We start from the raw sequence: 56157 nt of genomic DNA, 5'->3' as shown, positions 1-56157 counted from the left end.
GCCGCCCGGCGTGCCCGACACCAGGCCGCTCAACTTGACGTTTGCCTCGGGAACAATCGCGATGCGCGCGGGCTCGCGGCCCGCGATGAATTTGTAGATCTCCCGGAAGGCGCGCGGGTGGAACGCCACCTCGCGATGGTCGAGCGCGCCGAGCACGAGATTGGTGGCGCCCTTCAGCTCCGGCCCTTCATTGGTGACGCCGGTCGGCGTGCCGGGTTTGCCGATGAAGCGGCCGTCGGCCTGGGCGTATTTGTCCATGCCGTCGCTGCGCAATGTGAGGAAGGCAACGCCCGGCGTCACCTCGCTCTCGCCTTCGTTGAGGCCACGCAGGAACGTGCCGCGGCCGTTGAACTCGTTGTTGGGCTGGTCGTCGGTCGCGAACACGCCGTGATTGGGCGTGCCGCACAGCACGGCGTGGCTGACATCGGCGGCACCGCCATTCTTGATGACGTTGCGGATCGCATTGCCGCCGCGCGAGCTGCCGACCAGCGCCACACGAGGTGCGCCGGTCCGGCGCTTCAATTCGGCGATGGCGGCAGTGAGCTCGCGGCGCTGATCCTCGGTCGAGGAACGGCTGGCCTGCTCGACCTTGTCGTCGCCGCGCGCCAGCGGATCGGTGAAATTGATTGCCGCCATGCGATCGCGTGCGATGCCGTTGGATTCCATCCGCCACATCGTGGTCATCCAGAGCGCATCGTAATCGCCATTGCCATGAACGAACAGGATCGGCGGCGCCTCAGCGTCCGGCGCCGCGGCAGGTGCAGTCTGGGCCAGCGCGCCCACCCGCAAGCTCGCAATTGCGAAAGGCAAGCTGCCCGCTCCCAGCAGGATCGTCCGTCGCGACAGCTTCATTTGTTCCTCCCCGGCAACCGCCACTTTGCACCGCTTATAGCGGCCTAATCACTGGACAGCGAAGGACTTTCGCAGGCATCACTGAACTTGCCGGAATCGCCCAAAGACCAGCGCAAGACCACTCTGCCAGCCCATATGGAAGGGGATATGACCGAGCAGCCGAACCGCCAGAAAGTGGCCGCCGACGGCATCACCGCGCCGCTGCGGTACACCGTGTTCCGACGCATCTGGCTCGCCAGCCTGCTCTCCAATCTCGGCCTGCTGATCCAGGGCGTCGGCGCGGCCTGGGCGATGACACAGATGGCGGCCTCGGCGGACAAGGTGGCGCTGGTGCAGACCGCCCTGATGCTGCCGATCATGCTGATCTCGATGCCGGCCGGCGCCATCGCCGACATGTATGATCGCCGCATCGTCACCCTGGTCTCGCTGATGATTGCCCTCACCGGCGCGACTGCGCTCACGGTGCTGGCCGGCTTCAATCTCATCACCCCCGAGACCCTGCTCGCGTTCTGCTTCGTGGTGGGCAGCGGCAACGCGCTGTTCGGCCCGGCCTGGCAGTCCTCGGTGAGCGAGCAGGTACCGCCTGAAGCACTGCCTTCAGCCGTCGCGTTGAACGGCATCAGCTACAACATCGCACGCAGCTTCGGCCCCGCGGTCGGCGGCGTCATCGTCGCCGCGCTCGGTGCGGTGGCCGCGTTCGCCTGCAACGCGATCCTCTATCTGCCGCTGCTGGTGGTGCTGCTGCTCTGGCGCCGCAGCACCGAACCCTCCCGCCTGCCGCGGGAAAAACTCAACCGCGCCATGGTCTCGGGCTTCCGCTACATCACCAATTCGCCGCCGATCAAGATCGTGCTGTTGCGCACGCTGGTGATGGGACTGATCGGCGGCGCCATCATGGCGCTGATGCCGCTGGTCGCCCGCGACCTGTTGCATGGCGGCGCGCAGACCTACGGCATCATGCTCGGCGCCTTCGGCATGGGCGCCGTGATCGGCGCGCTCAACATTCACGAAATGCGCAAGCGCATGAGCGGCGAGGCCGCGATCCGCGCCTGCACCATCTCGATGGCATTTGCGATGGCCGCGCTTGCCCTCAGCACGGAGCCGGTGCTGACCGCAGCCGCGCTGGTGCTGGCCGGCGCGGTGTGGATGGCTGCGATTGCGCTGTTCAATATCGGCGTGCAGCTCTCGGCGCCGCGCTGGGTTGCCGGCCGCTCGCTCGCGGCGTTCCAGGCTTCGATTTCCGGCGGCATCGCCATCGGAGCCTGGGGCTGGGGCCACCTCACCGACTATGCCGGTGTCGAAATCGCGCTGCTGACCGCGGCCGGCCTGATGCTGATCTCGCCGCTATTGGGACTCTGGCTGACGATGCCGCGCGTCGGCGCCCGCAACGAGGATGCCGACGTGCTGGCCGATCCCGAGGTGAAGCTGTCCCTGACGGGGCGCAGCGGCCCGCTGGTGGTCGAGATCGAATATCGCGTCGCGCAGGAGAACGCGCGCGCGTTCCACAATGTGATGCAGGACGTGCAGCTCTCACGGCAACGCAACGGCGCCTATGGCTGGTCGATCGCCCGCGACATCGCCGATCCCGAATTGTGGACCGAGCGCTATCACTGTCCGACCTGGTTCGACTACTTACGCCAGCGCAACCGATCGACCCAGTCCGAACGCGCGCTGCACCAGGAGGCGATGGCTTTCCACATCGGCCCCGAGCCGGTGCGGATCCGCCGCATGCTGGAGCGCCCGTTCGGCTCGGTACGCTGGAAGGAGGAGACGCCGGACCGCGCCAACGAAGAGGTGCTGCCGGTGGTCGCGACCGCGGCGGGAAGCAGCACGTAGGTTTGGACCGTAAATCCCTACTGCCCGTGCTCGGTCAGCACCTTGTCGCAGCCTTTGCTCAGCCGCGTGCGATTCTGCTTCAGACACGCCAGCACGGCACCGTCGCCATTGTTCATCACGGCGCGGCAGAAGCGGCTGACATCGCGCGCGCAGGCGTCGTGGCCGGGCTGCTGCGCTTGTGCGACCGAGGCACACAGGAACAAAGGAATGATGAAAAGGAATCTGGTCATCGCGTAATGCCTCTTACCCGGAATGATGAGCGGGGGAAGCTAGTGCGACGATCCCGGAGCTGCAACGGCTTTATTGCCGAGCGGCAGAAGTGCCGCCGCGTGGCCCCGGCTCGAGGCCGGAGCACATCGCGAAGGGAGCTGACCGGCGCGACGATCGTTGTTGCGCGCGCTCTTATTGACTGCTCTGGGCGTCAGCGACCTTGCGCGACGCGCCCTTGGCCAGATCCTTGTCCATCACCGCGCGGCAGCCGGCGCTCAGATCCGAACGATGCTTGATCATGCACGCCGTGATCTTCGGGATGTTGGGGATTTCCGACGAGCACAGGCGGAAGGCATCGCCGGTGCACATCTGCTGCGCCTCGGCCGTGAAGGCGAAGCTCGAGGTCGTCGCGACGATCGAGACGATGGCGGCAAAACCAAGGGCCAGGCTGGTGTCGCGGATAGTGGCAGAAAAGGATTTGGTCATTTGAAGCTCCCATTGGCGCCGTCGCAACGGCGCCCGTTGTTGATGGGAACTACGATGCTCCAGCAAAACAGTTTCCACTGTGATGATGGTCACGGGCCGCGCCCCGATTGTGACCTCGGTCACTTTGGCGCAGATCCCTGAAATTCCTCCACAACCGCCGTCGTGTTGGTGTCACGTTAACTGTTACTTCGCATTAATGGCTCGTCGCGCGGGAAATTCCGCAGGTTTGGTTGCGTAATTGGAAAGAGTAGCGATGCGTAATGCGTTGGGCCTGATGCTGGCCAGTGTAGTTGCGGCGGTCGTGATCGCCGCCGGCGGTTGGTTTTATTATTCTTCGCGCGCCGATCAGGGCGCCCCCAAGACAGTTGCCGCCCGTGCCGCCGATCAATTGCCGGCACCGGCGAAGTTCGCCGCCAAGGATGACGTCCAGACCACCGCGACGATCGCGGCCAAGCCAGCAGCCGTTGCCCAGGCACAAGCTCCCACGCCCGCCCCGGCCATGCCGGTGCCGCCGAAGCAGGCCTGCGCCAATCCGAATGCGCTCGGCGTCTCCCGCGTGGTCGAGATCGACACCACCGGCGGTCCGGGCTTCGGCTTCGATCATTTCAAGCAATTCGACTTCCTCACCGACAAGGAGGTCGTGCTGACCTTCGACGACGGTCCCTGGCCCGTGAACACGCCGAACGTGCTGAAGGCGCTCGCGGATGAATGCACCAAGGGCTTGTTCTTCTCGGTCGGCAAGCACGCGACCTATCATCCGGAAATCCTGCGCCAGGTGCTGGCCCAGGGCCACACGGTCGGCACGCATACCTGGTCGCACGTCAATCTGAACGGCAAGAAGATGACGGAGCAGATGGCCAAGGACGAGGTCGAGAAGGGCATCAGCGCGGTGAAATTCGCGCTCGGCGCCAATCCGGCGCCGTTCTTCCGCTTTCCGCAGCTCCAGCATAATCCGGCAATCGTGAGCTATTTCGGCACCCGCAACGTCGCGATGTTCTCGACCGAAATCGACTCCTTCGACTTCCGGAAGGGCGCCACGCCGGAGAAGATCATCGAGACGGTGATGACGCGGCTGGACAAGCTCGGCAAGGGTATCATCCTGATGCACGACTTTCAGAAGAATACCGGCATAGCGCTGCCGACGCTGCTCACGCGCCTCAAGGCTGGCGGCTACAAGGTCGTGCAGATGAAGGCCAAGACGACGCTGCAGTCGCTGCCGGAATATGACGAGGCGCTGATGAAGGACATGAAGGTGCCGACCGCGAGCACGACCACGCGTCCGATCGGAAGCGTGGTGCAGACGGTGTCGCAGTAAGCCGGATCACCGCTTCAAGAATGCGCATGGCCGGGCTCTTGCCCGGCCATTTGCTTTTTCGGGCGAGCCGGCTCCTACCAATAGATGCCGTGGCGGTGCAGCTCGCTGATGATGCGGTGCTCGGTCCAGCTCCGATTGGGCTTCGGCTTGTCCGCCCTTGTGGCTTTCTTGGTGGGGGCGTTGACCGTCGTGACCGGTGTCGGAGCGGGCGTGGTCACCGCCGGAGCGGCCGCGGTGGCTGGCGCAGAGAGCGACACCGCCGGCGGACGATCGGAATATTTCGGCGCCTCGGTGGCTGGCGCAGTTTCGCTCACCTGCGCCGTGATGGTCGGCGTGGTCAGCGGAGCGGAGGTCTGAGCGCCTGCCGCGGACAGTGAAAGGCTGCGGGAGCCGTCTGCCTGGGCAGATGCAGAAGCCAGGACCATGGCGGCAACCAGAACGATCTTGCGCATGTGAAATCTCCCCGAGTTGGCGTGACCGGGACCTTACGGAGGACATGCCTGAGGTTAAGTGACCGGCCTCACACAAGCGGCCGCGCAATGTCGAACCGGCCGGCTGCGGTCAACACCCGCGCCGATAGACCCGCAAGCTCACGTCCGGAAAACTCATGCTGTCGAGCAGACAGACGCCCTTCTCCGTGTCCATGCGGGCGATGAGCTCATCGCCGACGCGAGGCCCAACCAGCGTGTGCTGGATCGAGCTCGAGACGACGAGGATCTCCGACCGCAACAACGCGTCGCCCGTTTCCCGCGCGCTCCGATGATAGAGCTCGTTGCGTATGACGAGATTCATCTTCGCTTGCGCAGCGTATAGCTGGATCGTCGCGGACGTCACCGGATAAGGGCTCGAGAAGCCGACATAGAGCGGGCCGGGCGTTTCCGGCTTGATCTCGCGCAGCAGTGACCAGAGCCGCCCGGTCGCAAGGCGGATGCTCTCCTGCTGCTGTGCGCTCAGCGGCGTCGCAGTGCTGATTTGACCGATGGCGACGTGCCTGAGAAAGAGCTGGAGAACAAATGCGAGCGCCAGCACCCGGCCGGCCGCTAGTAAGTAGCGGCGGATGTCGTTGCGCAGACCGAAGCGGACGAGCAGCTCTTCGATGAGCGCCAGACTGGCGCACCCATTGAGAACCATCGCGACGATGAACAGGCCATAGAACATCGCGCCGAAATAGTAGGTCTTGATCGCCGCGACGGAGGGAATTGCATAGGCGATCAGCACGGCCGCGAGCAGAACGACCGCGTCACGCAGCGCGGCGCGTCCGTGAATAGCCGCGAGCACCAGACGCAGCAGCATCAGGCCTGTGCCGATGGCGAGCCAATAATGCAGACCGAATTGACCTTCTCCGCCGATTGAGAAGCGCAGCAAACCGGCCGAGAAACTTTCGCCTGTCGTCCAGAGGTCGCGCTGACCGACAAAGACGTGGAGGATGTAGGTGACGGTCTCGACCAGCGCAGGCCCGATCAAGAGGGCCGTTGCCGCAATCAGCGGCAGGACGAACCACAGCAGCGCACCGAGCGCCTGGCGGATCGAGGTCCGCAAGCCGCCCGCCTCCAAGCAATCGACGAACAGCCGGATCGCAAATGAGCTGCCGAGCAAAGCGAGCGTGGCAAAGAACGCGGTCGGCTTGATGCTGACAGTCAGGGCGCAGGCAATGCCGAGACCGGCCAGAGCGCGTGCGCCGCGATCGAGCACGCCGCGGGATACGATCGCGCCGGCAGCAAGGCCAATGAAAAGACCCGAGGGCAGATCTGGTCGCGCCTCGGTCACCGTGTGCCACAGCACCGGCACGCAAGAGACCGCAATCAGGCACACCGCGATCTCGAGCACAGGCCGCCGCCACGCCAGCCAGACGATCCCGAGCAGAAATGCAAAGACGACCACGGCGTGGACGAGATAGGGCCCGATGAAGCTGCCGGGAAACAGCGCAAGCCCTGTGATCGCCACTATCGTCGAAAACGGCGCGTGGTCGCGAAGCAGATTCCAGACACTGGCAGCGATGCTGTGGTGTTCCGCAGCATTCATCCACTTGATGGCGTCGAGAAAATAGGAGACGTCGTCATAAAGCGGAGGAACGGACAACCGCCCGTGCAGCTGTGAGGCTTCGAGCGACCTCGACGCGACGATGGCGGTGATGCCTGCGGCGAGGCTAACGAGGCCGGACATCCGCAGCCATGCGCTCCAATCCGTCCTGGCCCTCGTCTCCGTACCCACCCCTTGCCCCGCTGCGCGCATTTCATCGGCAGTGCATCGTAGTGCCATAAGGCCGGAGCGCAACGCGCGCGAGCCGGCTTCGGTGAGCAGAGCGCAGGCTTGTGAGGACGGGACGAATAGGGGCGCTGGTGCCGCAAGAGGGATTCGAACCCCCGACCCCGTCATTACGAATGACGTGCTCTACCAACTGAGCTATTGCGGCAACCCTGCCGGGGCCAAGGCGACGCCGGCCCCGATACGCGCGCTCCTGATATCGGGCATGGCCCGAATTGGCAAGGACAAGCCGGGTTCGAAATGCGGCTCACGCGCCCCAGCGGGACCAGAATCCGCGCCAGCCCCCGGCCTGGGCCTTCGGTGTGCCGATTTGTTCCGTAAATTCATCGCTCGGGCCCTCGTCATCGATCCCGGGATCGTCGGGCGCCCGGACGATCGGGATGACCGCAGGAATCGGCGCTGCTGCAGGTTTGCCGAGATCGGCGCGGGTCCGGAACACCGGTGTTGCCGCTGGAGGTGATGATTCGGCGGATTCGGGAGCCGGTTGGACCGATTCGGCGGTCACAACGGCCGGCTCTTCTTTGGCAATCGGAGGCGAATTGTCCTGAGCGGCCGGAACGGGGGCTGGCGCTGCCGCGGGCGGTTCCGCCGGGCTTTCGCTGGCCGTCGCCGTCACCCGCTTCGGCGGCGGGGCCGCCAGCATGGCTTCCTCGAAGGCCGAGGCTTCGATCGTGGCGCCCCTGTCCGAAGGCAGGCTTGCGACTGGTGTCTGCCACTGGAACGCATCGAGCCGGCCGGTGACCGGAGAGACGGGGCGCCAACGGTCGCTGACATAACCGTCCGCAGTCCAGGCCGGATCGTGACGGGCGCGCACTGCGCGCAAGGTCCAGGCGCGGGCGCGGCCGCCGTCGCCGTGTTCGGTGCGCTCGATTTCGGCCATCAGCAGCGCGACGCGCTGGGTCGGATCGCTGACGTACGGTGCGAGCACCTCGCGCGCGCGAGCGAACTCGGCGGCATCGATCGCGGCGCGCGCAATTGCGATCTGACCCTCGATATGGCCGGCCTTGTCGGCAGGCGTCTTAGCCGCAAGCGTCTCGACCCGCTGCAAGCGATGCCACGCGGTATCGCCGAGCTTCACATGCGCATAGGCGTCGGCGAGATCGGGATGCGGATTGGCGAGCCAGGCAGCCTCGACCAGCTTCATGGCGCGGCGCACCTGGTGCGCCTCGCTCTCGAATTTTGCGGCAAGCACCGCGGCCGGCACCAGGGTCGGCGCGAGCTTGACCGCTTCCATCACGCTCTCGCGCGCGACGTCGCGGTCCATGGCTTGCAGTTCGAGCGCGCGCGCCGTGAGCAGCACGCCGCGCTGGCGGCGATAGGCCGGCTTGTCGATCAGGCCCGCGGACAGATTCGAATCGAGGATCGCGAGCGCGCCGCTCCAGTCGCCGCGCGCGCAGCGGAAGCCGAGCACCGCGTGCGAGGCCCAGGTCGAGGACGGCGACAGCTTGACCGCTTCCTCCGCGATCATCACGGCGCCGACCGCATCGTCGGCGCGCTGCGCCTCGATGAACAGGCCGCGCAGGCCGAGCAGGCGCGTATCCTCGCGTTCGGCCATGGCGCGGAAGGCGCGCTGCGCCTCGTCGCGATTGCCTTCGAGCTGCGCCGACTGCGCATGCAGCAGCAGCGCGAGCGGATCATTCGGTGCATGCCGCCGCGCCGCTTCGGCGTGTCGGCGGGCGAGCGCGGTGTCGCCATGACCGATCGCGAGCAGGCCGTGGGTGATGGCGTGGCGGCCCCGGACGTGGCGCTTGTCGTGGCGGCGGCGGCGCATGCGGCCCGGCAAACGCCATGTCGCGGTCAGGATGCTCCAGAGCAGGACGATCGCGACGGCAAAGACGCCGAGAAGGAGCACGAACACTGGAATGGTCGGCGAGGCCCGCCAGCGGCCCCAGGTCATGACGACTTCGCCGGGCTGATCGGCAACCCAGGCCGAGCCGGCCGCCGCCAGCGCGATCAGGACGAGGAAAAGGACGATGCGAAGCATGGCGATCCCTGTTACGCGCCGATTGTTGCGCGAATCTTATTGAGCAGATTTGGCGAGATCCGCCATGGCATCGTCGGCGAATTTGCGGGAGGCGGCGAGCGCGGCGTCGCGGGCATCGGCCTTGTCGAGCCAGGCCTGTGCCGGAGCGCGATCAGCCTCCGGCAACGTCTTGAGCTCGCGCCGCGCTTCCACGAAATCATTGCGAAGTGCTGCGGCCGTCACCCGCGTGACGATGGCGCCGCGATCGTTACCGACACCGTCGGTGCGCTCGATGCGGACGAGTTTCGACGCTCCTGCCTGGAGACGCTCGACGATGCCGGCGTCTGCGGCCGGGGCTTCCGGCGGCGGCGACAGTTTCGGCACGATGTTGAGGAGCTCGCGGCTCAGGGCGACCGGGGTCGGAATGCCCGACGATGCAAACGTGTCGAGCGGCTTCAGCATGTCGGGCTTGGCGGCGAGCGAACGCGCCGCGGACAGCTGCGAGTGATAGGGATCGCCATGGCGAACGGCGACGTCGAGCAGGGCCGCCGCCACCACGAAGCGCAGCGGCTTGTCATCCATCGCTTTTGCGTCGGCGATCTTCTCGCCCTGCTGCGCGAGCTCGGCACGTTCGGACTTGCTGGCGCGCTCGAGCTGCGCGATGCGATCGGTGAGAGCGGCAAGGTCGGGCGCAGCCGTGGTTGGCGCCGATTTCGCATCGTTCAATGCGCTCGCGGTCTTGTCGGACTGCGCACGCAGATTGGCAACGTCGCTGCGCAAGCTGCTTGCGGACTTCTCCAGCGCGTCAATCCGCGCCGCCATGGCCGGATCGGCGGCGGGCTTGCCGGCCCTGGCTTCGACCGCAGCAACGCGGCCGCTCAGCGCATCGACCGTCGCGCTGGTGACTTGCGGGGTGGCCGGCGGCGCCTGCACGGCGGGCCAGCCCAGCATCCAACCGACCGCGATCACGATCGCCGCGGCGACAGCGCCGGAGAGCGGCGCGATGATCCAGGGCGAAATCGACGACGCGGGAGCCTGCGCCTCGATGCGCTCCGGCTCTGCGTCAGCCCGCTCGGATTTTGCCGGCTCAGGCTCGGCGTGTTCCGGCGCCGGCGCGGCCTCGCCCGCAACCTCCTGCGGCTGGGTCGAGACTTCGGTAGCCTCGAGCTCGATGGTGGGCGGAGTGCGCTTGGCACGACCACTGTCGGGCGCCAATCCTGCGTCTTCAGGCTTGTCGTCGGCCATCGTGACGGTTCCTCACACTTCCATACTTTGCATGGGTCCTTGGCACAGGCCCTTACGGGATCCCATGACGTCGGATTCGGCCCGACGTCTTACGCCAAACGGGTGCGCAAAGCACGCTCCAAGGTGGCAAATAAGGCATTTTCGTCCGGTGTCGCGGCGACCAGAACCTGCGACGCGCCGGCATCGCGCAGCGCGCTCGCAACCGTCTCGGACAGGCAGCATTGCGGTATCGCCAGCGCCGAGATTTCGACGCCTTCGTCCCTGGCCGCATCCAGGAACGCGCGGGCGCTGCGCTGGGAATAGTGCAGCACCGCCTCGACCCCGTGGGAGGCAAAGCCCTCGCAGACCTCGCGCGGCAGATGCTTGACCGGCGCCATGCGATAGGTCGTCCGCGTCACTACGGAAAAACCCTCCGCACCGAGCTCGCCGCCGAGGTCGCGCGACACATCCGCGCCCGCGAGATACAGCAGCGTGCTTTTTTTCTTCAGCACCTTGTCGCGCGCACCCTGCATCACCTTGTCCCGCAAGGACGCGGCATCGCCGCCGGCGACGATCACCTCGGCAAAGCCGGCGTCGCGCGCCGCAGCAGCGGTATGCTCGCCGACCGCAAACAGCGGCAGCTCCAGGAGACCAAGGTCCCGTAATTGTGGTGCGACGGCACGGATCGCATTGGCCGATGTGACGATGACGGCGCCGTAGGGCGCTTCATTTCCGTCATGAAAGGCGACCGGCTCGAATTTGAGTGCCGGCGCAAGCAGCACCGCATGCCCCCGCGCGCGCAGACTTTCCGCCGTCGCCTCATTGTCGGGATGCGGCCGTGTGACAAGAATGGACATCGCAGGTGTTCCCGAACCAATTTCGGCGACGCATGACGAGGACGGCTTGCTTCGTGACGATTGCGCAATCTGGCCCCGGAATGCTACCGGACGTACCAGAACTCTGCTTTACGGATGAGCGCAAGGGCGCAAATTGGATAACAATTCGCCAATGCTGGTACTGGGCATCGAAACAACCTGCGACGAGACTGCCGCGGCCGTGATCGAGCGCGCGGGTGACGGCAGCGGCAAGATCCTGTCCAACATCGTGTGGTCGCAGGTCGAGGAGCACGCCCGCTTCGGCGGCGTGGTGCCGGAGATCGCCGCCCGCGCCCATGTCGATCTGCTCGACGGCATCATCGATCGCGCCATGCGCGAGGCCGGCATCGGCTTCGCGGAGCTCAATGGCGTCGCCGCCGCCGCGGGGCCGGGCCTGATCGGCGGCGTCATTGTCGGACTCACCACCGCGAAGGCGATCGCGATGGTGCATGGCACGCCGCTGGTCGCGGTGAACCACCTGGAGGCGCATGCGCTGACGCCGCGCCTCACCGACGGAATCGCGTTTCCCTATTGCCTGTTCCTGGCCTCCGGCGGCCATACCCAGATCGTCGCCGTCACTGGGGTCGGACAATATGTGCGGCTCGGCACCACCGTGGACGACGCGATCGGCGAGGCCTTCGACAAGGTCGCGAAGATGCTGGGTCTGCCCTATCCCGGCGGACCGCAGGTCGAGCGTGCGGCGGCAAGCGGCGACGCCGCTCGCTTCGCCTTTCCGCGGCCGATGCAGGGGCGACCTGATGCCAATTTCTCGCTATCGGGATTGAAGACGGCGGTGCGCACCGAGGCGAGCCGGCTTCCCGAGATCACGCCGCAGGACATCAGCGATCTCTGCGCGAGCTTCCAGGCCGCCGTGCTCGAATCGACGGCCGACCGGTTGAACGTCGGCTTGAGACTTTTCCGCGAACGGTTCGGCGCACCCCGCGCGATCGTGGCCGCCGGCGGCGTCGCCGCCAATCAGGCGATCCGCGGCGCGCTCGATGACGTCGCACAGCAGGCCGGAACGCAATTGATCATGCCGCCGCCCGCGCTCTGCACCGACAACGGCGCGATGATCGCCTGGGCCGGCGCCGAGCGCCTCGCGCTCGGCATGACCGACACGATGGAAGCCCAGCCTCGCGCACGTTGGCTGCTCGATGTCAACGCAACGGCACCGGCCGGCTACGGCAAGACGCGGGCGGGATACTAGCAATGTCAGCCTTCCAATCCGTCGCGGTGATCGGCGCAGGCGCCTGGGGCACTGCGCTGGCGACTGTCGCAGCACGGGCAGGGCGCACCGTGACGCTGTGGGCACGCAATGCCGAGCATGCCGCGCGGATCGCCTCGACCCGCGACAACCCGCGGCTCCCCGGTGTGCAGATCGCTCCGGAGATCGTCGTCACAAACGACCTGGCGCTCGCCGCGCGCGCGGACATGCTGCTGATCGCAACGCCGGCGCAGCATGTCCGCGGCGCGGTCAATATGCTGGCCTCGCATCTGCCAAGGCCGGCGCCGATCGTTGCCTGCGCCAAGGGCATCGAGCATGGTACCCACAAATTCATGACCGATGTGATTGCGGAAGCCGCAACGGGCGCGCAGCCGGCCATTCTGTCAGGCCCGAGCTTCGCCGATGACGTCGCGCGCAGCCTGCCGACGGCGGTGACGCTGGCGGCAGGCGATGAGGCCTTGGCGAGCGCGCTCGTGCAGGCACTGGGCTCGCCGACGTTCCGTCCCTATCACTCCACCGACATCCGCGGCGTCGAGATCGGTGGCGCGGCCAAGAACGTGCTGGCGATTGCGGTCGGGATCGCGGTCGGGCGCAAGCTCGGCGCCTCCGCCCAGGCTGCGCTGACGACCCGCGGCTTTGCCGAGCTGACGCGTCTCGGCCGCGCCCTTGGCGCGCGCGGCGAGACGCTCACGGGCCTGTCCGGCCTCGGTGATCTCATCCTGACCTGCGCGAGCCCGCAATCGCGCAACTTCGCCCTTGGCCTCGCACTCGGCCGCGGCGAGCAGCCGCCCGCCGGCAAGCTTGCCGAGGGCGAGTTCACCGCGCCGGTGCTGATCGAACTCGCAGCTTCGCAAAACATCGAGATGCCGGTATCAGAAGCGGTCGCGTCGATCCTGAGCGGCCGCAGCACGATCGACGCCGCGATCTCGGGGCTGCTGACGCGCCCCTTCAAGGCAGAGGAATGAACATGGCGTACTGGCTGGTGAAATCCGAACCATCGGTGTGGTCCTGGGACCAGCAGGTGGCAAAGGGCGCCAAGGGCGAGGCCTGGACCGGCGTGCGCAACTACACCGCGCGGCAGAACCTCGTCGCCATGAAGAAGGGCGACAAGGCGTTCTTCTATCATTCCAACGAGGGCAAGGAGATCGTCGGCATCGCGGAGGTCGTCAAGGAGGCCTATCCCGATCCGACCGACAAGACTGAAAAATTCGTCTGCGTCGACATCAAGGCCGACAAGCCCCTGAAGAAGCCGGTGACGATGGCGGCAATCAAGGCCGAGAAGAAGCTCGCCGAGATGGCGCTGGTGAAATATTCACGCCTCTCGGTGCAGCCGGTGACGGCGGAGGAGTGGAAGCTCGTCTGCAAGATGGGTGGAATTTAGTTTCTGCCGTAGCCCGGATGAGCGAAGCGACATCCGGGACCACTGCTACCCGCATATCGCTGCGCTCATGCGGGCTACGATACCTTCGCTTGCATCACCGGCAGTGCGAACACCTCGCACGGCGCGGCAATGCCGCGCAGCGAGTGCGACCCGAGCGCAACCAGCGGCATGTCCGATTCCGCGGCCAGCGCGCCCGACACCAGCACGGTCCGCCCCAGCGGCTTGCACAACCCTTCGAGGCGGCTGGCGAGATTGACGGCGGGACCGATCGCGGTGAAATCAAGCCGGTTGGCCGCGCCGATATTGCCCCAGAGCATCTCGCCAAGATGTAGCGCGGCACCGAACGCCAGCGGCGGCAGGCCCTTGGCGCCGCGCTCGGCGTTGAGATAGGCCATCCCAGCCTCGGCTGCGCCTGCAGCACGCAAAGCGGCTTCGCAGGCGCGGCGCGGCGATGCCTCGACCACCGGAAAGATCGCGAGCACGCCATCGCCGATGAATTTCAGCACCTCGCCGCCGAAGGCGTGCACGGCGCCGGCGATGCGATCGAACCAGGCGTCGAGCGCGGCAATGACGTCAGCCGGCGGATTGGTTTCCGACAACAGCGTGAAGTTGCGCAAGTCGGCATAGAGGAGCGCAGCCTGAATGGTCTCGCCGAGATCGCGCCGCAATGGCGCCGCCAGCACCCGCTCCGCGCTGCGCTTGCCGAGATAGGCATCCAGCGTCGCGCGCAACGTGGCACGCCCGGCGAGCACGGCGAGGGGCGTCGCGGCAAAACGCGCGGCTTGGCGCAATTGCCCGATCTCGTCCTTGGTGAACGGCCGCGGCCCGATCCAGCCGAGCAACGGCCCATCTGGCCGTCCGACGACGTCTTCGTGCACCTCGCCGCCCGCGATGTCGCGCAGCCAGCGGCGGCCAGCATCGTTCGGCGGGTCCGGTGCCAGGCCGCCCGGCGCGAAGCCAAGCGCTTCGATCACCCGGCCACTGTCGGCGCGCCACAGCCAGGTCCGCTTCGCGATCAGCGGATGCGGTACCTCCAGCGTCAGGGCGCCCGCCGCAAGCGGCACGCCGTCGGCGACCAGATGTGCGCCAAGTTCCGCGAGCAGGCGGTCAGCTCCGGTACTTTCCGAGGCGGCATCGACAAGCCAGGCTAGTGTCGGGGCGAGCTGCATGGTCCGATCATGACGAAGGCGAACCGGGTTTGTCACGGGCAATCCTTGACGAGCCGCGTTGGCGCCGCCATGTGCCAGTGTCAGCGAAGGGTGATTCCCGATGACCGAACCGTTCATAGTGCAACGCGAGACCCAGATCGCAGCCCCACGCGCCACCGTTTTCGCTTACCTGACCGACCCCGAGAAGATCTTGAGCTGGATGGGCTCGGACGCGACCACCGAACCACATCCCGGCGGGCTCTATCTGCTCAAGGGCGTCGGCCCGCGCGGCGGTGTCGCCCGCGGTGCTTTTCGTGAGGTCGTGCCGGTGCATCGCCTTGCCTACACGTTCGGCTGGGACGGCGGCCAGGAAGTGCCGCCAGGCTCGAGCCTGATCGAGATCGACCTGATCGAACGCGATGGCGGCACGCTGCTGCGCATGACCCATAGCGGCCTGCCGACCGCAGAACAGGCCGCCGCGCACGCGACGGGGTGGACGCATTATCTGGAGCGGCTGACGATCGTGGCCGCGGGCGGCGATGCTGGTCCGGATAACGGTGTCTCGGGCAAGGCATAGGTCTTGTAGGGTGGGCAAAGCGTAGCGTGCCCACGCATTTTTCGCGATCGAGAGGGATCGTGGGCACGGCGCAAGTGCGCCTTTGCCCACCCCTACCGCAGTGTCGTTAAACCGCGGCAGTCGCGACCACCTGCGCCAGAAGCTGCTCGCGCCGCGCCTGCGAACGCTGGCCCTTCATGGTCGCGGCGAAGCGTTCGAGGATGCCGTCCTCGAACGCGGTGACGATGGTGTCGTGAACGTAGCTCTTGCGGCAGATCGCCGGCGTGTTCGAGAGCTTGTCCGCGGCGGCGCGGATCGCCTCCAGCACCTGCTTCTTGCGGCCGCGCTGGCTTGTCGCCGGCGTGATCCGCGACAAGGATTCCACCACGACGGCAGAGGCCATCAGGGTACGAAAATCCTTCAGCGAGATCTTGATGCCGGCGATTTCCCGCAAGAACGCGTTCACCTGCGTGGTGTTGACCGCGCGCACGATGCCGTAGGCATCGCGATACTGGAACATGCGCTTGCCCGGGACACCCTGCAAAATACCGATGGCGCGCACCAGCTTGGCCGCGTCGCACTCTTTACGCACCGCCTTGCCGCCCTTCGCCTTGAAGGTCAGCACGAAGCAATCGTCTTCCAGCGTCACGTTGGACTTCAGCAGCGTGGTCGCGCCGCGGGTGCCGTTGAGGCGGGCGTAGGATTCGTTGCCGGGGCGGATCGCGGTGCGCGCGATCAGCTCGATCACGGCGGAGAGCGCGAATTCACGCGTCGGCTCGTCGCCCGACAGGAACGCCGAGACCTTGCGCCGGATCTTCGGCAGCGCGCCGACGAGCTTTTCCAGGCGATGCGCCTTGCGATGCTCGCGAACTTTCTCCCAATCGGCGTGATAGCGATATTGCAGCCGGCCCGCGGCATCGCGGCCGACGGCCTGGAGATGCGAGCTCGGATCGGCCGAGTAGCGCACCTCGCGATAGGCCGGCGGCACCGCCATGGCGTGCAGCCGGCGGATGGTGCGGGCGTCGCGGATGTGGGCGCCGTTGGGGCGGACGAAGGAATAGCCCTTGCCGCGCTTGATGCGCCGAATTGTCAGCTCGTTCTGGTCGCCGAGCCGCAGGCCGAGCTCCCTGGCGAGGGCCTCGACCGTCCGCGCGGGCGCCGTGTCGAAGGTCTTTTGCGGGCTCGGACGCCGGAAAGAGGCCGATTTGGGCCATTGTCCGAGGGCTTTGGCCAGGGCAATGGCTACAGGATCGGCTGAAGCGGGCCGCATCGTCCCGAGATTCTGCTGATCCATCATAGTCTTATGCCTTAGCCCTGTCTGTTATCGGTCAATGCCGGCGTTCTGATTTTTGTTCCGAGGGGTCTCTTTGGACCCGGGTTGGCCATTTAGGGTGTTCCGAACCGTATTGCGAGTCCCGAATCGGTGAGAGATGGTCTCTAAATACCTCCGTTAATGCATGGGCCTCTGCGCAGGCCTATTCCGCAGGTCTAGGTAGAGGCCCCGAAAACCGGTCTCGGGCCTGTTTCAGATCTGCGACAATCGCAACAGATGGCCTTGATCCTCCGCATGGCGGGCGGCCCGCCGAAGGTCCAGCTTGTACTCCTTGTCGGGTCCGGTTAGCCCGACGCATAATCGTTCAATGACAAGTCGGTTTGCCAGAAGTCCGTGCTTGGCTTGCCGTATGTGGAGGGAAAGCATGTCCGAGAAGATCTACGACGTCCCCGCGGAGTGGGCGAAGCGCGCCTGGGTCGACCAGGCCAAGTACAAGGAGATGTACGCTCGCTCGATCTCGGACCCCAACGGTTTCTGGGCGGAGCAGGCCAAGCGCATCGACTGGATGAAGGCGCCGACGAAAATTGAGAACGTCTCGTTCGCGCCCGGCAACATCTCGATCAAATGGTTCGAGGACGGAATTCTCAACGTCGCCCATAACTGCATCGACCGGCACCTTCACACGCGCGCTAACCAGACCGCGATCATCTGGGAAGGCGACGATCCCTCGCAGTCCAAGCACATCACCTACAAGGAGCTGCACGACGAGGTTTGCCGGATGGCCAACATCCTGCGCACCCGCAACGTCGGGAAGGGCGACCGCGTCACCATCTACCTGCCGATGATTCCGGAAGCGGCCTATGCGATGCTCGCCTGCGCACGCATCGGCGCTGTTCACTCCGTGGTCTTCGCGGGCTTCTCGCCGGACAGCCTCGCCCAGCGCATCAATGACTGCCAATCCAAGGTCATCATCACCGCGGACGAAGGTCTGCGCGGCGGCAAGAAGGTGCCGCTGAAGGCCAATGTCGACGCGGCGCTCACCAAAGCCGACGGCGTCGACTGGGTCGTCGTGGTCAAGCGCACCGGCGGCAAGGTCGACATGAACCCGACGCGCGACCTCTGGTATCACGAAGCGGCGGCCATGGTGACGACGGAATGCCCTGTCGAGCACATGCATGCCGAGGACCCGCTGTTCATCCTCTACACCTCGGGCTCGACCGGACAGCCCAAGGGCGTGCTGCACACCTCCGCCGGCTATCTCGTGTTCGCCTCGATGACGCATCAATACGTCTTCGACTATCACGATGGCGACATCTACTGGTGCACCGCCGACGTCGGCTGGGTCACCGGTCACAGCTACATTCTTTATGGGCCGCTGGCGAACGGCGCGACCACGCTGATGTTCGAAGGCGTGCCGAATTACCCGGACAATTCCAGGTTCTGGAACGTCATCGACAAGCACAAGGTCAACATCTTCTACACCGCGCCGACCGCGATCCGTGCGCTGATGCAATCCGGCGACGAGCCGGTGAAGAAGACCTCGCGCGCCTCGCTCCGCCTGCTCGGCTCGGTCGGCGAGCCCATCAATCCGGAAGCGTGGGAGTGGTATCACCGCGTCGTCGGCAACGACCGCTGCCCGATCGTGGATACCTGGTGGCAGACCGAGACCGGCGGCATCCTGATCACGCCGCTGCCGGGCGCGACCAAGCTGAAGCCGGGATCGGCGACGCAGCCGTTCTTCGGCGTGGTCCCTGAAATCGTCGACGCCGACGGCAAGGTGCTGGAAGGCGAGACGTCGGGCAATCTCTGCCTCACCCGCTCATGGCCGGGCCAGATGCGCACCGTCTACGGCGATCACGCCCGCTTCGAGCAGACCTACTTCTCGACCTACAAGGGCAAGTATTTTACGGGCGACGGCTGCCGGCGCGACGCCGACGGCTATTACTGGATCACCGGCCGGGTCGACGACGTCATCAACGTCTCCGGCCATCGCATGGGCACCGCGGAAGTCGAGAGCGCGCTGGTCGCCCACGAGAAAGTGTCGGAGGCCGCGGTTGTCGGCTTCCCGCACGACATCAAGGGGCAGGGCATCTACGCCTATGTCACCCTGATGGCGGGCGTGCAGCCGACCGAGGATCTGCGCAAGGAGCTCGTCACCTGGGTGCGCAAGGAGATTGGCCCGATCGCTTCGCCCGACCAGATCCAGTTCGCGCCGGGCCTGCCAAAGACCCGCTCCGGCAAGATCATGCGCCGCATCCTGCGCAAGATCGCCGAGGACGAACCGGGCAGCCTCGGCGACACCTCGACCCTGGCAGACCCCGCCGTGGTCGATGATCTCGTCAAGAATCGGCAGAACAAGAAGTCGGCTTAAGAAGCGGCTGCCTGCCCCGGACGCAGCGTAGCGCGCTCTTCAGCGGTGCGCTGCAGAGCCGGGGCCTCTATCCATCCGCATGCAAAACTGGGTCCCGGCTCAGCGTCGCGGCGCTGCGCGCCGCGCCTTGTCCGGGACACGAAACACAAGCTGGTGCCGGGTTCGCCCACGCCGCCTGAAACAACAACCGTTCACATCCTCACGCTCTTGTCAGGATGCACCTGGTCGCGCCCACATCTTTCCCGCCGAGTGTTGTTTTCTGGTCATTTACTTTATTTCGAACATTTCCTTTGTTCCCCCTGCTGGCCGGCCCTCGGTGGCCGCGCTTGGAAACCATCCGGTTAACGGGCGCGGTTAAGAATAGGTGGGCGAGGCCGCGATTGCCGGTTCTGCGTCATTTTGGCCGATCTGTTCGGGGCTAGGGGAAATTCGATGTCGATGAGGGTTGCGGTGGCGCTGGCTGCCACCATCGGGGCGGGGGTCTTGATGTCGACGGCGGCAGAGGCGCGGCCGGAGATGGTGGGGGCGCGCCTGGCCGACTATTCACCGGGCACCATCGTGGTCAAGACCAGCGAGCGGCGGCTCTATCTGATCCTCGATAACGGCCACGCGGTGCGCTATCCGGTCGGCGTCGGCAAGTCCGGCAAGCAGTGGGCCGGCACCACCCGCATCGACGGGAAGTACCGAAATCCGGCCTGGTCGCCGCCGGCAGAGGTGAAGCGCGACAAGCCGAGCATTCCGGACGTCATTCCCGGCGGCTCGCCGCGCAACCCGATGGGCGTCGCGGCGATGACGCTGGCGGGCGGCGAATACGCCATCCATGGCACCAACGTGCCGGGTTCGATCGGCGGCTTCGTGTCCTATGGCTGCATCCGCATGCTCAACGACGACATCACCGATCTCTATGGCCGCGTCTCCGTCGGCACGACGGTGGTCGTGACGCGCTGATCGCCGGGATCGGCCGCGACAAGAAAAGGCCGTGTCTCAAGACGCGGCTTTTTTGTTACCAGAAGCGCCAGCTGCGTGCGCACCAGCCGTCGCGATGGCCGCCATTGTAGCTCCGCGCAAAACCGCCCGCGAGCAACGCCGCCGAAACGTTCGCGGTCCGCCGGGTCGCGACGTCGGCGAGAATGCGGCCGTATTTGTCGGGGCCGAGATTGGTGATGGTCACGCCGCCCTGGCCGAGCAGATCGCGCAAAGCGCGAGCCGCCGCTTCCGCCTTGTCCAATTCTTCCTGGCAGGATGCCTTCAATTCGGGCGCATCGATGCCGCGCAGCCGAACGCGCACGACGAGATCGCGGCGGTCGCGCTGACGAACACGCGCGAGGAAGGTGTCGCCGTCGACGGTGCGAATGACATCGACCGGCTCGCGAACATCGGGATGACCCGCCTGCTGGAGAACGATCTCGGCATCCCGCGCGCGGTCGCCATCGCTGTGCGGAACAAGCCAGCCCATGCCTTGGCGGAAGACGAGTACGACAGCTAGCACGACGCCAACCACGAACATCCACGGCAACAATCCCGAGAAGTGCCGACCGAACGGCGAGCCGCCGAACCGCGGCCGATAGGTATTTGGTCGATCCTGGAAACGCATCACCTCACGCTAGGACTGAGTCGGGGGAACCCACAAGCGGGAGCGCGCACGCAAGGGACCGGCCGACCGGCAAGCCCATGCAGGAAAGTTCCGCTTCTCGAATACATCGCCGTAGTTCTACTGGAGCTCCGCGAATATTACCCAAATCTCAATCATTGGTTGCGAATACGTGTAACACGGCAGCACGGGGAGATTGCGGTGGGGTCATTCAGATTTCGCATTGGAACAAAGCTCGGCATCGTGACGGGCGTGAGCATTGCACTGGTCTGCGGCATGCTGACCAACCAGATCCTCGGCAACCGGGCGATTGCCGAATCCAATCGCTTGGTCACGATCAACTATCTCAACAAGGGCAATGCGCAGGCGGCGCAGACCGCGATGGCGCGGGCGCAGCTCGCAGCTCTCGAGATCGGTTCCGCTTCGACAACCGGAGAGGTTGACAAGTCCCTCGAGATGCTCCGGACCCGCGCGAGCGAAGCCGGTGTGGAAATCGACGCCGCGACGGACCGGGCGACTCGGAAGGTCACCCAGGACGCCTATCGTGAGACCAAGAAATTCGTCGATGCGTATCTGGCCAGTGGCATTGAACTGGCCGGGGCGCAGAAGACCGTCATCGGCGCCGCGGCCGGCAGCGCCCGGACTGCGGCCGAAGCGACAAGAGCAGGCATTCTCGCCGAGCGTATGCGTCCAGCAGCCCTGGAAGTCAGCAAACGCATCGACGATCTGGTCGGCGTAGCCAACGAATTCGCCGCGCGCCGCAAGGGTGAGATGCTCGCCGAACTGGATCGCGTCGCCAACTTCGCATTGATCGTCGGCGTATTCGTCGTCCTGACGTTGATCGGGTCCGCCGTCTTTTCCGTGTTGAACATCGCCCGACCGATCCGGCGCATCGGCGACGTGCTGCTCCACCTCGCCAACGGCAACAAGGCGGTCGAGATCCCTTATACCCGCCGTGGCGACGAAGTCGGCGACAACGCTCGCGCGGCGCAGACCTTCAAGGAAAACCTGATCCGTATCGAGCAGATGGAAGCCGAGCAGAAAAATCAGGAAGCCGCTGCGGTCGCTCAGCGCAAGGCGGAGATGACCAAGCTCGCCGGCGTGTTCGAAGCCGCGGTCGGCGGCATCATCGATTCCGTGTCCGCGGCCTCCCAACAGCTCGAGGCTGCCGCCGGCACGCTGTCGGGAACCGCGGAAGAGACTCAGCAGCTCTCCGGCATGGTCGCGGCGGCCTCGGAGGAGGCATCGACCAATGTCGGAGCCGTGGCGTCCGCCGCCGAGGAAATGAGCACGTCGGTCGTCGAGATCAGCCGCCAAGTCCACGATTCCAGCCGCATCGCCGGCGAAGCGGTCAAGCAGGCCGAGCGCACCGACGTCAGGATCAATGAACTGCTCAAGGCGGCGGGCCGAATTGGCGATGTCGTCAAGTTGATCACTGCAATTGCCGAACAGACCAATCTCCTGGCGCTGAACGCAACGATCGAGGCGGCGCGCGCCGGCGAATCCGGCCGCGGCTTTGCGGTCGTGGCGAGCGAGGTCAAAGCGCTCGCGGCGCAAACCGCGCGAGCGACCGAGGAAATCAGCACGCAGATCGCCGGCATGCAATCGGCAACCGAGGACTCCGTCGGAGCGATCAAGGAGATCGGCGCGACCATCGCCCGTATCTCGGACATTTCAACGACTATTGCTGCAACGATCGAAGAGCAGGGTGCAGCGACAGCCGAGATTGCGCGAAACGTCAGCGAAGCCGCCAAGGGAACCGTCGAAGTCGCGGACAAGATCGCCCAGGTCAGTCATGGCGCGAGCGCCACCGGCGCTGCATCGGGGCAGGTCTTGGCATCAGCGCGCTCGCTGTCGAGCGAAAGCAGCCTCTTGAAGACGGAAGTGGCGAAGTTCCTCAACACCGTGCGCGCGGCATGAATCTGCAAAGCAGCAATATATCTCCGATGCTCGTTGCAGATGGGATAGCGCCTCCGGGATTCCCCGGAGTTGTTCGGCACCGTCAGCAACTGTAGGTTGGAAATTACCACATGAGCAATTGCTCGTGGAACTCCCTGCAGTGGGCCCCCGACATGAACATCGACGCAACTTCAGCCGATTCGCTCGAACGAATGGCCGATCTCGTTCGGCAGCAGCATAATTCCCTCGACACCATGCTGTTGTCGCCAGTTGGCGAATTCCAGACCAGAGCCGTCACCCTCGCGACGTTGATGCGCGAAGTGACGGACTGCCTCGCAGAAGATTTCCTGCGTCGCCCCGCGCAAGACTTTCCGATGCTCTATTTCGCATGCGGCAAAGCCAGGGTGGGATCAACCGCGCTCAGCAATCTGTTCGGCATGACCGGCATGCCTTCATATTATCAGCCGCTGAAGGCGATCTTGCGCGAAGCGCTCGTTGGACGTCCGCTGACGCCCTGGGTCATCCCCTCGGCAACCGACGAGCCGCACATCTTCAGCAAGGAAACGATCGGGCCCTACGTGCTCGCCGAGAGCCTGTTCAATCCGCTGCAGCTCTTGATCGACGCGGGCTATCCGCGGCACCGCCTGCATCTCATCATGCTCGACCGCGAGCCGACGAGCTCGCTGGCGTCGTGGCTCGAGAAGCTGATCTCGCGCGCGCCTGAAGAGACGTTGCTGCGGCACTATGTCGTCGCCGCGCTCAGCGCGGCCCGCGTCGCAAGTTACGCCCGGCAGCAGGGCGTTGCCGTTACTCACTACGTCTACGAGGTGAGCAAGGAGGCTCTGTCGTCGGTGCGCGTCTTGTTCGACCGCCTCGGCCTTTCGAGCAGCTTTACCGAGAACGCCGTGACGTCATGGCGGGAACCGGGGGACGCGCAAGCGAACAACGCGCGCGTCATCTTCCCGAGCGAAGCGATGATCTACAAGGTGCCCAATCTGCACACCTCCGATAGCGCCTATCGCTACCAGTGTCGTGCGACGGCCTCGGTGAGCGAAGCTCAGCTGGAGATTCTGGAGCGCTGCGGGGTCAATGACGCCTATCGAGCCTCGGTCGCGGCGTGCGTTCGCGATCTCGGCCTGAATGCGGCAATGTCGGCGCACCTGTTCGGCGACTGGTTCGCTGAGGCCGCGTGATCAGCATGCTGGACATTCCCATAACTGCCGAACCCGTCCTCGCTGAAAGAACGGGTGTCGAGCAGCTTCACGCCGCCAGCCATCTTCGACGACTGGAGGCGGAAAGCATCCATATCCTCCGGGAGACCGCGGCCGAATTCCGCAAGCCGGTCATGCTGTACTCCATCGGCAAGGACTCTTCGGTGCTGCTGCATCTGGCGATGAAGGCATTTCATCCCGGCAAGCCGCCGTTTCCACTGCTGCACGTCGATACGACCTGGAAGTTTCGCGAGATGATCGCGTTTCGTGACCGCCGCGCGCGCGAACTCGGTATCGATCTGATCGTCCATACCAACAATGACGGATTGAGCCAGGGCATCGACCCCTTCACCCACGGCTCGGCCCGCTACACCGACGTCATGAAGACGCAGGCGTTACGGCAGGCGCTCGACCATCACGGCTTCGACGCCGCGATCGGGGGCGCGCGCCGCGACGAGGAGAAGTCGCGCGCCAAGGAGCGCGTGTTCTCGCACCGAAGCGCGGCGCATCGCTGGGATCCGAAGAACCAGCGCCCCGAGCTGTGGAGCCTTTACAACACGATGCTCGCGCCCGGCGAGAGCATGCGGGTGTTTCCGCTGTCGAACTGGACCGAGCTCGACATCTGGGACTACATCCTGCTCGAGGACATCCCGATCGTCCCACTCTATCTGGCGGCTTCGCGCCCCGTCGTCGAGCGCGACGGGACGCTGATCATGGTGGACGACGAACGGATGCCGCTGCGTGCAGGCGAAGAGCCGCGGTGGCGTTCGGTCAGATTTCGTACCCTGGGCTGCTATCCGCTCAGCGGCGCCACGGTGTCGACGGCGGCAACCCTTCCCGAGATCGTGCGGGAGATGATGGCCTCGCGCACATCCGAACGGCAGGGACGCATGATCGACCGGGACAGTCCCGCATCGATGGAGCGCAAGAAAGCGGAAGGCTACTTCTGATGTCCTATCACGAGGCTCCCACGATCGCCGCCTCCGATGCGCCGCGGCTGGATCAGGATGATCGCCCGACCCTGCGTTTCGTCACTTGCGGCAGCGTCGACGACGGCAAGAGCACGCTGGTCGGCCGGCTGCTGTACGATTCCAAGACGTTGCTCGACGATCAGCTCGACGCGCTGGCGTCCGAGAGCCGGACGGTCGGCACCACCGGCGGCGATCTCGATTTCGCGCTGCTGGTCGACGGCTTGCAGGCAGAGCGTGAGCAGGGCATCACGATCGACGTCGCCTACCGCTTCTTTGCCACCAAGCTGCGCCGCTTCATCGTTGCCGACACACCAGGGCATGCGCAATATACCCGCAACATGGCGACCGGCGCCTCCAACGCCGATCTCGCGGTGGTGCTGGTCGATGCCCGAAAGGGCGTGATTACGCAGACGCGGCGCCATAGCCACATCCTGTCGCTGCTCGGCATTCGCCACGTCGTGCTTGCCGTGAACAAGATGGACCTGATCGGATTCGACGGAGACCGCTTCGCGTCGATCACCGCCGAATATCTGACCCTGGCCGGACAGCTCGGAATCTCTCAGGTGCAGTGCATCCCGGTCGTGGCGCCCGACGGCGACAACATCGTGGCAGTGAGCGCGCGGATGCCCTGGTACACCGGGCCGACCGTCACGGCCTATCTGGAATCGGTCGACGTTTCCGGCGACGTCTCGCAGCGGCCGTTCCGGCTGCCGGTGCAATGGGTCAACCGGCCGAACGCGGAGTTTCGCGGCTTCTGCGGGCGGATCGCCAGCGGCACGATCGCGATCGGCGAGGCCATTGCCGTGCAGCCCTCGGGCCGTCAGACGCGCGTCGCACGCATTCTCGCACCCGGCGGCGAGCGCGATCGAGCTGCGGCGGGCGAATCGGTCACGCTCACATTGACCGACGAGATCGACGTCAGCCGCGGCGACGTGCTGACGGCGGGAGCCGCACCTGAGGTCTCGGATCAGCTTGCCGCTCATCTCGTCTGGTTCGATGACGAAGCCATGGTCGCGGGCCGGCGCTATCTCCTCAAATGCGGCACGGCCTCGACCGGCGCGGTCATCACGACGCTCAAGCATCGCATCGCCATCGACACCATGGCACAGGAAAGCGCCACCACGCTCGACGCCAACCAGATCGGTTATGCCCATCTCAGCCTCGACCGGGCGCTGGTGTTCGAGGCCTATCGCGACGACCGCGACATGGGCAGCTTCATTCTCATCGATCCGATCAGCCACCGCACGGCCGCGGCGGGAATGATCGACCTTTCGCTCCGCCGCGCCACCAACATTCATTGGCAGCAACTTGCCGTCGACAAATCAGTGCGAGCGCGGCTGAAGCAGCAACGGCCCTGCGTGCTCTGGTTCACGGGGCTGAGCGGTGCGGGCAAATCGACGATCGCCGATCTCGTCGACCGCAGGCTTGCCGAACTCGGCCGCCACGCCGCGCTGCTCGACGGCGACAATCTTCGCCACGGCATCAACCGCGACCTCGGCTTCTCCAACGCAGACAGGGCGGAGAACGTCCGGCGTGCCGCGGAGATCGCGGCGCTGTTCGTCGACGCCGGCATGATCGCGCTGGTGGCGCTGATCTCGCCGTTCCGCAGCGAGCGCGAGCTGGCGCGCCAGCGGGTCGAAGCGGGTGAGTTCATCGAGATCCATGTCGCGACCCCGCTCGCCGAATGCGAGCGCCGCGATCCCAAGGGACTGTATCGCAAGGCACGGGCCGGTGAATTGCCGGCGTTCACCGGCATCGACGATCCCTATGAGAGGCCGCAAGCCCCGGAGATCACCATCGACACTTCCGAGCTGTCGACCGACGCGGCTTGCGAGCACGTCATCCGCTATCTCAGGGACAATCACCATCTGTAGCGGCCGGGATAGATACGATCCGCCATGGCGGCGGAGGCCTCAGAAGTCGGAGGCGATGCCCTTGCGCTCCCAATCGCCGTAGCGGGTGGGCTCCGGGCCCTTCGGTCCCTGCAACTCCTTGGCCTTGGCGTCATCCTTGGCCTCGGCGGCGGCCTGCCGGCGCGCCTCGGCTTCGGCCAGCGCGCGCTGGGCGGCCGGCGTGAGCGGCTTGCGATCGGGAATGGGCGGCTGGTCACTCATCGCGTGGCTTTCTAGCGCAGGACGAGGGACAACGCGACGTCCAATAACGCATTCCTGAAATCGGCCCCGGAAGGGCTGAAAAAGCCGGAAGCGATTCTTACATTTGGCATATTCGCGTGCCAGAGATTGGGTTCTCAAGGCATGCGCCCATTGCGGCGGAACTGCCGCTGTTCAGAACCTTGCTTCCGCATGCCATCTCAACGTTTCGCCCCTCCGTCCGAAGTGCCCGGTCTTGCGGCGCGACGGATTGCCGCCGACATCGTCGACGGCGTGCTGCACAAGCACCGCACGCTTGACGATCAACTCGACGGCAGCGGTGCCCATCCCGGACTGAAGACGCTGGCCGACCGTGACCGCGCGCTGATGCGGCGCTTGGTCGCCACCGTGCTGCGCCGGCTCGGCACGCTCGGCCATGTTCTCTCCCTCCTGCTCGACAAGGGCATTCCCTCCGACGCGCCGCGCGCGCAGAGCGCGCTGCTGATCGGTGCGGCGCAGATCCTCTGGATGGACGTACCCGACCACGCCGCCGTCGACCTCTCCGTTCGCCTGGTGCAATCCGACCGGCGCGCTGCGCGCTATGCCGGCCTCGTCAATGCCGTGCTGCGCCGCTGCGCGCGCGAGGGCAAGGCGCTGGTCGAGGAGGTCGCCACGCAATCGCTGGACCTGCCGCCTTGGCTTCTCGCGCGCTGGAGCGCGCATTATGGCGAGGCGACCGCACGAGACATGGCGCTGGCGCTCGGCCATGAGCCCTCGCTCGATCTCACCGTGAAGTCGGATGCCGCGCAATGGGCGAGCCGCCTGCATGGCGAGACGCTGCCGACCGGGACGGTGCGGATGCTGCTGCACGGCTCGGTGACCATGCTGCCCGGCTTCGCCGAAGGACAATGGTGGGTGCAGGATGCCGCCGCCGCGCTGCCCGCCCGGCTGTTCGGCGACATTAAAGGCAAATCCATCGCCGATCTCTGCGCCGCTCCCGGCGGCAAGACCGCACAACTGGCGCAATCAGGCGCGCATGTCACGGCGATCGACCGTTCGCCGGCCCGGGTGGCGCGGCTGCGCGAAAACCTGGCGCGGCTGTCGCTCCAGGCCGAGACTGTCGTCGCTGACGCCGTGGAGTGGGCCGGCCCTGCCGAGGGTTTCGACGGCATCTTGATCGATGCGCCCTGCACCTCGACCGGCACGATCCGGCGTCATCCCGACGTGGCGTGGCTGCGGCAGGAATCCGACATCGCCGCCCTGACCGCGCTCCAGCAGCGGCTGCTGCGAAAATCGGTATCGTTGCTCAAGCCTGGCGGGACGCTGGTCTATTGCACCTGCTCGCTGGAACCCGAGGAAGGCGAGCAGGCCGTGACGACGCTGCTGGCGGCCGAGCCTGCGCTTTGCCGCGTCCCGATCGCGGCGTCGGAGGTCGCGGGCCTCGACGAAATCATCACCGCCGAGGGCGACCTGCGCACTTTGCCCAGCCATCTGCCGAACGCCGATCCCAAGCTCGGCGGGCTCGACGGATTTTTTGCGGCCCGGCTCGTTAAATCCTGATTTTGCACCGGATTTTGCGACCCCGACGCTGATTCGCACACGTTCAAGGTGGTGTCAGACGGCCGATTTTGGGATTAATAGGGATTCGTCGCTAATCCTCTCCCCTTCAAGGCAAGGCGTGTCGGTCGCTCAACGCAGACGTATCTCGACGCTGGTCATGAACCGCTTCGCGCGGAACATGCTCGCGCGCGCGAGCGGCGGTTCCGTTGCGCTGTCGCGGGTCTGGCCCGGCCGCACCGACCGGCTGATCATCGCGCCACACGATTTGCGCACCGCGGATGCGACTCGCGCCGCCGAAATCTATGCCGGCCGTTTCGTCTTTGCCGGCAAGATCGTCAATTGCCACGGCCGCTCGATCTTCGATCTCGAGCCGCCGTCGGAAGACTGGGAGGTCGCGCTGCTCGGCTTCGGCTGGCTGCGCCATTTGCGCGCCGCCGACACTGCGCTGACACGGGCGAATGCGCGCGCGCTGATCGAAGACTGGATCGCCAACCCCGCCAACAAGCGGCGCCCGGTCGCGCGCCGCGCCGATGTGCTGGCCCGACGTGTGATCTCGCTGTTGTCGCAGGCGCCGCTGGTGCTCAACGAGACCGACAACAAATTCTACCGCCGCTACTTGCGCGCGCTGGCGCGCGAGATCCGTTTCCTGCGCTACACCATGGTCAACATTCCGGACGGGGTGCCGAAACTCCAGGTGCTGATCGCGCTGTGCTATGCGGCCTTGTGCCTGGCCAACCAGGCGAGTCACATCCGCAGCGCATCGAAGAAGCTGTCGGACGAATTGCAGCGGCAGATCCTGCCCGATGGCGGGCACATCTCCCGCAATCCCGGCGCGCTGATCGAACTCCTAATCGACCTGCTGCCGCTGCGGCAGACCTTTGCCGCGCGCAACATCGCGCCACCGCCGGCACTGCTCAACGCGATCGACCGCATGATGCCGATGCTGCGTTTCTTCCGGCATGGCGACGGAAATTTCGCGCTGTTCAACGGCATGAGCGCGACATCCTCGGACCTCCTCGCCACGCTGCTCGCCTATGACGACACCCACGGCGTGCCGATGGCGAACATGCCGCATACCGGCTTTCAGCGCCTCGATGCCGGCCAGACCACTGTGATCATCGACACCGGCCCGCCGCCGCCGGCCGGCGTCAGTCACGACGCCCATGCCGGCTGTCTGTCGTTCGAACTGTCCTCCGGCATCAGCCGCATCGTCACCAATTGCGGCATGCCGACCACGGGCCGCGACAATTGGCGGCCGTTCGCACGCGGCACAGCGGCGCATTCGACGCTGACCTATCACGACGCCTCGTCATGCCAGTTCGTTGAGATGTCGGCGATGAAGCGGCTCCTGCACGGCTCGCCGGTCACCAGCGGGCCCGTCGAGGTCGAGAGCTACCGCGAGATCGTGCAGAACGGCACACTGCTCACGACCTCGCATGACGGCTATCTCGCCAAGTTCGGCGCGATCCATCGCCGCGTGCTGATGATCGCCAATGACGGCGCGCGCATCGACGGCGAGGACACGCTGTCGCCGCCACAGGGCGGACGTTTCAAGGGGGCGGATGCCGATTTCGCGCTGCGCTTCCATCTGCATCCCGCAGTGAAGGCGAGCCGGCTGTCGGATGCGCGCGGCGTCATGCTGGTGCTGCCGAACCGCGACGTCTGGACCTTCGAGGCGCTCGACGACAAGGTCGACCTCGAGGACAGTGTGTTCCTGGCCGGCAATGACGGCCCGCGCCGCACCGCCCAGATCGTGATCCGGCAGGACGCGCGGCAGGCGCCCTCGATCCGCTGGAGCTTTGTGCGTTCCACCGCTTCGCCAGCAGTGACCAATGCCCGAAGAAATGCGCGGCGGGAGCCGGAACTACCGCTCTAGGCGCGTGTATTTCAGCTCAATCTGATCGTTGTGAACTGGGCCGAAAACTGCTATCGAGCCCTCGCTCGCGCGACTGGCGACCTTGGATGGAGCACCATCGGGAAGCGCGACACATATCTGCCGCGCGCCTGGGCATAGACACTCCCTGAACAGAGGATCTTGCTCATGACTGACCATCCCCGCCGCGTCACTCGCGCTCTGCTTTCTGTTTCCGACAAATCCGGCCTGATCGAGTTCGCCAAGGCGCTTGCCGCGCATGATGTCGAGCTGGTCTCGACTGGCGGCACGGCCAAGGCGATCGCTGCGGCCGGTCTCAAAGTGAAAGATGTTTCCGACCTCACCGGCTTTCCCGAGATGATGGACGGACGCGTCAAGACGCTGCATCCGAAGGTGCATGGCGGCCTGCTCGCGATCCGCGACAACAAGGAGCACGCGGAGGCGATGAAGGCGCATGGCATCGCGCCGATCGATCTGCTCGTCGTCAACCTCTATCCGTTCGAGGCGACCGTCGACAAGGGCGCCGGCTTCGAGGATTGCATCGAGAACATCGACATCGGCGGCCCCGCGATGATCCGCGCCGCCGCCAAAAACCATGACGACGTCGCGGTCGTGGTCGAGGCCGAGGACTACAAGTCCGTGCTCGACGAGCTCGCCGCGAACAACGGCGCGACCACGCTGAAGCTGCGCCGGCGGCTTGCCGCAAAGGCCTATGCGCGCACCGGCGCTTACGATGCCGCGATCTCGAACTGGTTCAACCGCCAGCTCGAAATCGAGGCGCCCGACTTCCGCGCCTTCGGCGGCCGGCTGATCCAGTCGCTGCGCTATGGCGAGAACCCGCACCAGACGGCGGCGTTTTACGCGACGCCGGACAAGCGCCCGGGCGTCTCGACTGCGCGCCAGCTCCAGGGCAAGGAGCTCTCCTACAACAACATCAACGACACCGATGCGGCCTATGAATGCATCGGCGAGTTCGACGCCAAGCGCACCGCGGCCTGCGTCATCGTCAAGCACGCCAATCCCTGCGGCGTGGCGGAAGGCTCCGACCTCGTCAGCGCCTATCGCAAGGCGCTGGCCTGCGATTCCACCTCCGCCTTCGGCGGCATCATCGCGATGAATCGAGCGCTCGACGCCGATACCGCGCGCGAGATCACGAAAATCTTCACCGAGGTGATCATCGCACCCGACGCCAGCGAGGAAGCGATTGCCATCATCGGCGGCAAGAAGAACCTGCGCCTGCTGCTCGCCGGCAGCCTGCCCGATCCGCGCACGCCGGGCTTGACCGCCAAGACGGTTGCCGGCGGCCTGCTGGTGCAGAGCCGCGACAATGCCGTGGTCGACGACATGACCTTCAAGGTCGTGACCAAGCGTGCGCCGACCGAAGCCGAGATGCGCGACCTGAAGTTTGCGTTCCGCGTCGCCAAGCACGTCAAGTCCAACACCATCATCTACGCCAGGAATCTCGCCACCGTCGGCATCGGCGCGGGCCAGATGAGCCGGGTGGATTCAGCGCGGATCGCGGCGCGCAAGGCCCGGGACGCGGCGAGCGAGCTGAAGCTCGCCGAGCCGCTCACCAAGGGCTCGGTGGTAGCCTCGGATGCATTTTTCCCCTTCGCCGACGGCATGCTCGCCTGCATCGAAGCCGGCGCCACGGCCGTGGTGCAGCCCGGCGGCTCCATGCGCGACGATGAGGTGATCAAGGCCGCCGACGAGCACGGCATCGCCATGGTGTTCACGGGCACGCGGCACTTCAGGCATTGACGCCCGGTTGTCGTCCCGGACAAGCACGCCTCAGCGCGCGCAGATCCGGGTCCCAGCGACAGAAAGTTCGGGGTTGCCAGCTCGCACGGTACCTCCTCCCTGAGGTGTGGGTCCCTGCGTTTCGCAGGGACGACAGCTACATTGTGGCGCGCTACTGCGATCTCTTTGGCATCGCAGTAGACCGTCGCGATCCCCATCACTAACCAGCCGTTCACCATGAGGCGCCGCGTCTACGCGCGTGCCGCGCACTGCGTGAAACTACGGGGCCGCTGGCCGACCGGATAACGCCGCGTTCACCATCTGCCGAAAACCAGCATCGTGACTGGTCATCGCGTTCGGCCTCGCAACACCCCTTATACTTTTACTCCCTACTCATCGACACGGGGGAACACGCCAGGTGCGGTTCGAGTGCCCCGCGTATGAGTAAAAGCGTATGAACACCGCACGCATTGTCGTTCTCGCCATCGCGCTGGCCGCCGGCGGCGTCGCTGCGTATCTGGCGAGCGGCTATCAGAATGCCCCCACGCCCGTTGTGGCCGTGGCCGAGAAGCTGGCGACGGTCGACGTCCTCATCGCGAAAAACGACATCCAGCTCGGCCAGGCGGTCAAGCCCGAGGATCTGCAATGGCAGACCTGGCCGGCCGCCACCGCGAGCAGCGCCTTCATCCGCCGCGACAGCAGGCCCGAAGCCCAAACGCAGATCGCCGGTTCGATCGCGCGCGTCCCCCTGATGCAGGGTGAGCCGATCCGCGAGCAGAAGCTGGTCAAGGCCGAAGGCTCCGGATTCATGGCCGCGATCCTGCCCTCGGGCATGCGCGCCGTCTCCACCGAGATTTCGGCCGAGACCGGGGCCGGCGGCTTCATCCTGCCGAACGACCGCGTCGACATCGTCCTGACCCGCCGCCTGAAGAGTCCCGATGCTGTGAACGGCGGCAACGAACTCATCCTGTCCGAGGTCATCCTGAGCAACATCCGCGTGCTCGCGATCGACCAGGCGCCGAAGGAAAAAGACGGCCAGAACGCCGTGATCGGCAAGACCGTCACGCTCGAGCTCAAGCCGGACCAGGTCGCCACGCTGTCGGCCGCGCGCCAGGGCGGCACGCTCCAGCTCGCGCTGCGGAGCATCGTCGACGCCAAGGCCGTGGACGACCCGGTCGAGGAACAGACGGCCAAGCGTTCCGACGGCGTCAACGTGATCCGCTACGGGGTACAGGCGCGGCAACTGACGTCACAGAAGTGATGATGGGGATAGCATGAAGGACGGGGATGATCGGACGGGCCTGCGCATTGGGGGGAAGCGCGCGCGCTCGTTCCTGGCGGGGACGATGCTGATGCTGGGGCTGCTCGCAGCCCCGAATCAGGTCAGCGCCGCGGATGCGCCGGTCGGCGACCAGGCCCCGATGCAGGCGCCGGATCTCGGTGTGTCACCGGTCGCAACGATCGCGTCGGCGAGGACGCGTTCTCTCTCGCTTGGCGTCGGCAAATCTGTCGTCATCGACCTTCCCCGCGAGGTCAAGGACGTGCTGGTGGCCGATCCCAAGATCGCCAATGCAGTCATTCGCTCGGCCCAGCGCGCCTATATCATCGGCGGCCAGGTCGGCCAGACCAACGTCGTGTTCTTCGCCGCCGACGGCCAGCAGGTCGCCGCCTATGACATCGCGGTGAAGCGCGATCTCAACGGCATGCGCACGGCGCTGCGCCAGTCCTTGCCGGGCGTGCAGATCGAAGGCGTCGGCGACAGCGTGATGCTGACCGGCTCGGTATCCAGCCCGGTCGAGGCACAGCAGGCCGGCGATGTCGCCGCAAAACTCGTCGGCGGCTCGGACAAGGTCGTCAACAACATCGTCGTGCGCGGCCGCGACCAGGTGATGCTCAAGGTCGTCGTCGGCGAAGTGCGCCGCGACATCGTCAAGCAGCTCGGCGTCGATCTCAGCGCCAGCCTGAACGCCGGCACCGCGGTGGTGAACTTCAACAATTCCAATCCGTTCTCGGTCGCGGGCGGACCGATCGTCGGTAGCAACGGGCTCGGCGTCGCAGGCCTCGCCAAGGGCGTCGCCACCGTCAGCGCCACGATGCGCGCGATGGAAAGCGCCGGCGTCATGCGCACGCTCGCTGAGCCGAGTCTGACGGCGATCTCGGGCGAATCCGCTACCTTCATCGCCGGCGGTGAATTTCCGATTCCCTCAGGCTATGCCTGCGATCCTGTCACCCACGTCTGTACCACCCAGGTCACCTACAAGAAGTTCGGCATCTCCCTGAACTTCACCCCGGTCGTGCTGAGCGAAGGCCGCATCAGCCTGCGCGTGATGACCGAGGTCTCCGAGCTGTCGAATACCAACTCGATCACGCTGACGCAGGCGGTGTCCTCGACCTCAACCAACTCGATCACCATTCCTTCGATCCAGACCCGCCGCGCCGAGACCACGCTGGAAATTCCCTCCGGCGGCTCGATGGCGATGGCCGGCCTGATTCAGCAGAAGACCAGGCAGGCGATCAACGGCCTACCCGGTGTCGACCAGGTGCCGATCATCGGCGCGCTGTTCCGCAGCCAGGACTTCGTCAACAACGAGACCGAGCTGATGGTGATCGTGACGCCCTATGTGGTGCGCGCGGTCGCCCAGAAGGAATTGTCGCGGCCCGACGACGGCTTCGCGCCGGCCTCTGACGCGCAGTCGGCGCTGCTCGGCCGCATGAATCGTCTTTATGGCATCGCGCGCCGCGTCGATCCGATCAGCGGTTCGCCGGGTGATTTCGGCTTCATCATCGACTGAGACGGACGGTTTGGGGACCGGACAAGACACGGGGCAAGAGGGGACCAGGCGATGACCACAACATCAGCCGATCGATATCGCAAGCTGCAGATCGCGCTGGCACTGACGGGCCTCTCCGTCATGCTGGGCGCCTGCAACACCACCGGCGAGATCGTCACCCAGACGGTGCCGACCGACTATCGTCAGCGTCACCCCATTGCGGTTCAGGAAGGCAAGAAGTCGACCGTGATCTTCGTCGGCAAGGCGAGGGGCGGCCTCTCCGCCGCACAGCATTCGGACGTCGCGGGCATCGCGCGGGACTGGGTGCGCGAAGGCACCGGCTCCGTCGTCGTCGACGTCCCCGTCGACAGCGCGAATGCGCGCGCGGCGGCCGCGACCTATCATGAGATCCGATCCGTGCTCACAGCCGGCGGCGTGCCATCGCGCGCCATCGTCCAGCATCCCTACCGCCCTGAAGATCCCGGGCTGCTGCCCACCATCCGCCTGAGCTATTCCAGGATTGCCGCGGTGGCCGGGCCCTGCGGGCTGTGGCCGGAAGACGTCGGGCCCAACATCCTCGATCCCGGCTACAACGAGAACCGGCCCTATTTCAACCTGGGCTGTGCCAGCCAGCGCAATCTCGCGGCGATGATCGACAACCCCGCCGACCTCGAGCAGCCGCGATCCGAGACCCCCGCTTATACCGCGCGACGCGACATCGCCTTCGAGCGTTACCGCAAGGGCGCGGCGATCGCGACTCCCTCACCCGAGACCGACAAGGCCAAACTCAGCGATATCGGCAAATGACAAGCTTCGACGACGACGCGAACGACCAAGGGCATCCCGAGGAACACATTGCGCCGGTTCCTCGCATCTCGGTGCAGGCGTTTTGCGAGACCGAGAAGACGCTCGCCGCGGTGACCGCGGCGGGGCAGGACCGCCGGCTCGCCAAGGCGCACCTCACCGCCAAGGACGGTGGACTTGCCGCGGCGATCGAAGTCTATGAATCGATGCCGACGCCGAACGTGATCGTGATCGAATCCGACGGAACGCGCGACATCCTCGAGGGGCTCGACGACCTCGCCGGCGTCTGCGACCCCGGCACCCGCGTGGTCGTGATCGGCAATCCCAACGACACCGCGCCCTATCGCGAGCTGGTTCGCCGCGGCGTCAACGACTATGTGGTCGGACCGGTCGAAACCCTCGACATCGTTCGCTCGATCTGCAGCCTGTTCTCGGCCTCCGAGGCCATCATCACCGGGCGCGTCATCGCAGTGGTCGGCGCCAAGGGCGGCGTCGGGGCCTCCACCGTCGCGCATAATGTGGCCTGGACCATCGCTCGCGACCTTTCGCTCGATTCGGTCGTGATCGACCTCGACCTCGCCTTCGGCACCGCGGGCCTCGACTACAATCAGGATCCGATGCAGGGCATCGCCAACGCGGTGCTGTCGCAGGACCGGCCGGACACCGCGTTGATGGAGCGCCTGTTGGCCAAATGCACCGAGCGCCTCAGCCTGCTCGCTGCCCCTGCCACGCTCGACCGCGTCTACGATTTCGGCGCTGAGGCCTTCGACGCCATATTCGACACGCTGCGCATGACCACGCCCTGCATCGTGCTCGACGTCCCGCACCAATGGTCCGGCTGGACGCGGCGCGCGCTGGTGAATGCCGACGACATCGTGATCGTCGCCGAGCCCGATCTCGCCAATTTGCGCAACACCAAGAACATGCTGAGCGTGCTGAAAGCAGCGCGACCGAACGACCGGCCGCCGCTGTACTGCCTCAACCAGGTCGGCATGCACAAGCGCGCGGAGATCGACGTCAAGGCGTTCGCCAAGACCATGGAGAGCCAGCCGATCGCGGTGATCCCGTTCGATTCGAAGCTGTTTTCGACCGCGGCCAACAACGGCCAGATGATCGCGGAAGTCTCCAAGAACCACCGCACCACCGCGCTGTTTCAGAACATGGCGAACCGCCTCGCCGGCCGCGGCGAGGTGAAGAAGCCGAAGCGCTCGTTGCTCGAAGCGCTGCTGAAGAAGCTGAAGGGCAAGTCGGGGCGGGGATCAGCCCCGCATCGCAAGGCGTCGTAAGCGTCCACCAAAGGGGGCGGACTATTGCTTGTCCGCCCGCTGTTGCTTCTTCGCGAGCAGCTGCCGCAGCGCCGTGACCTTGGCCGCGGCCTGGTCCGGCGGCAAATCTGCCTTCACGAGGATTTCGGCCTCGGCCTCGCGGCCCTGCAATCCCAGCACGAGCGCGAGATTGGCGCGGACCCGCGCATCGCTCTGATTGCGCTGATAAGCGCGGCCGAGCACCTGTTCGGCCTTCGGCAGATTGTTCTGCAGCATATAGGACAGGCCGAGATTGGACAGCACGGTCGGCTCGTTCGGCACGATCTTCAACGCCGCGGCGTAATATTGCTGCGCTTCCTCGTTGCGGCCGAGCTGATCGAGCGCCGCGCCCTGCGCCGACAGGATGCGCCAGTCGGGATCCTCGGGCGAATGGGCGCGGCCGAGGACGTCGAAGGCCTGCTGGAAAGTGCCGTTGTCGGCGAGCGCGCGGCCATAGCCGGCGAGCAGCGTCTTGTTGCTGGGATGGGCGAGCACGGCCTGCTCGAACACCGCGACCGCCTGCGCGCGCTGGCCGGACTCGCGCAGCGCCTTGCCGTATTCGAGGACAATTGCGGGATCGCTGGGCTTGGCGCGGTAGCGCTCGCGAAGTGCGTCCATCTCCGGCGTGGCGTCGGCCTTGGTATTGGATTTGGCGGCGGGTTCTTGCTTGCCGCCGAGCGCGCCGGTCACGTCCTCGATGCCGGCGGTCTGGCAGCCGCCGAGGGTGAGCACCAGGAGTGCGGGAAGCAGCAATCTCGCCGCGGGTGAGGCGAGGGACGAACGCTTGGACATACTCTGATCACTCGGCAACTGATCAGAGATGCTTACCGATTAACGCTAAAGTCCCGTTAAGGACGCGCTGCCAGAGACCCTAGTCGGTGAATTCGGCGCCGAACTCGCAGCCGATGCGCCAGCGCAGGCGGCATTGCCGCGAATAGTCGGGCGCGAAGATGATGGTGAATTGCGGCGGCACTTCCAAGAATTCCGCCACCACTTTCACGCCGCCATCCGAGATATCCGTGATCGTGCAGTCCCGCGGCAGCGAACCCGCGCCAAAATGGATCTTGGCGAGCCGGCTGCACATCCGACGTTCGCTTCTCCGGCGATTTGCAAGCATTTGAACTGTTCACCCGTTAGACCACGGCCCATCCCGCAGCCCTAGGAGTAACGGACATTCGTTGGAATGTGCTGAGGACAGAAGCTGGCATTCGAGACGTAGTGTCGGCGCAGCGTTTACGCTTGGTTAGGGTTTGCTCGCGCTCCGAGATCGTTCCCGTATTGTTCTTGCGAAAAGAGCCAGGCTCTGCTACCCCTAATTGTGCGAAAGGGGCAGGCTGGTTCGAGCATGGTACAGCGGGTTTCCACCGTCGCCTTTGAGGGGATCGAGGCCCGTGCGGTCGACGTGCAGGTGCAGGTCGCGCCGGGCCTGCCGGCCTTCGCCATCGTCGGCCTGCCGGACAAAGCGGTGTCGGAGGCGCGCGAGCGGGTGCGCTCGGCGCTGATCGCCTCGGGCCTGGCGCTGCCCGCGCGCCGGATCATCGTCAATCTGGCGCCGGCGGACCTGCCCAAGGAGGGCAGCCATTACGACCTGCCGATCGCGCTCGGCCTGATGGCGGCGATCGGCGCGATCCCGCCGGACGCGCTGACCGGCTTCACGGTTCTCGGCGAGCTCGGGCTCGACGGCTCGATCGCGCCCGTGGCCGGCGTTCTTCCCGCCGCCATCGGCGCCAATATGCGCGAGGAAGGCCTGATCTGCCCGGCGGCTTGCGGCTCCGAAGCGGCCTGGGCGAGCCCGGACATCCAGATCATCGCAGCAAGCTCGCTGATCCAGATCGCCAACCATTTCAAGGGCACGCAGGTGCTGTCGCGGCCCTCACCGAAGGTCCACGAAGCCGCCACCTCCACGCTCGACCTGCGCGACATCAAGGGTCAGGAGAGCGCCAAGCGGGCGCTGGAGATCGCGGCTGCCGGCGGGCATCATTTGCTCATGATCGGCGCGCCCGGTGCCGGCAAATCGATGCTGGCGGCGCGCCTGCCCTCGATTCTGCCGCCGCTGTCGCCGGGCGAACTGCTCGAGGTCTCGATGATCGCGTCCGTCGCCGGCGAGATCGAAGGCGGCGCGTTGACGGCACGGCGGCCGTTCCGCTCGCCGCATCATTCCGCCAGCATGGCCGCGCTCACCGGCGGCGGCATGCGCGCGAGGCCCGGCGAGATCTCGCTGGCGCATCAGGGCGTGTTGTTCCTCGACGAGCTGCCCGAATTCGATCCGCGCGTGCTGGATTCGCTGCGGCAACCGCTGGAGAACGGCGAGGTCGCCGTGTCGCGCGCCAATCACCGCGTCACCTACCCTGCTCGCTTCATGCTGGTCGCGGCGATGAATCCGTGCCGCTGCGGCAACGCGTTCGAGCCCGGCTATGCCTGCAAGCGTGGCCGCATCGACCGCTGCACCGGCGATTACCAGGCGCGCATCTCGGGCCCGCTGATGGACCGCATCGATCTGCGCATCGAGGTGCCGGCCGTGACCGCGGCCGATTTGATCCTGCCGCCGCCGGCGGAGGGATCGGCCGAGGTCGCCGCGCGCGTCGCGGCGGCGCGCGACATCCAGCTCGCGCGTTATGCCGATGCCGGACTGCCCAATGTCCGCACCAATGCGGAGGCCCCCGCCTCCGTGCTGGAGGAGATCGCAAAACCGGACGCGCAGGGTCAGAAATTGCTGCGCGACGCCGCCGAGACGATGCGGCTGTCGGCGCGCGGCTATCACCGGGTGCTTAGGGTGGCGCGCACGCTGGCCGATCTCGATCATGCCGACAAGATCGGCCGGCTGCATCTGGCCGAAGCACTTTCCTATCGCGCACTCGCGGAGGATGTGCGCCAGCTGGCTTGATCATTGCGCGCATCAACCCGGCGGTAACGAGTTTCCTTTACGCTCTGCAAACCATAGGGCTCAATGAGTTCCCCCGGGCCCCGGCGAGTAGAGTGTCATGTTGCGTTTCAAGATCCTGACCTCGGTTATTCCCCTCCTAGCCGCTGTTGCATTCGCCCGCGGCGAGATCGGATCGGTCTCACATCCCTGCATCGCGCTCGGCGACACCTCGGTCGAGCTGACCTCGCTGTTCTGGACCGCCGGCGTGCACGTCGCCTTCACCGAAGATCCGGAGCGCGCCACGGTGCGGGTCCAGATCACCGATGATGCTGACGCGGCAGACTTCGCCGTGGTCGACGACGGCCTAGGTTCCGAGCCGGACTCCTGCCAGGCCAATTCATCGACGCGCCTCGTCTCGATTGCCGCGCAGCCGGTCGACGGCGGGCCGGTGGTCTACCTCTCCACCGAGGGCCCCGCCGATTACCGCATCTATGTGCGCTCGAAGTCGTTCTCGCAGCGCGAGGCGGCGGCGCTGATCGTCGGCGCTCATGGCGGCCATCGCCCGCTCCCGCTCCAGGCCGCCTCGCTCTGAGGCGTTAACACCTCGTTAGTCCTGTTTGGAGGCGGCGCCAAAGCCTCAAGCTGTTCGCAAGGTCGGCGCGACATCGTCACAGACGGCGGGTGGCAGGAATTCGAACAAGAGTCGGGGTGACGATGGGTCGGACGTTCCGGATCAAGGTGCGCATGCGCCGCTTCAGGCGACAGCATCCCCGAATTGCCTTTGCGATCCGCTCCTTCATGATCTTCTCGGCGACCTTCGGCGGCGCCTATGGTTTCGTGTCCGGCAGCCGGTCGGAGAACTCCGGCTATGATCCCCACGCCTTTGCGATCGGCGCGAGCCTGCTGTTCGCGCTCGCCTGCCTCGGCCTTGCGACGCTGAGCATGCGCCTGCGCTTCGTCAACAAGCGGCTGCGTACGCTCGCCGCTCACAACGAAGCGCTGATCGACCGCAATTGGGAGCTGAAGGAAGCGGAAGAACGCGCCCGCAGCCTGTTCGAACAGCAGGGCGATCTCATCGTGCTGCGCGACACGAGCGGCCGCATCACCTTTGCCAACGAGGCCTATTGCGCACTCGCCGGACAGGCACGCAGCGCGCTGGTCGGCACGCGTTTCGACTTCGACGTGCTGGAGCAGGGCGACAGCGCGCGCGAGAGCAACGGCACGCGCATCCACGACCAGAAGATCGCAACCCCGCTCGGCGCGCGCTGGATTGCCTGGCGCGAGGACTACGTCCGCCTCGACGCCGGACAGCCCGCCGAATTGCAGAGCGTCGGACGCGACGTCACCGATCGCACCGAGACCGAACGCGCGCTATCCGACGCGCGTGACCAGGCCGACGCCGCCAACCGCGCCAAGTCGCGCTTTTTGGCGATGGCCTCGCACGAGATCCGCACGCCGCTGAACGGCATCATCGGCATGGGCGGCCTGTTGCTCGACACCACGCTGACGCCGGAGCAGACGACCTACGCCAGGGCGGTGAAGACGTCAGGCGAAGCGCTGATGGCGCTGATCGAGGAGCTGCTCGACTATTCCAAGATCGAAGCGGGCAAGCTCGATCTGGAGCAACGCCCGTTCTCGCTCTCGCCCCTGGTCGAGGAGATCACCGAGCTGCTCGCGCCGCGCGCGCAGGCAAAGCAGCTCGAGATCGCCGCCTATGTCGACGAGCGCCTGCCGCTCGAGGTCGTCGGCGATGCCGCGCGGCTGCGCCAGGTGCTGCTCAATCTCGCCGGCAACGCCATCAAGTTCACGGGAAGCGGCGGCGTCGCGCTGATCGTCGAGCCCGGCATCTGGCCGAACGAGATCAGCTTCCTGGTCCGCGACACCGGCATCGGCATTGCACCGGAAGCACAGCAACGCATCTTCCGCGAGTTCGAGCAGGCCGACGAGCGCGTCGCCCGCACCTATGGCGGCACCGGGCTCGGCCTTTCCATCAGCGAGCGCATCGTCAAGCGCATGGGCGGCCGGATCACGCTCACGAGCGAGCCAGGCAAAGGCTCAACCTTCGAGATCGCGGTGCCGCTTCCGCCATCGCAGGAAAGCGCGGGACAGACGGCCTTTCCGAGCCCGGACCTCGCCGGCAAGTCGATGCTCCTGGTCGCCGACGGCATCGAGGCCTCGCTGATCGCGCGGCGCCTGGAGCGTTGGGGCGGCCAGACCTGCATGGTCGCAGATGCGGCGGTCGCCGAAGCACTGCTGCCCGAACGGTCATGGCACGCAGTGCTGATCGATCGTGCGATCGGGCCTGCCGTGGCCGACCATCTGGGCGCCATGGCCCGCGCGCATGCGCCACAGCGCCTCGTGCTGCTAACGTCGAGCTCGCGCCATGAAAAGCTGTCGCCGGCCTTCACCGGCTTTCTGGTGAAGCCGCTGCGGGCAGCCTCGCTCGCCGCCCGCCTCGCGCCGACGCCGGAGGTCGCCTCACCCGATCTCGCGCCGGAACCGGCGGTTGAAGCGGCCGGCGCGACACGGGCAAAGGGCCTGTCGATCCTCGTCGCCGAGGACAACGAGATCAACGCGCTCTTGATGCGCTCGCTGCTGACGAAACTCGGCCATCGCGTCGTCATCGCCGTCCACGGCGAGGCGGCGCTGGAATCCTGGCTCGCCGCGTCATCGGCCGGCACGCCCTATGATCTCGTGCTGATGGATATCCAGATGCCGCAGCTCGACGGCATCGAGGCGACGAAACGTATCCGCGCGCATGAGGCCGCCACCGGCGGCCACCACACACCGATCCTCGCGCTCACCGCCAATACCCTGGTGGAGGATCGCTATGCCTGCTTCGAGGCAGGCATGAACGGATTTCTGATCAAGCCGCTCGACTGGGAGAAGCTTGAGGAGGCGCTAGCTGGCCTGGCGGCATCACGGCGGCTGGCAGTCTGATCGGGAACCTCTCGGGAACTCGATCCCGCTCGGCAATCGAGAATTGAAATCCACGGCGTTGCGCGTCACGATCCTCTGGGGCTTTTTGCAATAGAGGATTTTACGCATGAACGTGCTTTGCCGCCTCGCACTCGTTGTTTGTCTCGCTGGAATGTCCCGCCCCGCCGCGGCCGATACGCCGGAGCTCATCGCCTCGCTCAAGCAAGGCGGCTTTGTCCTGATCTTTCGGCACACTGCCACCGACGACAGCCAAAAGGACGTCTACCCCTTCAAGTTCGACGATATGAACGCCCAGCGTCAGCTCAGCGACCAGGGCAGGGACATGGCGCGGCAGATCGGGGCGGCCGTCAAGGAGCTCGCGATCCCGATCGGCAATGTCTATACGAGCCGGCTCAACCGCGCGATCGAGGCCGGCAAGCTGATCTCGGGCGGCGAGGTCAAGCCGGTTGACGCGTTGACGGACAGCAGCAACGCCAGCGCGTCGGGAATGGCAAATCCGACCGGCGCCAATGCCAAGGCCGGACAGTCCGTGCGTCAGCTCGTCGACGTGCCACCGAAAGCCGGCACCAACAATTTCCTGGTCACCCACAAGACCAACATCGCCGATGCCTTCGGCAAGGAGGCCGGCGACGTGCAGGAAGGCGAGGCCTTCGTCTACAAGGCCGGCAGCTCCGGCCCCGCCACCTTTGCAGGACGCATCAAGCGCGCCGATTGGGCCGCGAAGGCCGGCAACTGACGGACCGCACCCAATTCGGCCACCGGCGCGACGGAGGCGGGGCGTGACTTGCTGCTCCGCCACAGTCCTGTGATAGCAACGTCACGAGAGGCGCGACGGGAGGGCCGGCGACACGTGAGAACATCGGAAGACCGCTCATTCCTCGTCTGGCTTGGCGTGATCTCCGTCGCGTTTGGCTGGCTGCTTTGGCCATTCTCTGGCGCCCTGTTGTGGGCCACGCTGCTGGCGATCATCTTCGCGCCATTCTATCGACGTTGCGTGGCAACGTTCCCGGCATGGCGCAACCTTGCCGCACTTTCCACCGTCGTCGTCGTGATCGTCATGGTCCTGATCCCCGTCGGGGTCGTCATCGCTTCGCTCATCGACCAGGGAGGCGAGCTCTATCAGCGCGTTCAGTCCGGGGAGATCAATCTGGCTCATCCCCTGCAGCAGCTGAGATCCGCGCTGCCCGACTGGGCCGCTTCCCTGTCGGATCGCCTGGCCGGCATAGATTTCTCGGCCCTGAAGGAGCGCCTGTCGGGCCTGGTCGTCCCGGCCGGCCAGCAGCTGGCGGGGCACGCGATCAACATCGGTCAGTTGACGCTGGAGTTCGCCGCGAGCTTGCTCGTGATGCTGTACCTGCTGTTCTTTTTCCTGCGCGACGGTGACGAGCTGAACATACGCATTCGCGACGCGCTGCCGCTGCGCCCGAGCCACGCCGCCGAGATCCTGGACACATTCACCCTGGCGGTTCGCGGGACGATCAAAGGGATCATGCTGGTTGCGCTGATCCAGGGAGCGCTTGGCGGGGTGATCTTCTGGCTGCTCGGCCTGACTGCGCCGCTGCTGGCGGGCGCCATCATGGCGCTGCTCTCGCTTCTGCCCGTGCTCGGCTCCGCCCTGGTCTGGGTTCCGGCCGCAATCTACCTGCTTGTGTCCGGCTCGGTCACGAAGGGGATCATCCTGCTTGCTTTCGGGACCTTCGTGATCGGTCTTGCCGACAATTTTCTCCGTCCAGTCCTGGTCGGACAATCGATCCAAATGCCGAGTTATGTCGTGCTGCTTGCCACCCTGGGCGGCCTTGCGGTTTTAGGAGCGAACGGCTTCGTCATCGGCCCACTCGTCGCCGCAATGTTTCTGACGGCATGGCGCATCTTCGTGACCTCGAAGGCGCGGCAGGAGGTCCGGAAATGAACCGCAAGCGGGCGGTGAGTCACACGGCGTAAGCAACAAAGCGCGGCGCGGAGAGCTTGTCGGGCGGCGCTTGGGCGCCCTTGAATATGGTGTCTGCCTGGGCTGCGCGTTTGCAATGCGGGCAGACGAAGAGATGCGCGATGATCGGGACCGGCTCGTCCGCGAGCAGCTCGGATCGGTACCATCTCATCTCGATATGGCAATCCGGGCAGGTCGGTGCTTCGAGATGCTCGGCGGCGCTTCTGAGACGATCGACCATGAGGCTCCCAGCGTTTTCAAAAGCCATAACCAAATGCCCTTTGTTGGTCTGCAACAAAAGACACTCAGTCTTTAAATTTAGCTAAGCCCCAGGTTTGCCGGGGCGATTACAGCCGCCTGAGTGCCACGCTTTCCACCGTATGGTCGGCGCCCTTCTTCAGGATCAGCGTCGCGCGGGGGCGGGTCGGCAGAATGTTGTCCTCGAGATTGGCGAGGTTGGTTCGTTCCCAGATCGCGATCGCCGTGGCGGTGGCTTCCTCGTCCGACAATAGCGCGTAGCGGTTGAAGTAGGATTTGGGATTGGTGAACGCGGTGTCGCGCAGCGCCAGGAAGCGTTTGATGTACCATTGCCGCAGCGCCGCCTCGTCGGCATCGATATAGACCGAGAAATCGAAGAAGTCGGAGACGACAGGAACCGCCTTTCCGTCGCGCGGCAGCTTGCCGGTTTGCAGCACGTTGACGCCTTCAACGATCAGGATGTCGGGCTGATCGATCTCGGCCCACTGGTTCGGCACGATGTCGTAGGTCAGATGCGAATAGACCGGCGCGCGCACGTGCCCGCGTCCGGACTTGATGTCGGAAAGAAAGCTGAGCAGCAGCGGCAGGTCGTAGCTCTCCGGAAAGCCCTTCTTCTGCATGATGCCTTGCCGTTCGAGCACGGCGTTGGGATAGAGAAATCCGTCGGTCGTGATCAGTTCGACCTTAGGCCGGGGCGACCAGCGCGCCAACAGCGCCTGAAGCACGCGGGCCGTGGTGGATTTCCCGACCGCGACCGAGCCGGCAACGCCAATGATGTAGGGGACCTTGCGGTCGCGGATGTCGAGGAATTGGCGCTCGGCGTAATACAGGCGCTGCATCGCATCGACATAGATCGAGAGCAGGCGCGACAGCGGCAGGTAGATGTCCTCGACCTCCTGCAGGTCGAGGCGATCGTGCAGCGAGCGCAGCCGATCGAACTCGCCCGGCTCCAGCGTCATCGGCGTATCGTCGCGCAGGCGCGCCCACTGCTCCCGCGTGTAGAGGCGGTACGGATTATACTGCTGCTCGGGTGCGCGGATATCCATGACGCGACCTTTCCACTCGGCTAGTTGCCGCCCTTGCGCGACGCCTTCTCTTCCAAGCCCGACATCGTCGTTCGCTTCTCGAGCGTCGCCTCGACCTCTTCCAGCTTTACGCCGCGGGCCTTGAGCAACACAAGGAAATGGTAGAGCAGGTCGGCGCTCTCGGCGACCAGATGCGCGCGATCGTTTTCGACTGCTGCGATTACGGTTTCGACTGCTTCCTCGCCGAACTTCTTGGCGCAATGCTCGGCGCCCTTGTCGAGGAGCTTGCGGGTATAGGAGGCCTCGCCACCGGCCGCCGCGCGGGCGTCGATGGTCTCGGCCAGATCGTGGATCGTGAAACGCGGCATCGGAATTACTCGGAAACACGCTTGGAAACAGGATTGGCCAAGGAGACCATTCCCCGCTACCTCATGTAGCACTTTTGCGAATGGGAGTCGTCAGGCATCGAGGCGCATGGGCAGCCCGCGGCGGGCCATGTGCTCCTTGGCTTCGCGGATGGTGAATTCCCCGAAGTGGAAGATCGAGGCGGCCAGCACCGCCGTGGCGTGCCCGTCGCGGATACCGTCGACGAGGTGGTCGAGATTGCCGACGCCGCCCGAGGCGATCACCGGAACGGGAACGCTGTCGGCGATCGCGCGGGTCAGCGGGATGTCGAATCCTTGCCTCGTGCCATCGCGATCCATTGAGGTCAGCAGGATCTCCCCGGCGCCAAGCGAGACCACCTCCTGCGCATATTCGATCGCATCAATACCCGTGGAGTTGCGTCCGCCATGCGTGAAGATTTCCCAGCGGTCGCCGCCCGGGCGCTTCACCCGCTTGACGTCGATCGCGACAACGACGCATTGCTCGCCGAATTTCTCGGCCGCTTCCTTGACGAACTCGCGCCGGGATACCGCGGCGCTGTTGATCGAGACTTTGTCAGCACCTGCGCGCAGCAGCGTCTTGATGTCGTTGACCTCACGCACGCCGCCGCCGACGGTGACAGGCATGAAGCAGGCCTCCGCGGTGCGCCGGACCACGTCGAGCATGATGCCGCGGTTCTCGTGGGTCGCGGTGATGTCGAGGAAAGTGAGCTCGTCGGCGCCGGCCGCGTCATAGGCGATCGCGGCTTCGACGGGGTCGCCGGCATCCCTGAGATCGACGAAGTTGACGCCCTTGACGACGCGGCCGTCCTTGACGTCGAGGCAGGGGATCACGCGCACCTTGAACATGTCTAGGGCTCCTACGTGCGCGCGTTGCGGATCAAGGTGAGGGCGGCGGCGGGATCGAGCCGGCCGTCGTAGAGCGCGCGGCCCGCGATCGCGCCAGCGAGCTTTTTCGCCCGCGGCGTCAGCATCGCCTTGACGTCCTCGATCGAGGCGAGGCCGCCGGAGGCGATCACGGGGATCGAGATGCTGTCCGCCAGCGCAATGGTTGCATCCAGGTTCAAGCCCTTGAGCAGGCCGTCGCGCGCGATGTCGGTGAAGATGATCGCGGCGACGCCGGCGTCCTCGAAACGCTGCGCGATCTCCAGCACCGTCACCTGCGAGGTCTCGGCCCAGCCTTCGACCGCGACCTTGCCGTCACGCGCATCGAGCCCGACCGCGACGCGGCCAGGAAATTTTTTCGCGGCCGCCTTCACCAGCGCCGGATCGCGCACCGCGGCGGTGCCGATGATGACGCGGGTAATGCCCTTGGCGAGCCAGGCCTCGACGGTTTTGAGATCGCGAATGCCGCCGCCGAGCTGCACCGGGATCTTGATCGTCTTCAGCATCGCCTCGACAGCTTCGGCATTCACCGGCTTGCCGGCAAAAGCACCGTCGAGGTCGACGACGTGGAGATACTCAAAACCCTGCTCGGCAAAGCTCTGCGCCTGCGCTGCGGGATTGAGGTTGAACACGGTCGCGCGCGCCATGTCGCCTTGCTCGAGGCGCACGCATTGGCCGTTCTTGAGGTCGATCGCAGGAAAGAGGATCACGGTTTCCATCGCAAAAAGTTCGAGATCAAGGCCAGCCCGAAGCGCTGGCTCTTCTCGGGGTGGAATTGGGTGCCGATGGCGGTGTCCTTGCCGACGATTGCGGTGACAGGCCCGCCGTAATCGGCGCGCGCGAGCACGTCCGCCTCGCTGGCAGGGTTGAGGTGGTAGGAGTGCACGAAATAAGCGTGCTGGCCCTTGGGCCCGAGCGGCAGCTTGTTCAGCACCGGATGCTCCCTGAGCACTTCGAGCGTATTCCAGCCCATGTGCGGGATCTTCAGGCTCTCGTCGCGCGGCGTGATCTTCTCGACGTCGCCGCCGATCCAGTTCAGGCCTTCAGTGATGACATGCTCCTTGCCGCGGCTCGCCATCAATTGCATGCCGACACAGATGCCGAAAAACGGCCGCGCCTTGACGCGGACCGCTTCGGTGATCGCCTCGACCATGCCGTTGACGGCATCGAGCCCGCGCCGGCAGTCGGCGAAGGCGCCGACGCCCGGCAGCACCAGACGGTCGGCTTCATACGCCTGGTCCGGATCGCTGGTGACGAAGACTTTTTGCGGGTTCTCCAGGCTGCGCGCGGCGCGCTCGAAGGCTTTCGCGGCGGAATGCAGGTTGCCGGAACCGTAATCGATGATGGCGACGCTCATCTTGACCCTCCCGGTTCTGGAAACAATCCAATGATGCCGCCGGCCGGAATGGGCGGCGGGTTCGAGAATTGCTGACCCGGCACAGTGCGGGTCGGCGGCGGGCCGCCGCGATCGACGGCCCATTGATCGCCAGCGATGCCGTGCTGTGACTTGCTCCAGCGCTCGAAAAATCGTCGCTCCGCTGTGTCCTCGTTGTCGCCAACCACCACGTCGAGCTGCCGCCATTTGCCGCGCGACAGCGTCCAGCGACGCAGGCTCGAGGCCTCAAGACCCATCAATAGCGCGACGATGAGATCGGCGACAAAGATCGACGAGCGTCCGACACCGAGGCTCGACAGCCCCGCGTTGAACGCGGCCACAAAGATCAGATAGCCGATCAGCACCAGCCACAGCCGATGCCACAGCAGCCAGAACGGACCGAAGATCATCGCTTTGACGTAGAAACCGTCACGCACGAACACGAACTTGTCGGTCGCGCGCAGGTCGGCTCCGGCAGGCGAGGGAGCATGAACTGTGTAGACAGGCATGGTGATGCCCCGTTCCTAGGAATTCAGTGATACCGCAAGCGGCGCGTGCCGCGGGCCGAAAGATGTCAGCCGCCGAGCGAGCCCTTGGTGGACGGGATCTCGCCTACAGCCTTCGGATCGATCGCGACGGCGGTGCGCAGCGCCCGCGCCAGACCCTTGAAGCAGGACTCGGCGATATGGTGGCTGTTATCGCCATATAGGGTCTCGACGTGGAGAGTCACGCCGGCGTTGATGGCGAAGGCCTGGAACCACTCGCGCACCAGCTCGGTGTCGAATTCGCCGATCTTGTCGCGGGGGAAGTCGGCCTTGAACACCAGGAACGGGCGGCCTGAGATGTCGATGACCACGCGCGACAGCGTCTCATCCATGGGCATGTGCACGCCGGCATAGCGGGTGATGCCCGCCATGTTGCCGAGCGCCTGCCTGACCGCCTGGCCAAGCGCAATGCCGGTGTCTTCGGTGGTATGGTGATAATCAATGTGCAGATCGCCCACCGCCTTGACCGTGAGGTCGATGCGGGAATGGCGGGCGAGGAGATCGAGCATATGGTCGAAAAAGCCGATGCCGGTCGCGATATTGGCCACGCCGGTGCCATCGAGGTTCACGGTGACCTCGATCTCGGTTTCCTTGGTCTTGCGCTTGATCGTCGCGGTGCGCATCGAAGGCTTTCGCTGGGGTTTGGCCTGAAACGCCAGTCTATTAACAGCCAAATGCCCCCTTCGCTACTGCGGGAACGGCGGGCGGGACCTCTACTTCTGCCTATGGTGAGCGAATTAGGCCCGGAGCGGCCCGTTGTGCGCCTGCCCCTGACCGCCTAAATCAGGCCGGACAACGAGGTACTTCATGCAGGATTCCCAGAACAGCTCGCCGGGCTGGCACGGCACCACGATTTTGACGGTCCGCAAGGGCGGCAAGGTGGTGGTCGGCGGCGACGGCCAGGTCTCGATCGGCCAGACCGTGATCAAGTCCAACGCCAAGAAGGTCCGAAAGCTGGGCAAGGGCGACGTGATCGGCGGCTTTGCCGGCGCGACGGCCGATGCCTTCACCCTGTTTGAGCGGCTGGAAGCCAAGCTCGAGCAATATCCGGGGCAGCTGACCCGGGCCGCGGTGGAGCTCGCCAAGGACTGGCGCACCGACCGCTATTTGCGGCGACTGGAGGCCATGATGATCGTGGCCGACAAGGACGTCTCCCTGGTGCTGACGGGCACCGGCGACGTGCTGGAGCCCGAGGCCGGCGTGATGGCGATCGGCTCCGGCGGCAATTACGCGCTGGCCGCCGCCCGCGCCCTGCTCGACACCGACAAGGACGCCGAGACCATCGTCCGCCGCTCCCTCGACATCGCCGCCGACATCTGCGTCTACACCAACCGCAATTTGACCATCGAAAGCCTGGCGACCGGCTAGGCGGTGGCACCCACCTACACCTTCCGCCCGATGACAACGGCCGATTTGCCGCTGATCCGGCGGTGGCTGCGCGGGGCGGACGTACGGGAATGGTGGGGCGATCCGGACGAGCAGTTTGCGCTCGTCAGCGGCGATCTCGATGAGCCCGCCATGGACCAGTTCATCGTGTTGGCTGGCCAGCAGCCCCTGGGCTATCTTCAATGCTATCGCCTGACCGCCTGGAATACGGGCTTTGGGCCGCAACCGGAGGGCACGCGTGGCATCGACCAGTTCATCGGCGAAAGCGACATGATCGGACGCGGTCACGGTTCGGCGTTCATCCGCCAATTCGTCGATGAGAAGCTCCGGAAGGACCTGCCGCGCATGGTCACCGATCCGGACCCGATGAACCCGCGCGCCATACGCGCCTATGAGAAAGCTGGCTTTGTCCGCGACCGCATGGTCGAGACGCCGGACGGTGTCGCGCTGTTGATGGTGCGCGAGCCATGACGCTGACGAGCGCGCATCAGAGCAAGGTCGCATTTCCACCGCTCGGCTGGGTCGGTATCGCGCTGCTGCTGCTGGCGCTGCAGGCCTCGATCCTGCTTGCGATGGGGCGCGTGCCGATCTGCACCTGCGGCTACGTCAAGCTCTGGCATGGCGTGGTGAACAGCTCGGAAAATTCCCAGCATATCGCCGACTGGTACAGCTTCTCGCACGTCCTGCACGGTTTCCTGTTCTACGGCCTGACCTGGCTGCTGTTTGCGCGCCTGCCGTTGCTGGACCTGTCCTGGCCGGCACGGCTGATCATCGCCATGCTGATCGAAGGTACCTGGGAGATCGTCGAGAACTCGCCCCTCATCATCGAGCGCTACCGCGCCGGCACGATCTCGCTGGATTATTTCGGCGACAGCATCGTCAATTCGGTTTCCGACAATCTGGCGATGGTGCTGGGGTTCCTCGCCGCGCGCGTGCTGCCCGTGTCCGCGACCGTCCTGCTCGGGCTCGCCTTCGAGATCATGCTGGCGCTCCACATTCGCGACAATCTGACGCTCAATATCTTGATGCTGATTCATCCGGTCGAGGCCGTGAAGCAATGGCAATCCGGCCCGCCGATCATCTGATGGCCGAAAAACCGGCTTGTCCCGGCCCGCAACTGACCCTAGCTAAGGTGCCATGACAGACTTCTCCCCCCGTGAAATCGTTTCCGAACTCGACCGTTTCATCGTCGGCCAGGCCGATGCCAAGCGCGCCGTCTCGATCGCGCTACGCAACCGCTGGCGACGGCAGCAGCTCGAAGGCTCCTTGCGCGAAGAGGTGCTGCCGAAGAACATCCTGATGATCGGCCCCACCGGTGTCGGCAAAACGGAAATCGCGCGGCGGCTGGCAAAACTGGCGAATGCGCCGTTCCTGAAGGTGGAAGCGACCAAGTTCACCGAGGTCGGCTATGTCGGCCGCGACGTCGAGCAGATCGTGCGCGATCTCGTCGAGGTCGCAATCGCCCAGGTCCGCGAGAAGAAGCGCAAGGATGTGCACGCGCGCGCGCAGCTCGCCGCCGAGGAGCGCGTGCTCGACGCGCTGGTCGGCGCCAATGCCAGCCCAGCGACGCGTGAATCCTTCCGCAAGAAGCTGCGCGCCGGCGAGCTCAACGACAAGGAGATCGAGATCGAGACGCAGTCGTCCGGCGGCGGCATGCCGATGTTCGAGATCCCGGGCATGCCGGGCGCGCAGATGGGCGCGATCTCGATCGGCGACATTTTCGGCAAATTAGGGGGCCGCAGCAAGACGCGGCGGCTCACGGTGGAAGGCTCGCACGAGATCCTCGTCAACGAGGAATCCGACAAGCTGCTGGACACCGATCAGCTGACGCTGGAGGCGATCAGCGCGGTCGAGAACAACGGCATCGTGTTCCTCGACGAGATCGACAAGATCTGCGCGCGTGACGGCCGCGTCGGCGGCGACGTCTCGCGCGAGGGCGTGCAGCGCGATCTCTTGCCGCTGATCGAAGGCACCACGGTCTCGACCAAGCATGGCGCGGTGAAGACCGACCACATCCTGTTCATCGCCTCCGGCGCCTTCCACGTGGCCAAGCCGTCGGACCTGTTGCCGGAATTGCAGGGCCGCCTGCCGATCCGCGTCGAATTGCAGGCACTGACCCGCGACGACATGCGCCGCATCCTGACCGAGCCCGAGGCCTCGCTGATCAAGCAATATGTCGCCTTGATGCAGACCGAGGGCGTGACGCTCGACATCACCGACAACGCCATCGACGCGCTCGCCGACGTCGCGGTCGCAGTCAACTCCACCGTCGAGAATATCGGCGCGCGGCGGCTACAGACCGTGATGGAGCGGGTGCTGGACGAGATCTCCTTCACCGCCCCCGACCGCAACGGGGAGACTGTCAAGGTCGATGCGGATTTCGTGCAGAAGCACGTCGGCGACCTCGCCAAGAATGCCGATCTGAGCCGGTTCATTTTGTAATTTTGGGCGGTCACGCTATTGATGCGGCGTGACCGTACCCATCCTGCAAAATCCCTGGCGGCTCCTGCTCGCGATCAACGCGGCGGTCATCATTGGCGTGTTCGTTCACAAGATCCAGCTGCCGCCCTACGTCCCCTACATCCATCTCCTGGTCGACTACCATTTCGGGTTCATCAAGCGGGCGCTGATCGGCGCCGTCGTTGCGCTGTTCACCGACAAGGTACCGGTCTGGCTGGTCTTTGCGCTCGGCGGCGCAACCTGGCTGGTGACGCTGGGCCTTTATGCAAGGTTGTTTCAGAGAACCTTCGGCTTCACCGCGAAGACGCTGCCGCTGTTCGCCTTCATGGCGGGCTCGCCGTTCTTCCTGAAGAACTTCATGCACACGCTCGGTCATTTCGACATCTATGGCTGCGCGCTGGCGATCATCCTGCTGCTGATACCGGCGCGTTCGCTGCTGTTCATCGCCACGGCTGCGCTGTTCTCGATCGTCCTCGTGCTGATCCACCACATTCATCTTCTGATGTATGTGCCGACGATCATCACCATCGTCGTGATCAGGCACTACCTCGCCTACGGTGTCAATCGCAGCAACGTCGCCTTCGGCATCCTCGCCTTGCTCTTTGTCTCCGCGCTGTTCTTCGCCGCGCAATTCCTGGGGACGATGCCGATCCCGGAAGCGGATTTCGTCGCGTATCTGAAAACGCGAATGGCTGATCCGTCCCGCACGGACCTGCTGCAATTCGCCTACATCTGGTACCAGCCGCTGGCGAAAGAGGTCTTGGACACCTGGGGCCGGCTACCGCACAATATCCTCGGCGTGCCCGTCTTTGCGCTGCTGATCTGGCTGCACACGCCGTTGTGGCGCTATTTTGCGAAGCTGATTGGCGCGCTCGCCAGCGAGACGCACCGCCGCCTCGTGATCGCGGCGCTGGTCGGAATCAGCCTCGCCTATCTCGTGATGTTCGCGATGGTGTTCGACTATTCCCGCTGGATCTCGAACTGGGCGGTCTGCATGTTCCTGATCCTGCATGCGGTGAAGATGCTGCCGGCTGCGCGCGAGACGACGCCGATTCCGGCGGAGGATCGGAGGACCAACATCTTCGGCTTGATCATCACCCTGATCCCGCGCGTCGGAATCATCCGGCCGTTCTAGACTCTCGCGCGCCTGATCCGCACATATAGCGCGCCCTCGCCGCCGTGGCCGATATGCGCCGTCTCGAAGCCGACGACGAAGGCGCGGAATTCTGGCAGGCTCAGCCATTCCGGCACCAGACGCCGCAGCACGCCGCTCTCGCCGCCGCTGCGGCCCTTGCCGGTGATGACGAGCACGAAGGTCAGGCCGTCGTGATGGGCGCGGTGCAGGAAGCCGGTCAGCGCGCGATGGGCGCGCGTCTGGGTCATGCCGTGCAGATCAAGCCGTGCCTCGATCTCGCTGCGGCCGCGCGACAGTTTTGTCCGCTCGCGCTTGCCGAGCGGCGCCAACGGCGGGATGGCCGGTTTTGCGGCGCGCGGTGCCGGCGCTGCGGCAATCGGGCGGAGCGATGACGCGGTCCGCGGAACCGGTGCGGCGGATGAGGGCTCGGCGCGCGGCGCGGCATGCGCATTTGCCGTGCGCTGCTTCCTCAGCGGCTTGACCTGTCTGGCAACGACCTCCCACAGCTCGCGCTCCTCCTCGCTCAACGCGCGGCGGCGCGGCGAGGGGCGAGGCTCCAGCACGGGCGGACGGGACGATCGCTTCATTGCTGCCGATGCGGACGTTTCTTCACCGGCCGCTGCGGTTCGGAAGCGGGCTCGATCACGGGACGCGGCGCCGGCAGCGGAACCGGACCGGCGATCGCGACCGTGTCGGTCTTGGTTTCCGTAGAGCCGGCAGCAGCGGGCTTGGCCATCCCGTTCCCCGGATCGGTTTGCGGAAACAGCTTTGCGATCTTCTCCGAGGGGCGCGGATCAGGCACCGGCAACCGCGCAGCGCGCACCGAGGGATCGAGGCCCTTCGGCACCAGCATCACGAAGTGCATGGGATGGCGCAGCCGTCCCGAGACGCGGCCGGCTTCCTGACCGGCGCCGAAAAACAGATCGGCGCGCGCGGGGCCGATGATGGCCGAGCCGGTATCCTGCGCGATCATCAGCCGATGAAACCGCGTCTTGGCCCGATCGGCCTCGATCGGCAGCTCGCCCTCGATGAAGAACGGCGTGCCGTAGACATGCAGGGACTTATCGACCGCGATCGAGCGTCCCGCCGTCAGCGGAATGCCCTGCGCGCCCACCGCCTCGTCCTTGTCGGAGAGATTCACCTCGCGGAAGAAGATGTAGGCGCGGTTCGCGCGGCGCAGCTCCTTGGCGCCGTCAGGATTTTGCGTCATCCACTCCCTGATCTTCTGCATCGACATCTCCTCTTTCGGGATGATGCCGCGCTCGATCAGGATGCGACCGACAGCCGTATAGGGATAGCCGTTATAGGCGTCGTAGTTGAGCCGGACCGAACTGCCGTCGTCGAACTTGATCCGTGCCGAGCCCTGGATCTGCGCAAACAGCAGATCGGTCGGGTCCTTCAGCCAGGCGATCTCCAGCCCGCGGCCGGCGATCTTGCCGTCCTCGATCTCGCCGCGATCGTAATAGGGTACCAGCTTGCGGCGGCCGATCTTGCGATAGACCGGCCCCTTGTTGGGCAGGCTCACCGAATCCTGCTTGTAGCCACGCACGAACAGATTCGAGGGGCGGCGGTAGACCGGAACATTGTAGACATCGGTCTGCGTGCGCGATCCCTCCAGCACCGGCTCGTAATAGCCGGTGACGAAACCGTCGGGCTCGCCGAGGCGTGAGATCCGCAGCGGCGAAAAGTTCTCCTCGAAGAAGGTCTTGGCTCGCACGTCGTCGGCAAGCTCGAGCGATTTGGCGGCACGGCAGGGCTCGCTCAGCGAGCCTCCGAGCGCCTTCGGCTCAGCAGCCGCGCCGGTCTGTGCATTGATCGACCGGCAGCTGGCGCGGAACGTCTTGTACGCCGCGAGATGATTGTCATCGCCCCAGCCTTTCACGTCCGCCCAGGCCAGCGGCAGATATTGCGCGCCTGATATTTCGAACGGCAGTGGGAGCTGCGGATAGGGCAAAGCCCTCGGCGGGGCGGCTGGCAATGCCGGGAGATGATGGTGGTGGCTGCGATAATGGCGCCGGGCCGCCTCGGCGCCGAGCGAAAACGACGACAGCGCGACGACGCCTGCGCAAAGCGCGGTCGCGCTGGTCTTCAGAAAGAGCTTAATTCGCGCTTCCGGTGCCAACCAGCTTCCAGTTCGGATCGCGAGAGGTGATGTCGCGGGCGAAAGTCCAGATATCGGTG

General features: G+C 65.4%; 54 protein-coding genes, 1 tRNA gene and 1 riboswitch (2 of these 56 running past the window's edge). Of the genes, 29 read left to right on the top strand and 26 right to left on the bottom strand.

The genetic code is table 11. The features are described 5' to 3' along the window. Window positions 1-852 carry the 5' portion of a hydrolase gene (locus IVA79_RS21785; protein WP_247556454.1) on the bottom strand. The gene continues 522 nt to the left of window position 1, outside the view, so 852 of the gene's 1374 nt are visible here — the first part of the coding sequence; it begins with the start codon at window positions 850-852; the stop codon falls past the left edge of the window. Window positions 853-999: 147 nt separating this feature from the next. On the opposite strand from IVA79_RS21785, the gene IVA79_RS21780 reads away from it, so the two are divergent. Further along, window positions 1000-2688: an MFS transporter gene (locus IVA79_RS21780; protein ID WP_247556452.1), complete on the top strand. Its 1689-nt coding sequence runs from the start codon at window positions 1000-1002 to the stop codon at window positions 2686-2688. A gap of 17 nt (window positions 2689-2705) precedes the next feature. Here the strand turns inward: IVA79_RS21780 and IVA79_RS21775 are convergent, their stop codons facing one another. Together IVA79_RS21775 and IVA79_RS21770 are read right to left on the bottom strand one after the other, a co-directional pair. Then, entirely contained in the window at window positions 2706-2918 is a 213-nt protein-coding gene (locus IVA79_RS21775; protein WP_247556449.1) for a cysteine rich repeat-containing protein, read from the bottom strand. Between the two features lie 172 nt (window positions 2919-3090). Beyond that, on the bottom strand, window positions 3091-3384 hold the full coding sequence (locus IVA79_RS21770) for a hypothetical protein (protein WP_247556572.1): 294 nt from the start codon (window positions 3382-3384) through the stop codon (window positions 3091-3093). A gap of 253 nt (window positions 3385-3637) precedes the next feature. On the opposite strand from IVA79_RS21770, the gene IVA79_RS21765 reads away from it, so the two are divergent. After that, window positions 3638-4699 (top strand): polysaccharide deacetylase family protein, encoded by a 1062-nt coding sequence (locus IVA79_RS21765; RefSeq protein ID WP_247556446.1) that lies wholly within the window; start codon window positions 3638-3640, stop codon window positions 4697-4699. Between the two features lie 74 nt (window positions 4700-4773). Here IVA79_RS21765 and IVA79_RS21760 read toward each other — a convergent pair whose 3' ends face one another. From IVA79_RS21760 to IVA79_RS21735, 6 genes are all read right to left on the bottom strand, one after another. Next, window positions 4774-5151: a hypothetical protein gene (locus IVA79_RS21760; RefSeq protein WP_247556445.1), complete on the bottom strand. Its 378-nt coding sequence runs from the start codon at window positions 5149-5151 to the stop codon at window positions 4774-4776. 109 nt (window positions 5152-5260) lie between these two features. Next, on the bottom strand, window positions 5261-6862 hold the full coding sequence (locus IVA79_RS21755; protein WP_247556443.1) for a hypothetical protein: 1602 nt from the start codon (window positions 6860-6862) through the stop codon (window positions 5261-5263). 174 nt (window positions 6863-7036) lie between these two features. Continuing rightward, a tRNA-Thr gene (locus IVA79_RS21750) sits at window positions 7037-7112 on the bottom strand. Between the two features lie 99 nt (window positions 7113-7211). Beyond that, complete coding sequence (locus tag IVA79_RS21745) at window positions 7212-8948, bottom strand: heme biosynthesis HemY N-terminal domain-containing protein (RefSeq protein WP_247556441.1); 1737 nt, start codon at window positions 8946-8948, stop codon at window positions 7212-7214. A gap of 36 nt (window positions 8949-8984) precedes the next feature. Further along, the gene (locus IVA79_RS21740; protein ID WP_247556439.1) at window positions 8985-10172 is read right to left on the bottom strand and encodes a hypothetical protein; all 1188 of its coding nucleotides are present in this window, start codon (window positions 10170-10172) and stop codon (window positions 8985-8987) included. An 89-nt stretch (window positions 10173-10261) separates the two neighbouring features. Then, a complete protein-coding gene (locus IVA79_RS21735; protein WP_247556437.1) occupies window positions 10262-11008 on the bottom strand; it encodes a uroporphyrinogen-III synthase in 747 nt (248 codons plus the stop codon). 151 nt (window positions 11009-11159) lie between these two features. On the opposite strand from IVA79_RS21735, the gene tsaD reads away from it, so the two are divergent. Genes tsaD through IVA79_RS21720 form a run of 3 tightly spaced genes read left to right on the top strand, consistent with a single transcriptional unit; the run spans window position 11160 to window position 13632 of the window. Further along, window positions 11160-12233 (top strand): tRNA (adenosine(37)-N6)-threonylcarbamoyltransferase complex transferase subunit TsaD, encoded by a 1074-nt coding sequence (gene tsaD / locus IVA79_RS21730; RefSeq protein WP_247556435.1) that lies wholly within the window; start codon window positions 11160-11162, stop codon window positions 12231-12233. A 2-nt stretch (window positions 12234-12235) separates the two neighbouring features. Continuing rightward, window positions 12236-13216 (top strand): NAD(P)H-dependent glycerol-3-phosphate dehydrogenase, encoded by a 981-nt coding sequence (locus IVA79_RS21725; protein ID WP_247556433.1) that lies wholly within the window; start codon window positions 12236-12238, stop codon window positions 13214-13216. A gap of 2 nt (window positions 13217-13218) precedes the next feature. Next, a complete protein-coding gene (locus IVA79_RS21720) occupies window positions 13219-13632 on the top strand; it encodes an EVE domain-containing protein (RefSeq protein WP_247556431.1) in 414 nt (137 codons plus the stop codon). A 74-nt stretch (window positions 13633-13706) separates the two neighbouring features. Here the strand turns inward: IVA79_RS21720 and IVA79_RS21715 are convergent, their stop codons facing one another. Further along, window positions 13707-14801 carry an adenylate/guanylate cyclase domain-containing protein gene (locus IVA79_RS21715; RefSeq protein ID WP_247556429.1) on the bottom strand — a complete coding sequence of 365 codons (1095 nt, stop codon included), beginning with the start codon at window positions 14799-14801 and terminating at the stop codon, window positions 13707-13709. 100 nt (window positions 14802-14901) lie between these two features. Between IVA79_RS21715 and IVA79_RS21710 the strand changes: the two genes are divergently transcribed. Further along, window positions 14902-15357: an SRPBCC family protein gene (locus IVA79_RS21710; RefSeq protein WP_247556427.1), complete on the top strand. Its 456-nt coding sequence runs from the start codon at window positions 14902-14904 to the stop codon at window positions 15355-15357. A 106-nt stretch (window positions 15358-15463) separates the two neighbouring features. On the opposite strand, the gene IVA79_RS21705 is transcribed toward IVA79_RS21710, so the two are convergent. After that, on the bottom strand, window positions 15464-16633 hold the full coding sequence (locus IVA79_RS21705; protein ID WP_247556424.1) for a DNA topoisomerase IB: 1170 nt from the start codon (window positions 16631-16633) through the stop codon (window positions 15464-15466). Window positions 16634-17033: 400 nt separating this feature from the next. Here IVA79_RS21705 and acs point away from each other — a divergent pair, with 400 nt between their 5' ends. Together acs and IVA79_RS21695 are read left to right on the top strand one after the other, a co-directional pair. Next, window positions 17034-18980 (top strand): acetate--CoA ligase, encoded by a 1947-nt coding sequence (gene acs / locus IVA79_RS21700; protein ID WP_247556422.1) that lies wholly within the window; start codon window positions 17034-17036, stop codon window positions 18978-18980. 432 nt (window positions 18981-19412) lie between these two features. Beyond that, window positions 19413-19928, top strand: a complete 516-nt coding sequence (locus tag IVA79_RS21695) for a L,D-transpeptidase (protein ID WP_247556419.1) — start codon at window positions 19413-19415, stop codon at window positions 19926-19928. A gap of 55 nt (window positions 19929-19983) precedes the next feature. On the opposite strand, the gene IVA79_RS21690 is transcribed toward IVA79_RS21695, so the two are convergent. Further along, entirely contained in the window at window positions 19984-20574 is a 591-nt protein-coding gene (locus IVA79_RS21690) for a thermonuclease family protein (RefSeq protein WP_247556417.1), read from the bottom strand. A gap of 198 nt (window positions 20575-20772) precedes the next feature. On the opposite strand from IVA79_RS21690, the gene IVA79_RS21685 reads away from it, so the two are divergent. From IVA79_RS21685 to cysN, 4 genes are all read left to right on the top strand, one after another. Next, on the top strand, window positions 20773-22491 hold the full coding sequence (locus IVA79_RS21685; RefSeq protein WP_247556570.1) for a methyl-accepting chemotaxis protein: 1719 nt from the start codon (window positions 20773-20775) through the stop codon (window positions 22489-22491). A 152-nt stretch (window positions 22492-22643) separates the two neighbouring features. Continuing rightward, window positions 22644-23663 (top strand): sulfotransferase family protein, encoded by a 1020-nt coding sequence (locus tag IVA79_RS21680; protein WP_247556568.1) that lies wholly within the window; start codon window positions 22644-22646, stop codon window positions 23661-23663. A 5-nt stretch (window positions 23664-23668) separates the two neighbouring features. Next, complete coding sequence (cysD, locus tag IVA79_RS21675) at window positions 23669-24631, top strand: sulfate adenylyltransferase subunit CysD (RefSeq protein WP_247556567.1); 963 nt, start codon at window positions 23669-23671, stop codon at window positions 24629-24631. Then, a complete protein-coding gene (gene cysN, locus IVA79_RS21670) occupies window positions 24631-26526 on the top strand; it encodes a sulfate adenylyltransferase subunit CysN (RefSeq protein ID WP_247556415.1) in 1896 nt (631 codons plus the stop codon). Before cysD ends, cysN begins: the two co-directional genes overlap by 1 nt. 39 nt (window positions 26527-26565) lie before the next feature. On the opposite strand, the gene IVA79_RS21665 is transcribed toward cysN, so the two are convergent. Beyond that, window positions 26566-26766: a DUF1674 domain-containing protein gene (locus tag IVA79_RS21665; RefSeq protein WP_247556413.1), complete on the bottom strand. Its 201-nt coding sequence runs from the start codon at window positions 26764-26766 to the stop codon at window positions 26566-26568. Between the two features lie 189 nt (window positions 26767-26955). Here IVA79_RS21665 and IVA79_RS21660 point away from each other — a divergent pair, with 189 nt between their 5' ends. From IVA79_RS21660 to IVA79_RS21630, 7 genes are all read left to right on the top strand, one after another. After that, entirely contained in the window at window positions 26956-28302 is a 1347-nt protein-coding gene (locus tag IVA79_RS21660) for an RsmB/NOP family class I SAM-dependent RNA methyltransferase (protein ID WP_247556412.1), read from the top strand. Between the two features lie 157 nt (window positions 28303-28459). Next, window positions 28460-30178, top strand: coding sequence for a heparinase II/III family protein (locus IVA79_RS21655; RefSeq protein WP_247556410.1), 1719 nt, complete (start codon window positions 28460-28462; stop codon window positions 30176-30178). Window positions 30179-30237: 59 nt separating this feature from the next. Further along, window positions 30238-30319, top strand: a riboswitch (ZMP/ZTP riboswitch). A gap of 24 nt (window positions 30320-30343) precedes the next feature. After that, window positions 30344-31936: a bifunctional phosphoribosylaminoimidazolecarboxamide formyltransferase/IMP cyclohydrolase gene (purH, locus tag IVA79_RS21650; RefSeq protein ID WP_247556408.1), complete on the top strand. Its 1593-nt coding sequence runs from the start codon at window positions 30344-30346 to the stop codon at window positions 31934-31936. Between the two features lie 433 nt (window positions 31937-32369). After that, complete coding sequence (gene cpaB / locus IVA79_RS21645) at window positions 32370-33176, top strand: Flp pilus assembly protein CpaB (RefSeq protein ID WP_247556406.1); 807 nt, start codon at window positions 32370-32372, stop codon at window positions 33174-33176. 13 nt (window positions 33177-33189) lie between these two features. Beyond that, a complete protein-coding gene (locus IVA79_RS21640) occupies window positions 33190-34707 on the top strand; it encodes a type II and III secretion system protein family protein (RefSeq protein WP_247556404.1) in 1518 nt (505 codons plus the stop codon). 51 nt (window positions 34708-34758) lie between these two features. Beyond that, window positions 34759-35493 carry a CpaD family pilus assembly protein gene (locus IVA79_RS21635; protein WP_247556401.1) on the top strand — a complete coding sequence of 245 codons (735 nt, stop codon included), beginning with the start codon at window positions 34759-34761 and terminating at the stop codon, window positions 35491-35493. Then, the gene (locus tag IVA79_RS21630) at window positions 35490-36776 is read left to right on the top strand and encodes an AAA family ATPase (RefSeq protein ID WP_247556398.1); all 1287 of its coding nucleotides are present in this window, start codon (window positions 35490-35492) and stop codon (window positions 36774-36776) included. The genes IVA79_RS21635 and IVA79_RS21630 overlap by 4 nt, the downstream gene beginning before the upstream one ends. 21 nt (window positions 36777-36797) lie before the next feature. On the opposite strand, the gene IVA79_RS21625 is transcribed toward IVA79_RS21630, so the two are convergent. Then, window positions 36798-37586, bottom strand: coding sequence for a tetratricopeptide repeat protein (locus IVA79_RS21625; protein ID WP_247556396.1), 789 nt, complete (start codon window positions 37584-37586; stop codon window positions 36798-36800). 79 nt (window positions 37587-37665) lie between these two features. Further along, window positions 37666-37911, bottom strand: coding sequence for a PilZ domain-containing protein (locus IVA79_RS21620; protein WP_091965316.1), 246 nt, complete (start codon window positions 37909-37911; stop codon window positions 37666-37668). Window positions 37912-38139: 228 nt separating this feature from the next. Here IVA79_RS21620 and IVA79_RS21615 point away from each other — a divergent pair, with 228 nt between their 5' ends. From IVA79_RS21615 to IVA79_RS21595, 5 genes are all read left to right on the top strand, one after another. Continuing rightward, on the top strand, window positions 38140-39678 hold the full coding sequence (locus IVA79_RS21615; RefSeq protein WP_247556394.1) for a YifB family Mg chelatase-like AAA ATPase: 1539 nt from the start codon (window positions 38140-38142) through the stop codon (window positions 39676-39678). Between the two features lie 97 nt (window positions 39679-39775). Beyond that, complete coding sequence (locus IVA79_RS21610; RefSeq protein ID WP_247556392.1) at window positions 39776-40249, top strand: hypothetical protein; 474 nt, start codon at window positions 39776-39778, stop codon at window positions 40247-40249. A 122-nt stretch (window positions 40250-40371) separates the two neighbouring features. Beyond that, a complete protein-coding gene (locus IVA79_RS21605) occupies window positions 40372-42597 on the top strand; it encodes an ATP-binding protein (protein WP_247556390.1) in 2226 nt (741 codons plus the stop codon). A gap of 106 nt (window positions 42598-42703) precedes the next feature. Next, entirely contained in the window at window positions 42704-43333 is a 630-nt protein-coding gene (locus IVA79_RS21600; RefSeq protein ID WP_247556388.1) for a histidine phosphatase family protein, read from the top strand. Between the two features lie 156 nt (window positions 43334-43489). Next, window positions 43490-44506, top strand: coding sequence for an AI-2E family transporter (locus IVA79_RS21595; protein WP_247556386.1), 1017 nt, complete (start codon window positions 43490-43492; stop codon window positions 44504-44506). A gap of 19 nt (window positions 44507-44525) precedes the next feature. Here the strand turns inward: IVA79_RS21595 and IVA79_RS21590 are convergent, their stop codons facing one another. The 8 genes from IVA79_RS21590 to hisB all read right to left on the bottom strand — a co-directional run bounded on the left by IVA79_RS21590 (window position 44526) and on the right by hisB (window position 49618). After that, on the bottom strand, window positions 44526-44822 hold the full coding sequence (locus tag IVA79_RS21590; RefSeq protein WP_247556384.1) for a hypothetical protein: 297 nt from the start codon (window positions 44820-44822) through the stop codon (window positions 44526-44528). A 49-nt stretch (window positions 44823-44871) separates the two neighbouring features. Then, on the bottom strand, window positions 44872-45828 hold the full coding sequence (gene coaA, locus IVA79_RS21585; protein WP_247556382.1) for a type I pantothenate kinase: 957 nt from the start codon (window positions 45826-45828) through the stop codon (window positions 44872-44874). A 20-nt stretch (window positions 45829-45848) separates the two neighbouring features. Next, window positions 45849-46175 carry a phosphoribosyl-ATP diphosphatase gene (locus IVA79_RS21580; protein ID WP_247525535.1) on the bottom strand — a complete coding sequence of 109 codons (327 nt, stop codon included), beginning with the start codon at window positions 46173-46175 and terminating at the stop codon, window positions 45849-45851. Window positions 46176-46265: 90 nt separating this feature from the next. Next, window positions 46266-47039, bottom strand: a complete 774-nt coding sequence (gene hisF, locus IVA79_RS21575; RefSeq protein ID WP_247556379.1) for an imidazole glycerol phosphate synthase subunit HisF — start codon at window positions 47037-47039, stop codon at window positions 46266-46268. A gap of 11 nt (window positions 47040-47050) precedes the next feature. After that, entirely contained in the window at window positions 47051-47785 is a 735-nt protein-coding gene (gene hisA, locus IVA79_RS21570) for a 1-(5-phosphoribosyl)-5-[(5-phosphoribosylamino)methylideneamino]imidazole-4-carboxamide isomerase (RefSeq protein WP_247556564.1), read from the bottom strand. Further along, a complete protein-coding gene (gene hisH / locus IVA79_RS21565) occupies window positions 47782-48432 on the bottom strand; it encodes an imidazole glycerol phosphate synthase subunit HisH (protein ID WP_247556377.1) in 651 nt (216 codons plus the stop codon). The genes hisA and hisH overlap by 4 nt, the downstream gene beginning before the upstream one ends. Next, window positions 48429-48959 carry a DUF2628 domain-containing protein gene (locus tag IVA79_RS21560; RefSeq protein WP_247556375.1) on the bottom strand — a complete coding sequence of 177 codons (531 nt, stop codon included), beginning with the start codon at window positions 48957-48959 and terminating at the stop codon, window positions 48429-48431. Before IVA79_RS21560 ends, hisH begins: the two co-directional genes overlap by 4 nt. A gap of 65 nt (window positions 48960-49024) precedes the next feature. Next, a complete protein-coding gene (gene hisB / locus IVA79_RS21555; RefSeq protein WP_247556373.1) occupies window positions 49025-49618 on the bottom strand; it encodes an imidazoleglycerol-phosphate dehydratase HisB in 594 nt (197 codons plus the stop codon). A gap of 184 nt (window positions 49619-49802) precedes the next feature. Here hisB and hslV point away from each other — a divergent pair, with 184 nt between their 5' ends. From hslV to IVA79_RS21530, 5 genes are read left to right on the top strand one after another with little or no spacing between them, the layout of a single operon-like run. Beyond that, a complete protein-coding gene (gene hslV, locus IVA79_RS21550) occupies window positions 49803-50363 on the top strand; it encodes an ATP-dependent protease subunit HslV (RefSeq protein WP_104461912.1) in 561 nt (186 codons plus the stop codon). Window positions 50364-50366: 3 nt separating this feature from the next. Further along, a complete protein-coding gene (locus tag IVA79_RS21545) occupies window positions 50367-50852 on the top strand; it encodes a GNAT family N-acetyltransferase (protein ID WP_247556371.1) in 486 nt (161 codons plus the stop codon). Then, a complete protein-coding gene (locus tag IVA79_RS21540) occupies window positions 50849-51466 on the top strand; it encodes a DUF2585 domain-containing protein (protein ID WP_247556369.1) in 618 nt (205 codons plus the stop codon). The genes IVA79_RS21545 and IVA79_RS21540 overlap by 4 nt, the downstream gene beginning before the upstream one ends. A 52-nt stretch (window positions 51467-51518) precedes the next feature. Then, window positions 51519-52823, top strand: coding sequence for an ATP-dependent protease ATPase subunit HslU (hslU, locus tag IVA79_RS21535; RefSeq protein ID WP_247556367.1), 1305 nt, complete (start codon window positions 51519-51521; stop codon window positions 52821-52823). A 28-nt stretch (window positions 52824-52851) separates the two neighbouring features. Next, the gene (locus tag IVA79_RS21530; protein ID WP_247556366.1) at window positions 52852-53976 is read left to right on the top strand and encodes a hypothetical protein; all 1125 of its coding nucleotides are present in this window, start codon (window positions 52852-52854) and stop codon (window positions 53974-53976) included. On the opposite strand, the gene IVA79_RS21525 is transcribed toward IVA79_RS21530, so the two are convergent. The 3 genes in view from IVA79_RS21525 to IVA79_RS21515 are tightly spaced (each overlapping or abutting the next) and all read right to left on the bottom strand, a layout consistent with a single transcriptional unit that may run on beyond the window. Further along, window positions 53973-54563: a Smr/MutS family protein gene (locus IVA79_RS21525; protein ID WP_247556364.1), complete on the bottom strand. Its 591-nt coding sequence runs from the start codon at window positions 54561-54563 to the stop codon at window positions 53973-53975. The two genes, IVA79_RS21530 and IVA79_RS21525, sit on opposite strands and share 4 nt — an antisense overlap. Further along, a complete protein-coding gene (locus tag IVA79_RS21520; protein WP_247556362.1) occupies window positions 54560-56098 on the bottom strand; it encodes an MltA domain-containing protein in 1539 nt (512 codons plus the stop codon). Before IVA79_RS21520 ends, IVA79_RS21525 begins: the two co-directional genes overlap by 4 nt. Continuing rightward, window positions 56076-56157, bottom strand: the final stretch of a protein-coding gene (locus IVA79_RS21515; protein ID WP_247556360.1) for a Tim44/TimA family putative adaptor protein. 626 nt of this gene lie beyond the right edge of the window; only the last 82 of its 708 coding nucleotides appear in the window; its start codon lies off the right edge, out of view; its stop codon occupies window positions 56076-56078. Before IVA79_RS21515 ends, IVA79_RS21520 begins: the two co-directional genes overlap by 23 nt.

It is taken from the genome of Bradyrhizobium sp. 138 (genome assembly GCF_023074075.1).
Lineage (GTDB): Bacteria > Pseudomonadota > Alphaproteobacteria > Rhizobiales > Xanthobacteraceae > Bradyrhizobium.
Note: the sequence above shows the minus strand (reverse complement) of the source record. Positions and strands in the feature narration are given on the sequence as shown.

Coding starts and splice junctions, on each gene's coding strand:
- hslV (WP_104461912.1), top strand. CDS start 49,803: ATGCAGGATTCCCAGAACAGCTCGCCGGGCTGGCACGGCACCACGATT.
- IVA79_RS21760 (WP_247556445.1), bottom strand. CDS start 5,151: ATGCGCAAGATCGTTCTGGTTGCCGCCATGGTCCTGGCTTCTGCATCT.
- IVA79_RS21690 (WP_247556417.1), bottom strand. CDS start 20,574: ATGCGTTTCCAGGATCGACCAAATACCTATCGGCCGCGGTTCGGCGGC.
- IVA79_RS21775 (WP_247556449.1), bottom strand. CDS start 2,918: ATGACCAGATTCCTTTTCATCATTCCTTTGTTCCTGTGTGCCTCGGTC.
- hisH (WP_247556377.1), bottom strand. CDS start 48,432: ATGAGCGTCGCCATCATCGATTACGGTTCCGGCAACCTGCATTCCGCC.
- cysD (WP_247556567.1), top strand. CDS start 23,669: ATGCTGGACATTCCCATAACTGCCGAACCCGTCCTCGCTGAAAGAACG.
- hisF (WP_247556379.1), bottom strand. CDS start 47,039: ATGTTCAAGGTGCGCGTGATCCCCTGCCTCGACGTCAAGGACGGCCGC.
- IVA79_RS21600 (WP_247556388.1), top strand. CDS start 42,704: ATGAACGTGCTTTGCCGCCTCGCACTCGTTGTTTGTCTCGCTGGAATG.
- IVA79_RS21525 (WP_247556364.1), bottom strand. CDS start 54,563: ATGAAGCGATCGTCCCGTCCGCCCGTGCTGGAGCCTCGCCCCTCGCCG.
- IVA79_RS21655 (WP_247556410.1), top strand. CDS start 28,460: ATGAACCGCTTCGCGCGGAACATGCTCGCGCGCGCGAGCGGCGGTTCC.
- IVA79_RS21580 (WP_247525535.1), bottom strand. CDS start 46,175: ATGCCGCGTTTCACGATCCACGATCTGGCCGAGACCATCGACGCCCGC.
- IVA79_RS21615 (WP_247556394.1), top strand. CDS start 38,140: ATGGTACAGCGGGTTTCCACCGTCGCCTTTGAGGGGATCGAGGCCCGT.
- IVA79_RS21605 (WP_247556390.1), top strand. CDS start 40,372: ATGGGTCGGACGTTCCGGATCAAGGTGCGCATGCGCCGCTTCAGGCGA.
- tsaD (WP_247556435.1), top strand. CDS start 11,160: ATGCTGGTACTGGGCATCGAAACAACCTGCGACGAGACTGCCGCGGCC.
- IVA79_RS21735 (WP_247556437.1), bottom strand. CDS start 11,008: ATGTCCATTCTTGTCACACGGCCGCATCCCGACAATGAGGCGACGGCG.
- IVA79_RS21635 (WP_247556401.1), top strand. CDS start 34,759: ATGACCACAACATCAGCCGATCGATATCGCAAGCTGCAGATCGCGCTG.
- IVA79_RS21755 (WP_247556443.1), bottom strand. CDS start 6,862: ATGTCCGGCCTCGTTAGCCTCGCCGCAGGCATCACCGCCATCGTCGCG.
- IVA79_RS21660 (WP_247556412.1), top strand. CDS start 26,956: ATGCCATCTCAACGTTTCGCCCCTCCGTCCGAAGTGCCCGGTCTTGCG.
- hslU (WP_247556367.1), top strand. CDS start 51,519: ATGACAGACTTCTCCCCCCGTGAAATCGTTTCCGAACTCGACCGTTTC.
- IVA79_RS21665 (WP_247556413.1), bottom strand. CDS start 26,766: ATGAGTGACCAGCCGCCCATTCCCGATCGCAAGCCGCTCACGCCGGCC.
- IVA79_RS21770 (WP_247556572.1), bottom strand. CDS start 3,384: ATGACCAAATCCTTTTCTGCCACTATCCGCGACACCAGCCTGGCCCTT.
- IVA79_RS21640 (WP_247556404.1), top strand. CDS start 33,190: ATGAAGGACGGGGATGATCGGACGGGCCTGCGCATTGGGGGGAAGCGC.
- IVA79_RS21725 (WP_247556433.1), top strand. CDS start 12,236: ATGTCAGCCTTCCAATCCGTCGCGGTGATCGGCGCAGGCGCCTGGGGC.
- cpaB (WP_247556406.1), top strand. CDS start 32,370: ATGAACACCGCACGCATTGTCGTTCTCGCCATCGCGCTGGCCGCCGGC.
- purH (WP_247556408.1), top strand. CDS start 30,344: ATGACTGACCATCCCCGCCGCGTCACTCGCGCTCTGCTTTCTGTTTCC.
- acs (WP_247556422.1), top strand. CDS start 17,034: ATGTCCGAGAAGATCTACGACGTCCCCGCGGAGTGGGCGAAGCGCGCC.
- IVA79_RS21540 (WP_247556369.1), top strand. CDS start 50,849: ATGACGCTGACGAGCGCGCATCAGAGCAAGGTCGCATTTCCACCGCTC.
- IVA79_RS21720 (WP_247556431.1), top strand. CDS start 13,219: ATGGCGTACTGGCTGGTGAAATCCGAACCATCGGTGTGGTCCTGGGAC.
- IVA79_RS21715 (WP_247556429.1), bottom strand. CDS start 14,801: ATGCAGCTCGCCCCGACACTAGCCTGGCTTGTCGATGCCGCCTCGGAA.
- IVA79_RS21620 (WP_091965316.1), bottom strand. CDS start 37,911: ATGCTTGCAAATCGCCGGAGAAGCGAACGTCGGATGTGCAGCCGGCTC.
- IVA79_RS21740 (WP_247556439.1), bottom strand. CDS start 10,172: ATGGCCGACGACAAGCCTGAAGACGCAGGATTGGCGCCCGACAGTGGT.
- IVA79_RS21560 (WP_247556375.1), bottom strand. CDS start 48,959: ATGCCTGTCTACACAGTTCATGCTCCCTCGCCTGCCGGAGCCGACCTG.
- IVA79_RS21630 (WP_247556398.1), top strand. CDS start 35,490: ATGACAAGCTTCGACGACGACGCGAACGACCAAGGGCATCCCGAGGAA.
- IVA79_RS21680 (WP_247556568.1), top strand. CDS start 22,644: ATGAACATCGACGCAACTTCAGCCGATTCGCTCGAACGAATGGCCGAT.
- coaA (WP_247556382.1), bottom strand. CDS start 45,828: ATGGATATCCGCGCACCCGAGCAGCAGTATAATCCGTACCGCCTCTAC.
- IVA79_RS21610 (WP_247556392.1), top strand. CDS start 39,776: ATGTTGCGTTTCAAGATCCTGACCTCGGTTATTCCCCTCCTAGCCGCT.
- IVA79_RS21625 (WP_247556396.1), bottom strand. CDS start 37,586: ATGTCCAAGCGTTCGTCCCTCGCCTCACCCGCGGCGAGATTGCTGCTT.
- IVA79_RS21705 (WP_247556424.1), bottom strand. CDS start 16,633: ATGATGGATCAGCAGAATCTCGGGACGATGCGGCCCGCTTCAGCCGAT.
- IVA79_RS21745 (WP_247556441.1), bottom strand. CDS start 8,948: ATGCTTCGCATCGTCCTTTTCCTCGTCCTGATCGCGCTGGCGGCGGCC.
- hisB (WP_247556373.1), bottom strand. CDS start 49,618: ATGCGCACCGCGACGATCAAGCGCAAGACCAAGGAAACCGAGATCGAG.
- IVA79_RS21765 (WP_247556446.1), top strand. CDS start 3,638: ATGCGTAATGCGTTGGGCCTGATGCTGGCCAGTGTAGTTGCGGCGGTC.
- cysN (WP_247556415.1), top strand. CDS start 24,631: ATGTCCTATCACGAGGCTCCCACGATCGCCGCCTCCGATGCGCCGCGG.
- IVA79_RS21780 (WP_247556452.1), top strand. CDS start 1,000: ATGACCGAGCAGCCGAACCGCCAGAAAGTGGCCGCCGACGGCATCACC.
- IVA79_RS21695 (WP_247556419.1), top strand. CDS start 19,413: ATGTCGATGAGGGTTGCGGTGGCGCTGGCTGCCACCATCGGGGCGGGG.
- IVA79_RS21710 (WP_247556427.1), top strand. CDS start 14,902: ATGACCGAACCGTTCATAGTGCAACGCGAGACCCAGATCGCAGCCCCA.